The following is a 57,671-nucleotide window of genomic DNA, read 5'->3' as shown; positions in this document are numbered from 1 at the left end:
GCAAGGACCAGTTAATCCAAAACGGTGGATATCCCGTGCCCGAAAGCCAATCTCCTTGGCAACAGTATTTCCGTGATCTGGTGCAACCCTTTGACAAGGGCATGAACCTACGCAATGCTGACGCCTATCGCGACATCGCGCGCAAGTCACTGCCTCGAGACAACCACTGAATTCAACAAAATGTGGGCACGCAGCGGGATCGTTCGCGGCGTCACATACGCATTCCAGCTTCACATCTTCATCTCGATGGTGACGGTAATCACGACTATTATGATGTCTCTCCTACCTCTCATTTTTCGCGGCTCCTGCTTGGCAGGGTGGTTTGGGCCAGCATTTTCGGGAGGAGGTGAAAATGCTGGCCCTTTGCGTTGGCGCTCCCTGTTGGCTTTTTCGCCGCCGCTTTTGCTGGCTTACTCTGGGAGGAGCGAGGACCAGCAAATTTCGTGTGAGCTTCTGACCTGAGGGTCTACTTCTCTATTCGTCAGCCATCAATTTTGCGGCATATTCCGGGATATCGGATCGCGAAATTCCGATCTGAGCGAGCTGATGGTCGTTCATATTCGAAAGTGTGGAGAGCATCCGGGCCATTTGAAAAGTCTTTAGGCCAGCATTTGCCGTAGCTCCGATCCAAGCCAGGAAGGCGATTGATGCGGTAATGGCCTGACCACGATCTGTACCAGCCGTTTGGGTATTAGCAGCCATGCGCAGCCTCCATAGCAAGTCTTTTGATGCTACTGCGCGGAATGCCCAGATCAATTAAGTCACGGTCAGATAGCGCCGAGAGCTCATAATACGTTGCGCGATAAACCCTGCGTTTGGCCTGTGCCTTTCGCATCGTGTCCAGCTTTTGATGAAAGAACGTGCGGCCAGCTTCGAAAACGACGTCCAGACCGTTGTTTGATCGAGAAATTGCCATGATATTGCCTCGTCCGTTGCTGCAATGCAGTACTTATGCTGCAATGCAGAGATAAGGGTATTTGGTAGCGCTCACAATTCGACAATTTGGCAAAGGCCCCATGCCATATTGGAACAGCAAAGGTCACGACATGGACATTTCTGCGCAAATGCTAATCTTTGCGACGGTTGTCGAGCAGGGCAGCATCTCTGCGGCTGCAAGATCAATGGGGCAGACCCCATCGGCAGTAAGTAAGCAGATCGGATTACTTGAAGATCAGGTGCACTACCGCCTTCTTAATCGCACCAGAACGGGTGTCTCTCCGACGCGAGAAGGCCAAGATTTCTATGAAAAATGCAAAGCGATGGCTGACAAGTTCAATGAAGCCAAAGCGATGATCCACAGCTTTGACGGTGTCCCACGCGGAGAACTCAGGATCGCATCCACTGTTGCATTCGGTAAGTCCCAACTGATTCCTGCTCTGCCAGAGTTCATGAAAGAGAACCCTGAGGTTCAAATGTCTTTGGATCTGACCGACCGAGAAATTGATCTTCGGAATGAAGGGTTCGATGCGGCGATCTGCTTTGCGGAACAACGCAAGAATCCAGATATGGTCATCAGGCGCATTATGCAGAGTCGAAGGGTGCTATGTGCCTCACCTGAATACCTTGAGCGTTCTGGAACACCGTCGAATTTTGCCGAATTGGCTGAGCACAATTGCTTGAGAGTCGCTGGGAGAAGCCAACGGAACGCATGGAACAGCATCGAACCGAACGCAGGCGAGAAATTTGAAGCATCAGGCAGCTTTGAGGGGAACAGCACCGATGTCGTCTTTCGAGCCGCTCTGGCTGGTATCGGGATCGCACGGTTGCCCTGCTATATGGCAAACAGTAAATTTAGCTCCGGCGAACTTGTCCACGTCATGCCGGAGTATGCACCACCCAGCACAGATATTGTCGTAATGTTTGCCGAAAGGCGGAATCTGGCACCAAAAACCCGCGCGTTTGTGGATTATCTCGCGCGGCGGTTTCGGGATTTCGAAGAGAACCAAATGAACGGTTAACTACGTATAGAAACGATCGCAATTATCCAAGTTAATCCGATCCCATCCGCTGTGAGTGGTTAAAAGCCCAGCCGAAGTTTGAAGAGAACTGACGGGGCACATCGATCAAAAATCTGGTAGCGGTTGGTGAATGCAGAATTGGTTACTTCTATCTAAGAGGAGCTTTTTTCCGAACACATGATCAATGGCCGCTATCAGCGGCATTAAAGTGATAGTGCGTTTAACCCGCAGATGAGCCGAACACCTAACGATGGATCGCTTCACCTAAAACCGCTTCGACAATACTTTCCAATCGTTTCGACTCTAATAAACATCCAATGGTTAGGATTGAAGGCCAAGACCTTGTCGCGGAAACGCTGACTGCGAAAGTCAAGTTTCTAGAGCCTTTGAGGGCTTGGCCAAGATGAATCGTGGATTGCCACGAAGCGATATCAACGCACGGCTGACTTCGTAGCTTACACCAATTACCTTAGATAGGTGTTGAACCATTCAATTGTGCGGTCCCAGGCCAGGTTTGCCATTTCCTCATCATAGCGTGGCGTGCTGTCGTTGTGAAAACCGTGGTTGGCATTTTCGTAGATATAAGCCTCGTAAACCTTGTCGTTGGATTGCAGGGCAGCCTCAAAATCAGGCCAACCTGCGTTGATGCGCTCATCAAGCCCCCCCATCTGTATCAGTAACGGCGCCTGAATTTTGGCTACATCTTCGGCTGCTGGCTGGCGACCATAGAACGGGACACCAGCGGCCAGTTCGGGATAGGCCACGGCAATTGCGCTGACCACACCACCGCCATAGCAGAAGCCCACAGCGCCGACTTTTCCAGTACAGTCTTCCCGGCTCAATAGGTATTCAAAGCCATTGAAGAAATCATTCATCAGCTCGACCCGATCGACGGTCTTTTGCAGCTCGCGCCCATCGGCGTCGTTGCCAGGGTATCCGCCTACTGACGTCAGGCCGTCGGGGGCCAAAGCCATAAACCCGGCTTTCGCCAATCTGCGGGTCACATCCTCAACGTAAGGATTCAAGCCTCTGTTTTCGTGGATTACCAACACCGCGGGTAGGGGCTCTTCCACTCCAGCCGGCCGGACGAGGTAGCCCCGGACATCACCTGTTCCATTTGGTGAGGGATAGGTGATGTAGTCTGCATGGATATCGGGATCGTTGAAGGATACCTGCTCGGCCAAAGCATAATTCGGGCTAAGCATGTTCAGCAGCGCGACCGCTGATAAACCACCAACCGCGAACTTGCCAGCGCGGTCCAGGAACTGGCGCTTGGTGATTTTGCCGTGCGCGTAAAAGTCGTACAGGTCCAGAAGTTCCTGGTCAAAGTCCCTTGCCGTCATGCGAGTCATTGTAAGTCTCCTTATGAATAGGCAGTCAAAAAGGTTGGTTATTGTCCGATCTATGAGTCTTGGTTTGGCTGTGTTTTTAGAAACTCTGTCCAGTGCTATTCAGCCTTGAGATGTTCCAAGGCAGCCTGAGCGCCGCCTTCGTTATGTGGCATACCGCTCTTGGTTAGCCCCATTTCTACGCCAGAAAGGGTGGCCATCAACATTAGGTCGTTGAAGTCGCCCAAATGACCAATGCGGAATACCTTGTCGGCTACCTTGGACAGACCATTTCCTAGTGAGATGTCATAGTGCTCAAGTGCCGTAGCACGAAACGCATCGGCGGAGTGACCTTCTGGGACCTTAACCGCAGTCAAGACGCCCGATTCCTGACCTTGATGTGTGCACAAAACCTCAAGACCCCAGGCGCGCACGGCAGCCCGTGTCGCGGCTCCGTGTTTGGCGTGACGGGCAAAAACATTGTTCAACCCCTCTTCGTGCAACATGTCTATGGCCTCATTTAATCCATAGAGAAGATTGGTGCCCGGGGTGTAGGGAAAGAACCCCTTCTGATTTGGCCCGACCATATCCTGCCAATCCCAGTAACTTCGCGGCGTGGTCACGGATTTTGAGTGTTTTAGCGCCCGATCACTCACGGCGTTGAAACTCAGACCAGGCGGTAACATCAGTCCTTTTTGCGAGCCGGAGACACACACATCGACCCCCCAGTCATCGAACCGAAAATCAATCGACGCAAGGCCGGAGATGGAGTCCACGATTAGAAGCGCAGGGTGTTTCGCTGCGTCTATGGCCCTGCGCACTTCCTCAATTGGTGAGACTGACCCGGTAGACGTTTCGTTGTGGACGACGCACACCGCCTTGATGTCGTGCTGCTCATCCGCACGTAGATGGTCTTCAATCTGATTGGGGTCAGCGCCGCCACGCCAATCTCCTTCAATCAGCTCTGGCTGCAACCCTAGTTTTCCAGCCAAGTTGCACCACATGAAAGCGAAATGCCCTGTTTCGAACATCAGAACTTTTTCGCCCGGCGAAACCGTGTTCACAAGTGCGGCTTCCCATGCACCGGTGCCGGATGAAGGATAGATAAAGACGTTCTGTTGTGTCTTGAAAATCGTTTTCATGCCATTGAGGGCTTTATTCCCGACTTCTGCAAAATTGGGTCCTCGATGATCAATGGTCTGCGTGCTTATGGCTCTCAGTATGCGATCTGGCACAGCGCTTGGCCCTGGAATCTGCAAAAAGTGTCTACCCGCCTGACGCATTTGAACTGATCCTTACGCTGGTGCCAAAAGAGTGGCGCTATTACCTATTGCAAAAGTTAATTATAAATTCATTATTCAGTCAACGGTGAAGTGAAGCGTTTAACTGGGGCTTACAGGGAAGGGAAGGCGAACCTGATGGTAGAGAATGGATCGTTGTACCGCCGACTGTTGTCTGATGTGCGGGGGGAAGTGATGACAGATCCGGCATCGCTTGCTCGATACTCGACCGATGCCTCAATCTATCAGATGATACCGGACGCTGTGGTGATCCCTCGGTCCACAGAAGATGTCCAAGCCGTGATGTCCATTGCGCGGGACGAAGGAAGTTCGGTTCTGCCTCGCGGCGGCGGCACGTCGCAATGCGGGCAAACGGTCAATCAGGGCGTTGTGCTGGACAACACAAAACACTTGAATCGTATTCTAGACGTAGACGTTGAGAAGCGAATTGCGCGCGTTCAGCCCGGTGTTGTTCTGGATAAATTGAACGAAGCTTTGAAGAAGCATGGCCTGTGGTTTCCCGTGGATCCCTCTACAGCGTCTCGTTGCACTCTTGGGGGGATGGCCGCAAACAATTCTTCAGGCGGAAAGTCTCTGCGATACGGGATCATGCGAGACAACGTCCGTGCGATAAACGCAATCCTGGTTGACGGCATGGAAGCGCGGTTCAGCGCTGATACGGTCGCATCAGGCGACTATGCGGATCTTGTTGGTGATATGCGCGCTCTTGGGCGTCGCGAGGCTGCTGAAATTGACGCTCGTTTTCCCAAAGTCCTGCGCCGTGTGGGCGGGTACAATATCGACGCCCTTGTAGGTAACGACATCAACATGTCCCATTTATTGGTGGGGACTGAAGGCACATTGGCCTATTTCACAGAACTGGAATTAAGCCTGGCACAGTTGCCGGGCGCGAAAGTTACTGGTGTGTGCCATTTCCCGACATTCCGTGCTGCAATGGAGGCCACCCAGCACATCGTGACACTCAACCCCCAGGCGGTAGAGTTGGTCGACGACACCATGATTGCGTTGGGGCGTGAAATCCCATTGTTTCGCGAAACGATTAATGCATTTGTTGAAGGCAATCCCGAAGCCCTGCTGCTGGTGGAATTCGCCGAGGGTAGCGCCGAGGCAAATGCCGCAAAACTGGTCGAACTTTCGCAACTGATGGGAGCTCTCGGGTTTGCTTTCAGCGGTGCGGAAAACCGGTGGGGCGGCGTTGTCTCTGTTACGGACAACTCTTTGCAGAATGCTATCGCCGAGTACCGAAAATCCGGGTTGAATGTCATGATGTCGATGAAAGAGGCAGGCAAACCGATCTCTTTTGTCGAAGATTGCGCCGTCCCTTTGCCCGACCTCGCCGATTACACCGCTGGCCTAACCGAAATATTTGCCCGGCATGGCACAAAGGGAACATGGTACGCGCATGCCTCGGTGGGGTGTCTGCACGTGCGCCCTGTGCTGAACATGCGGCAAGACAAAGACGTCCGGACAATGAGGGCGATCGCCGAAGAAACATTTGATCTGGTCAAAAAGTATAAAGGATCTCATTCAGGTGAACATGGTGACGGGATCGTACGATCAGAATTTCATGAAAAGATGTTCGGTCAGCGTATCGTTTCTGCGTTTGAACAGATTAAGAAACGGTTTGATCCTAACGGGGTAATGAATCCCGGCAAGATCGTGAACGCGCCCGCCATGGATGACCGCCGACTGTTCCGCTACGGCCAGGATTATTCGGTTCCTGAATTTGAAACGACGCTGGACTGGTCCGCTTGGCCGGGTTCCGGAGGAGGGTTTCAGGGTGCCGTCGAGATGTGCAACAATAATGGTGCATGCCGCAAGCTAAAGGGCGGCGTTATGTGCCCATCTTTCCGAGCGACCCGAAACGAGCGTGATGTTACGCGTGGACGGGCAAATACGCTGCGGTTTGCGATCAGCGGGCAGATGCCGGGCGGTTTGTCGTCAGATGCCATGTTGGACACAATGAAGTACTGCGTATCCTGCAAAGCTTGCGCTCGGGAATGTCCGACTGGCGTCGACATGGCGCGAATGAAAATCGAAGCATTGTCAGCGAAACGAAAAAAAGATGGGCTGACGTTGGCAGACAAATTGATAGCTTACCTGCCCCGATATGCGCCAATAGCCGCGAAAGTCGCGTGGCTTATGAATTTACGAAACAAAATTGGACCCTCGCGTAAACTATTGGAGGGACCGACTGGTATTTCAGCGCGACGTGATCCGCCAGTGTGGTCTTCTGCTCCGTTCCGTGATGCCGAGGCTCAGGACAATGATCCGCAGGTGTTGCTGTTTGCCGATGTGTTCAACCGGTATTTCGAGCCGGAAAATCTACGCGCTGCTGTCCGGGTTCTGCGGGCAACAGGACTTCGGGTGGCCGTGGCGCGAGACAAGCGATCTGACCGGGACTTGGATTGCGGACGTACTCTGTTAGCTATGGGCTGCGTCGACGAAGCGCGTCACGAGGCACAGCGTGTGATTGACGCGACGCAAGAGGCGGTTGCAAAAGGTGTGCCGGTAGTCGGACTCGAACCGTCCTCTATCCTCACTTTCCGGGATGAATTTACAGGTCTTTGCCCGGGGTCGGAAGCAGAGTCGTTGTCTGACGCCACGCATACCTTCGAAGAATTCCTGGCCAACCAGCCGGACTTGCCCTTGAAGCCGTTCGATCGCCCGATTTATGTGCATGGGCATTGCCACCAGAAAGCTCACGATGCTGTCACACCGATGCTTGACCTTTTGAAGCGTATTCCGGGGGCACAAGTTCACATGATTGAAAGCGGTTGTTGCGGCATGGCCGGGGCGTTTGGATATGCGCCTGACACTATCGATGTTTCGATAAAGATGGCACAACTCGACTTGTTCCCGGCGTTGGAAGCGGCGCCTATAGACGCAGTTATCGTGGCAGACGGAACATCTTGCCGCCACCAAATCGCCGAAGGTACGCAACGCCAAGCTATGCACGTCGCGCGCCTCTTGGATATGGTTCTTGATGTTTAGGAAATGGAAATGAACCTGACGGACAGCATTAATCGCCCGACCCTTCATGAAGAACTGGTCGAAAGGCTGCGTAACCTGGTTGTCGAAGATGTTCTAAAGCCGGGTGAAAAAGTGCCCGAGAAACAGCTTTGCGACTCGTTGGGGGTCTCACGGACACCATTGCGAGAAGCCCTAAAGGTGCTTGCATCAGAAGGCTTTGTGGTACTTCAGGCCAACCGGGGAGCCCGCGTCGCAAGTGTCACGCGAGAGGAATTGGAGAAAACGTTTCCAGTGCTTGCAACGCTTGAGCAACTGGCGGGAGAGTTGGCATGTCAGCACATGGATTCTGCTGAAATCGAACTAATCGAACGTAGCCACGTCGATATGCTGAAAGCCTATAAATCGAGTGATCGCCACGCATATTTTAAGGCCAATCAGGACATTCATCAGGCACTGATACGTGGCGCGCGAAACGATATCCTTGAAAGCCACCACAAGCTGTTGGCCGCACGGGTCCGCCGCGCACGCTTTATGGCCAACTTGTCGGACGAGCGCTGGGCGCAGGCCATTGACGAACATGAAGCCATGATGAAGTTGCTCAGGGCCCGAGATGCAGATGGGCTTGGAAAGTCCATGAAGCATCACATGATGAACAAGCTTTCGGCCCTTGTAAAAGCGCTGGAGGCTGAGGAAGAGTTGCTTAGTTAACGTCTGGTCGAAGGCGCCTATCAGTTTCCCTCGGATACGCCGCTAGTCAGTCTTCAGACCAAGAAACGGGGGCGTAAGCCCACAGTCCAAGGCAAGTTTGTTGAGGTCCCGACATAGGGCCGGGTTTAGCCCAACACCGTCTTTGCGGCGAGCCTCAGCAGCGGCCGTTTTGCCGTCGCCCGGCAGGCGCACGGGATCATGACCGGGCAGGGGGGGAGATGCGCGCATTTCAGAAAACACGCGAGCTGCGTTAGAAGCAAAGTCTTTGTCCAATCCAAAAGCTGCCGGATCAAGCGCCATTACAAATTGCCCTGTGTTTGTGGACGATGTCGTGTCTGAGGTGAAGTTAACCACATCAGAGCCGAAGGCCGCGCCGTTTAACACCCCGGCCATCAATCCGATAGCTACGGAAAGACCGAACCCTTTCGGACCGCCGATCGGCAAAAGAAATCCTTCTGACTTGAGGGCGGGGTCCGTCAATGGGTTTCCATCGCGCCCAACCATCCAGCCCTCGGGCATAGGCTTGCCTTGCTGCAACAGGGTTTTGATCTTACCCATCGCAGCAACAGTCGTCGCCATATCAAACACAAACGGGTCGGGACCATCGGCAGGGGCGGAAAAAGCAATGGGATTGGTGCCAAGAAGCAAATCGCTTCCGCCATAAGGCGGGACATGGTTTGCGCTCCCCACTGCTGCGGCCATACCAAGCAAACCAGCCTCAGCTTGTGGACGTACATAAAGTGCCAGTGGTCCCGCATGATTGCCGCGCCGAACACCGACCCATCCGATACCGACCGCTTTTGCCTTTTCAATTGCAAGATCCCGGGCCGCCGACATAGCCAGATGGCCGAGGCCGTCATCTCCGTCGATCAAAGCGGTTGCAACAGTCTCATGTATTACTGTGACTTTTGGCGTAGGATTAGAGCCGCCTCCCGCCAGCCGGGTTAGGTACTGTCGCAGGCGAAAGACTCCGTGCGTGCCGTAGCCATAAATGTCGGCTTCAACCATCGTCGAGGCCACCTTGTCCGCATCTGATTTTGGCACACCTCGAGTTTCGAGTGCGGCCGCCACAAATTCACGCAGGGTGTGGCAGTCTATTTTCACAGGTTCAGAAGTCATCTCTTCCTACTTGTTCTTTGTGCCAGAACACCAATTTACGCTGTGTCCAAACCACCGACGCAAATACGACCAGACCAACAAGGCTGAGATACAGGATCAACGAGAAGACGCGCGGCGTGTTGAGCTGCGAGGCCGCAACCCGGATAAGTTCGCCAAATCCCTTGCCACCACCCAGGAATTCTCCTGTGATTGCGCCAGCCATTACGCCGACCGCTCCGATCTTGAGGCCAGTGAAAACCTGCGGTAGGCCAGTTGGCAATTTCATCTTGATCAATGTCTGCATCCGACTTGCACCCATCGTCTTGAAAAGCATACGCGCGTTTTCGTCGGCAGCGTGAAGCCCGGCCGCAGTACCAACAACGATTGGAAATGTCGCGATAAAGGCAGCAAGCGCGACCTTTGATTCAATGCCAAAACCCAACCACGCTACAAAGAGTGGGGCAAATGCCACCTTTGGCATGGTATCTATCGCCACCAGGTAAGGCATCACTGCCTTTTCACCAAACGCCGTTTCCCCCACTAACACGCCCAGCGAAAAACCGATCGCGATTGCCAGTGCAAAACCATAGATAACTTCTTTGATTGTGATCCACAGCGCCCCAAGCATGTAGCCGCCAGTCAATAGATTTTGACCCACGAAGATCATATCTTTCAGGGTTTCCAACGGTGTAGGCAGAATGATCGGGGAAACCAGCCTAAGGCTCGTCACAATTTGCCAAGTGCCGACGAAAACCACGAAGACAAAGGTCATCGCCAGCCAGCGTGGGACCGAGTCTATAAAGTGAACTTTTTGTTCCCATACCGTGTCTTCTGCGGTGTCGGCGTCTTTTAGGGCAGGTGAGTAGTTATGAACGTCGCTCACATTTCTTCTCCCTTATCCAGGAGGCCGCGAATGTAGTCTACAATAGCGCCAAACTTGGGCGTGGTCATCATATCCAACGTGCGCGGGCGTGGCAGGTCGACCTTGACAATTTCGGCAATCCTGCCCGGGCGTGGTTTTAGCACGACGATTTCGTCGGACAAAATCACGGCTTCCTGAATAGAGTGCGTAACAAGAAAAGCAGTCGCATCCTGTTCATGGCAAATCCGCTGCAGTTCCATATTCATCATGTCGCGTGACAGCTCGTCCAGCGCGCTGAATGGTTCGTCCAACAAAAGCACGGCTGGTTCTGTGATCAGCATACGGCAGATTGAGGCGCGCTGCGCCATGCCGCCCGACAATTCGTTCGGGTATACGTTTTCGAATCCCTTCAAACCCACGATGTCCAAAAGTTCGTGAGCCTTGCCCATTGCTTGCTTCGCGGCTGCCTTGCCGTCGCGGATCTCGATTGGCAACACGATGTTTTCCACTGCTGTTTTCCAGGGAAATAGTGTCGCCTGTTGGAACATCATGCCAATGTCTCGACGGGGTCCGGTTACTGGCATGCCCTGTAGGATCACACGCCCTTTGGTGGGAGGGATCAGACCCGCCATGATCTTGAGCAGAGTTGACTTCCCGCACCCGCTGGACCCAATGACAGAAGTGAAACTTCCTTTCCGTAGCGTCAGATTAATATCCTCAAGCGCAACAACAAGGTTGCGTGCATAGGTCTTGCTTAAATGGGTCAATTCGTAGACCGGCGTGCCCAAGGGCGCGCCGGAAAACTTTTGTGCGGCTGCAGCGTTCATTTGCTGGCGGCCTCGTTGCCAATGGCGGCAAATTCATTGGTCCAGGCGGCGCTCAAGTCATCAAGCGGTCCCGGAATTTCGCCCCCTGCGACAAGCGCGTCTTGCCACTCTTGCCAAACCTCGGCGGGGTACCATCCCAGACCATTGCTTGGATCCGCTGCTATGGTTTTCGAACGTACGGCATCGAACAGCGCTGCCTGGAATTCCTTGTCTTCGCCTTCCTGCGGATTGCCGTCCGCCAGATGCTTCAGCACAGCTTCACGGTTGGCATCATCGAGAGCAAAGGCATGGCCACGTGCGAACGCGCGGCTCCAGGCCTCGACCAACTCGCGGTCGTTGGCGATTGTGTCAGCCATTGTGGCGATACCGTTTCCGAAGAAACGCCCAAATTCCGCAGGCGTGATGTCGCGCACCTTCATTCCGCGCTGGTTCAGGATTGCTGTATCTGCCGTCGAAGCAGAATACGCGTCGATTTCACCGTTCAGGAAAGCTGCTGTCGCCGGGCCGCCGTCGCCAACGGTAAGAAATGTGAAATCCTCACCTTCCTTCATACCTGCACCGGTCAAGACGTTGCGTGCAAAACCCACTTCGGCACCGTCTGCGGTGCCGGTCCCGATGACCTTTCCGCGCAGTTCCTCAACGCTTTGGACTTCAGAGTCTTCCGGCACCGCGATACCGAAGTTGCTGCGTGCCGCAACGTTGTAGATATGTACGGCATCCACATCGCGCGACCGCGCTGCAATCAGAGGCCCGGGTCCAGGGCGACCGAAATGCGCTTGCCCAGCAGACAATGCCTGAAGCACGGCGCCTGAGCCGTTGATAGCCTCGACGGTCACGTTCAATCCTTCATCTGCGAAGTACCCTTCTCCAATGGCGACAAACACAGGAAATGAGTTGATTGCCGAAGGGCTGGGTTGCACGAAGGTGATTTCACGCAAGTCTTGCGCAAAACCCATTGTTCCTAGTGCTCCTGCTACCGGAACAGCAGTAAGCAGGGACGCTGTGAAAGTCCTTCTGTTCATCATTGTAGTCTTCCTCCCTTGAATGTTGACGCCTCACAGCGATTGCTGCGTAGGAGCCATTATACGGCGCGCACTGTGTTCCTTAGCGTGCCGATTTCGGAAACCTCGCAAACTACGACGTCCCCGTTTTTCAAAAACTGCGGCGGTTCCATTGCGTATCCGACGCCTGATGGCGTACCTGTCGCTATGATGTCTCCCGGTTCCAGTGTCAGGCCTTCTGACAAGGATGCGATCAACGTTGGAATGTCGAATATCATGTCCGACGTCATCCCGTTTTGGCGTTGGTCACCGTTAACTGTCAGTCCGATCGACAGAGCTTGCGGATCGCTGATGGCATCGGCGGTCACGATGCAGGGACCAATTGGGCAAGATCCATCCAACCCTTTGCCTTTGAAGTACTGGCCGCCATGGCGGCGCTGTATGTCTCGGGCGGTAATGTCGTTCAGAATAGAATACCCAAAGACATGATTAAACGCATCTGCCTTGGTGATGTTACGCCCGCGCTTCCCTATCACGACTGCCAACTCGACTTCGTAGTCAATGGACTGCGACACCGAGGGAAAGAGCAGGATGTCAGCGTCTGGCGCAACGACCGAGGTCGGCGGCTTGGTAAAGAAAACCGGATGCTCGGTGATGCCGATTTTCTCTTTTTGCGCCCGTTCGCCTTCTGCGATGTGCTCAGCGTAGTTTCGCCCCACGCAGAAAACGTTCTTACGCGGCGTGGGAATGGGCGACAGAAGAGGCGCGTCTTCGGGGACGAGCAGGTCCTTGAGTTCGCCTGCCTCACCCGCGGCAACAACGGCACTCAACGCTTCCAGCGCGGTCTGACCGCCTTCGACAATCAACTGCATCGTGCTTACATCAAGAGCCGTATCCGGCATGAGCATCTTAATCGCACGCGAAACATCCAACCTGCTTCCATTGGGAAGCAATGCGACGCAAACGGCGTGGCTATCTACTGAAACAGTCGCTAAACGCACTTGGCTCTCCTACTATATGCTGGCGCCAACTTAGGTCACCGATCTTGGCAGGCGACTCAGATTTGGTTGTCACTTACCCTTGAGTTTTTGCCGACTTGGCGTTTCAATCAATCAACCAATCAGCAAATTGGGTGGCAACGTGAGTGAGCCTACAGAACTTTCGCAACGTGTCCGGGACCTGATCGACAATGCTGGGTACCGGCACAACGATAGGCTTCCGCCTGAAAGGGAACTGTGCCAACGGCTGGGCACAACCAGAAATCAGCTGAGGCGCGTATTGGCTGAACTTGAGGCGCAGGGGCTTATCTGGCGGCATGTGGGTCGGGGCACTTTCGTCGGTGCCCGACCGGTTCTCAATCTGACGGACGTGACCTATCTGGGTGACCAGATCAAGCCAGAACAGGTTGTGGGAGTGCGATTTACGATCGAGCCGCAGCTTAGCCGCCTTGCCGCGCTTCATTCTACGCGTTCGGACCGCGAGCAAATGAGACTATGCGTTGAGAGGTGCCGAGCCGCAGAGGACTGGCGCACTTATGAAGCGTGGGACAACAATTTGCATCATGCGATAGCCCGGGCAACGCGTAACCAGCTTTTCCTGTATTTCTTCGAGACCCTGAATTCCGTTCGAAGGTCCATTGTGTGGGGGCAACCTCGTAAAACCTATAAACCCCCCGATGATTATTCCAGCTTTCGAGAGCATGACTTGATCCTGTCGGCGATATCGAGTGGGGACGGAGAAGAGGCGGCGCAGGCCATGTTGGCTCATCTGAGGTCCGTTTACTCCCGTGTTTTGCCAGCTAGTCTTGAGGCCGATCACTAAACCAGCGCCCGACCAATTTTGGAAATGGTTGGGTTAAGCCGCCGCTGAACCTCTTGCAAATAGACGGTCACATTGGCGATGACTGAGGCAACAGCTACGTCCTTTCGGGCGTGGTACCGCATCGATCGGAACAAGGCCACAGATTGGCAAACCGATCTTTGGCAGCGAAACGTTCAGGAGGAAAGCGATGCACGATCATGTAATTCCCGCGGCGAAGGTTCACGAAATACCGGTAGAAGGCGGTGGCCGGTTTCCGGTACGTCGGGTTTATTGCATTGGTCGAAACTACGCGGCGCACGCTATAGAAATGGGCCACGACCCAAATCGTGAGCCCCCATTTTTCTTTCAAAAGAATCCTGACAATCTCGATCCATCCGGAGAATTTCCATATCCTGCTCACAGCTCAGACGTACATCATGAAGCTGAAATGTATGTGGCGCTCAAATCCGGCGGCACAAAAATTTCTGTGGAAGATGCTCTGGATCATGTCTACGGCTACGGGCTTTCACTCGACATGACCCGTCGAGATCTACAGGGCGAAATGAAGAAAATGGGTCGCCCTTGGGAAATCGGGAAGGCATTTGAGCGCTCAGCTCCATGCGGACCGGTGCACAAAGCAGAAGAAGTTGGAGCACTCGACGACGGCGCAATTCGCCTAACGGTGAACGGGGAAATTAGGCAGGAAGGCGATTTGAACCAGATGATCTGGAAAGTTCCTGAGATGATCTCATACCTGAGCGATTACTTCAAACTTGCTGCCGGAGACGTTATCCTTTCTGGAACTCCTTCTGGCGTTGGCCCCGTCAACCCAGGTGATGTGATGGTTTTGACGGTCGACAAATTGGGTAGCCTAACTGTCAAGGTTACATAGCAACCACACCGAACCCTCTCTGCGAAATAGGCCAATGCTTTTGTAAACGGATCCCGGATGCCCCACTTAGTCGCCGAATTGATCGCACCCCATTCTGGCACTGCAAACGCTATCGGTGCCCCTGGTCGATCTTGGTTGAACTACCTCGGGCTGCGTGAGCTTTGCGCAAAGGTCAAAAAAGATCTCCATCAGATCGGAGTAGGTCGCGGCGACCGAGTGGCAATTGTGTTGCCCAATGGCCCCGAAATGGCGACGGCCTTCATATCCGTTGCCCAAGTGGCGACGACGGCACCTTTGAACCCGGCATACACTTACGAAGAATACGTTTTCTACCTCAAAGACCTGAAGGCCAAGGCCCTTCTTGTAAACGAAAACGACGATGGACCTGCCGTAATAGCTGCTGGGGACCTTGGCATCGCAATCTTGAGGGCCTCTCACGACAGCTTACATTCGGCCGGTCAGTTTTCTATTTTGTCCTGTGACCCAATTGGCACGGCTGACACATCCGCGCCGGGTGAAGATGATGTCGCCCTGATACTGCACACGTCAGGAACTACGTCGCGTCCCAAAATCGTCCCTCTGACGCAGGCCAATATCTACGCATCCGCGCGAAATGTGGCTTTGTCTTTGAAACTGACCATCGACGATCGCTGTCTGAGCGTTATGCCGCTGTTTCATATCCACGGGTTGATTGCGGCTGTTGCCGCGTCTTTAGGTGCTGGATCTCAAATTAGCTGCGCCCCAGGGTTCAACGCGCTCAGCTTTTTCTCTCAAGTCGCTGAAGTCGACCCGACCTGGTACACCGCAGTTCCGACAATGCATCAAGCTATTCTCGCCCGAGCTGCACGAAACCAATCGATCATTGAGCAATCGCGATTGCGCTTTCTTCGATCTTCTTCTGCTTCGTTGCCGGGCCCGGTAATGGAAGAGTTGGTGGCAACATTTAATGCGCCCGTCATCGAAGCCTACGGCATGACTGAGGCGACACATCAAATGTGTTGCAACCCGCTTACTCCCCAAACTCAAAAACCCGGATCTGTTGGAATAGCAGCAGGTCCCGAAGTCAGAATTGCAGACGAGAACGAAAATGTTCTGATCTCTTCGAGGGACGTCGGAGAAATCGTTATCAGTGGTCCGAACGTGACGCTGGGTTACGAAAGCAACCCGCAGGCAAATGCCGAAAATTTCTTTGAAGTGGGCGGGAAAACTTGGTTTCGCACTGGTGACCAAGGGTCGTTCGACGAAGAGAACTACCTGCGACTGACCGGTCGTCTTAAGGAGCTTATCAATCGCGGCGGAGAGAAAATCAGTCCGCTCGAAGTTGATGCCATTCTATTAAGCCATCCGGACGTTGCACAGGCAGTTTGTTTCGCTGTGCCCCACGAAAAATTGGGCGAAGATATCTCTGCGGCGGTCGTGCTCGCCGAAGGTGCCTCAATCGCAAGTCAGGAAATTAGGGATTTTGTCGGTTCTCGGCTCGCTAAATTTAAAGTGCCGAGTTCAGTAGTTATACTCGAAAAGATACCGAAGGGTGCGACAGGCAAAATACAAAGAATAGGGCTGGCCGCAAAACTGGGGCTGGCGGAGGCATAGACACATGAAAATCTGTATCTTTGGTGCCGGAGCTATCGGAGGTTACATTGCCGCGAAGCTCGCGCAGACCGACGTGGACGTTAGTGTCGTCGCGCGAGGCCCCCATCTGGCTGCAATGCAAGAAAAAGGGCTGACTCTTCTTGAGAATGGGGAAAATCCAATAAACGTCCCAATACGTGCCTCAGACAATGCTTCCGATCTCGGGCCACAAGACTACGTCTTCATCACACTGAAAGCGCATTCCGTTCCAGCAGTCGTAGACTCAATGCAGCCGTTGATTGCAGACGAAACAACCATAGTAAGTGGAGTGAACGGGGTGCCCTGGTGGTATTTCCACAAACTGGGCGGCCCTTACGAGGGAACGAGGTTGGCGTCAGTCGATCCGGGTGACGTTCAGTGGGACGGTTTTGGACCAGATCGTGTCCTCGCATGTGTCGTCTATCCAGCCGCCGAGGTCATTGCTCCAGGATCAATCAAGCATATCGAAGGCAATCGTTTTTCGTTGGGCGAGCCCGATGGTTCTAAATCAGACCGCGCTGCCGAGCTTTCGGCTGCGCTATCTGCCGCGGGACTGCGTGCGCCCGTCAGACCAAGAATCCGGGATGAAATTTGGCTGAAACTGTGGGGTAACTTGTCGTTCAACCCGATTTCAGCTCTTACCCACTCAACACTTGATGTCTTGTGTGCCGACGAAGGCACACGCTCCGTGGCACGCGGAATGATGCTCGAGGCTCAGGAAGTAGGTGAAAAACTTGGGGTTAAGTTCCCGATAGATGTTGAAAAACGCCTCGACGGCGGAGCGGCTGTCGGTGCGCACAAAACCTCAATGTGGCAGGATTTGGAGTTGCGCCGACCGATGGAAATTGATGCCTTGGTCACTTCGGTGCAAGAACTGGGGAAACTTACAGGAATCTCAACGCCCATAATCGACACCGTAGCATCACTGATCAAACTGAGGGCAAAGGTCGCAGGTCTTTATTAAAGTCTTTGTGGGCCTTGCAACGAGAGCATTGCTTGAGGTGGACAACTGAGGCTGGTTCGAACGTGTCATACAGCGTCTTTGGGAGTTTTCCTGCACCTTCGATGACAGTTAGCTCCTCGTTTTGGGTTAGAAATTCTTGTCGTTTGGGTCGGAATTGAGTGACGCGATTTACCCATTTGTTGAGGCTTTAGACGCCGATTGAGTCAGGAATCAGTGACACTCCACAGTAAATGTTGAACGTCACACGAACCTGATCCAACCGTCATAGTTGGACCAGAAAAGCAGTGAACGTTCGACATCAGAAGGCGCCCCCAACGTTGGACATCAGTTGAATTTGACCTTTGCGTCATCAACTAACACGCCGCCCCCATTTCATACTCCCGCAGACAGTTTGGTTTGATCTGACTTCCCTTTCGGAAATTCAGGTCTGATTTGTAGGTCAGACAGCGAAGCTGCCTGTTCCTGCTAAACTGCCACGTGGCGAACGCGGGAGGGGGGAGGGCTGCGCCCTCACCCTGACGGCTAGGGCGTTTGGCCTGCCCAAATGCCGCTGGCCCAAAAAAAGGAAAGTGGTGGGGAAGAAAGCCCACCGCAATTTGCGATTGTATGATTGAGTCGAACTGAAAAAGTAATAGTGGCCACCAAACAGACATCAGCCGCATGCGCAGCAATGGGCCTCAGCGACAGCGGCAATGCACAGGAAGCGGACTTTAATCAAAGATGCAGTGTTATGGAGCCGTGGACAGCTGTTATGCGGACAAAGTACCAATTTGCTACGTCAAATCCAACGGCCGTTTCCCTGTCGCACGCGCACCTAAAAAATACTCACTCGGGATCAAATCATGGGTAACACCGTTCACAGCTTGGACTGAAGGCATTCTTTTGATCATTAGTCGATCTCAAGACCCGCCTTGCGAAGACTACCTAAAAGATTTTGTTCGAACGGTTCACCCAGTTGCCAGATTGACAGAATGTTGCTTGCCTCGGATGCGAAACCGGGTTGTTGTGACAGCAGCTCCTTCATCGAGGACTGGGCTTCTTTCTGGCGGTCCAATTTTGCATTCAGAGCTGCACTCCAAAGATGCGTCCAAAAGAAGTTCGGCATGTCGATCCGGTCCAAAACCGTTAATGCCTGCTGATAATAGCCTTGGTCGAATTCATAAAACACGCGCGGGAAATGGTACCAATGCGGATGTACCGGGTTCAAAGCGATGGCCCTATCCACGATGGCCAGACCTTTGCCCCATTCGCCGCTGAAGGCGAGCCTCATGCCGAAATGTGCTAGAACAGCGCTGTCATTTGGACTCAGACCAACTGCGATCTCCCCGGCCTTGCGAAACCCATCAATGTCTCCGCGAACAAAGCGCATGTTGGCCATCATCAAATGTCCGACCGCAAGGTTCGGATCAATCTCGACTGCACGGCGCGCTGCATCAGAGGCGTTAGTGATCACCTCCTGGCGGTCACCGCCAAGACCAAAGCGGATTTGCTGAAGGTAAAGGTTGGACAGCACCGCCCATGCCTCGGCGTAATCCGGGCTTTGTTCCAAAGATCTTTGAATGCAGTCCAAGATTGCCGGATGGCGGTCTAGGTCGATTTTGATCTGGTAGCTGTAGTAGCTCAGCACGCAATCATACGCATCGCGGTTGTTCGGCGGCGTTCGGGTGGCGATTTTCATCGCACCCTGTGTCAGAACGCCGTATTTCCCAGCAAGTTTTCCGATCACATCCCGGATGATCTTGTCCTGTGCAGCATAGATTTCACTGGGGGCGCTTCCCATAGTATAGTCGTTCACCCAAATGTACCTGTTGCTTTTGAGGTCGATGAGGCGGGCTGACAACAAAATAGTATCGCCCTTGTCCAGAACACTTCCCTCCATTGCAAAATCCGCATTGAACTCTGCCCTCAGGCTCTGCAGATCAGCGCCCCTCTGGGTCAGTCTCTGGCCACTGCCCAAAGGTAGAACCCAAATGTCACGGAATCGCGCCAACTCGCTGGTCAACTGCTGGGTCAGGCCATCGGAAAAATAACCCGGCCCGTCTCCTAACGTGTCAAACGGAAGCACAGCCACAACAGGGCCTTGCGGAAGTGTTTCTTCTGAGATTGAGGAGCGTGCTGTCCAAGGGCCACCAAAAACAATCCAGATCAAGGTGCACAATGCCGCCAACCCGACAACACCAAGACCGAAATAGGGAAAACGCCAGGGGCTACGGTCTTCCAGTGGCGAGACCAGGGGTGAGGAATTTGGTGGCTCAGGCGGCGTAACACGCTCGAAACGAGGGGCGTACCCGCCCTTGGGTATGGTCAGACGAACCGGATCTTCCCGGCCCGGTCCTGCATAGTAGCCATCAATGTCCTGTCGCAGGCGCCGGGCCTCAAGCCGGACAATCGGGTCAACTTGCTGATCAAAGGTCTCATCCCTGTCAAAAACAGACATAGCGATGGAAACACCTTTGATCTGATCAGCGCGACCGGCCAGATACTCTTCGACGATGTAGGATAGAAAAGCGCGGCGCTGGGGTGTTGCTGCAAAATCGGGATGGGTCAAAAGGCGGTGCAACTGCGCCCGAATGTTACTTTCCGACAAGTCCAACCGAAGATCCTCAATCCCGAAAAAGTCCAAAGAAAACAAATAATCAACACACGACTCAGGGTGTAATACAGGGGATCAACGGCAGGTAGCAACATGTTCGCACTTCCCTGCTGCAGTTCTTTCGCTAACAGGGGCGAGCACTTTGCCATGCAGGCAAGTGCCGGAGCGTCGGGGAAGCGGCCTTTGTGTTCGAAAAGACGCCGCTCTACGCGAACGTCCAGGTTTTCCCTCGTGATTTGGTTTTGTTGCTGCTTCCTTGCCGCTTTCGATAATTGAATTCTTTTCGACAGGAGCTGTCTGATCATGGCACGCCGACAAAAACTACTTCTCACCACCGCACTATTGATGCTGACCGCCGGTGCAGGGGCTGCGCAGGAACATTTTGATCCCAAGGGCAAGATGCCTTCAGAATTCACTGTCGAGTTTCAGGAGCAGATGCGTGGCTCTTTGCCGTTCGAAGATCAGCGCGATTTTGAAGAAAGCCGCAAGGGTCTGATCGCGGTTCCCGACTATCGCCAGATCAAAACCGAAGACGGCACCGTCGCCTGGGATATCGGCAGCTATGATTTCCTGCTGGAAGAGGGTCAGGAGTTCGACTCGATCCACCCGTCGCTGCAGCGTCAGGCGATCCTGAACATGAACTATGGTCTGTTCGAGATTCTGGACGGCAAAATCTATCAGGTCCGCGGTTTCGACCTGTCGAACATCTCGTTCATCCGGGGCGATACCGGCTGGATCATCTTTGATCCGCTGGCTTCGAAAGAAACTGCCGCTGCCGCGTTGAAGCTGTTGAACGACACGGTAGGCGAACTGCCGGTCAAGGCGGTGGTCTATTCGCACTCGCATGCTGACCACTACGGTGGTGTCCGCGGTGTCATCACCGACGAAGACGTCGCAAACGGCGTCGAGGTCATCGCGCCCGAAGGCTTCATGGAACACGCCGTGTCCGAGAACGTCTATGCCGGCAACGTGATGAACCGCCGTCTGTTCTTCCAATATGGTGTACTGCTGCCGCGCAACCCCTACGGTCACGTGGATCAGTCGATCGGCAAGAACATCTCGGCCGGGACCACCGGCCTGATCGAGCCGACTCGCTATGTCTCGGACGATTATGAAGACATCACCATTGATGGTGTCCGCATGATCTTCCAGAACACCCCCGGCACCGAAGCCCCAGCCGAGATGAATACCTACTTCCCCGATCTCAAGGCCTTCTGGGCGGCGGAAAACATCACTGGCACGATCCACAATATCTACACCCTGCGCGGCGCATTGGTCCGCGATGCGCTTAGCTGGTCCAAGCATATCAACGATGCGCTGTATGAATTCGGGCAAGATGCCGATTTGATGTTCGCCTCACATTCCTGGCCCCGCTTCGGCAATGACCGCATTCAAGAGGTCATGCGTGCACAACGCGACACTTACGCCAACCTCAACAACGGCGTGCTGAACCTGGCCAACAAAGGTGTGACCATCAATGAGGTCCACAATGTCTATGAGGTTCCAGAAAGCTTGCAGCAGCAATGGGCCGCGCGCAGCTATCATGGCTCGGTCGAGCACAACAGCCGTGCGGTCATCAACCGCTATCTTGGGTATTGGGATGCCAATCCAACAACTCTGACCCCCCTGTCCCCAAAGGATAGCGCGCCGCTTTTCGTCGAGATGATGGGTGGTGCCGAACCGATCCTGGCCAAAGGACAGGCGTTGTTTGACGCAGGCCAATACCTGCATGCTACTGAGATTCTGAACAAATTGGTCTATGCTGAACCGGACAACCAGAAAGGCAAGGATTTGCTGGCGGATGCGTTCGAACAGATCGGGTACCAGAAAGAAAGCCCCTCGGTCCGCAACTCTTTCCTGGGTGCCGCCTATGAACTGCGCAATGGCATCCCGGAAGGTGCCACCATCGAAACCACCGGTCCCGATACCATCCGGGCGATGGAAACGTCGATGTGGCTGGATTTCATTGCCATTCGCGTTGACAGTGCAAAAGCGGCGGATATGGAGTTTGTCATCAACCTGTCCATTCCTGATCGGGATGAAGAAATCGTGGTCGAGTTGAGCAATGCTACACTGACCCACATCGTCAACCAGACAGCCCCGAACGCTGATCTGTCGATCAGTCTGGATCGTGCTGAACTGGAAAAGGTCATGACGGGTGAACGCAAGCTGGTCGATATGCTGGCCGATGGCACCGCTCAGTCCGATGGCAACCCCGATGTCGTGGCACAGTTGGCCTCGACACTGGACCAGTTTGTTCTTGGATTTGAGCTGATGCCCGGCACCGGGGCCAAGGATCTCACGCTCAAAGCCAATGATTTCGCCCAACCACCGTTGGCAAATTCGAACGGGGGTTAATCTCCGCAACCATCTCAGCGGACTACCCCAGATCGACTGAAGTTTGTGGCATCAAGAGAAATCTGAGCACGAGTTCGAAGGGGATCTGGGATGCTTATCTCTGGAAACGGTCGCATTGTTTTAGCAATGCGACCGTTCGCTGTCGGTGCAGCATCGGTCAAAATGGGTTCTAAGTCGCCATCCGATCATTTCACTCAAACAATTGACGGGCACTTAGGGACTAAAGTCGGCAAAGTGCTAGTACGCGGCCTAATGCACCCGCAGTAGCCAACTTACGCAGCGACGGCAAAACAGGGCTCAAAGGTCTTGTTCAAGCTCACCGCAGAGAATGGCGGCAGCGAGCCCATGTGCTGAATGCTGCAATTAGTGCAAACGACAGTTCTGCGCTCTGAGTAATCTCTACAAAGCTTGGACAGAGTCCGTGCTGCGGGGGGTTGTACTGATTACGACGAGCAGCAGGTGGGATGCTCAGAGTTACAGGATGCCGTTTTGCTGCCAAAACCTGCTCTTCGATGTCTTGCTTGGGACAACCATATCGGCTCAACCATTCAACGCTTGGTTTCCGGGACCCCCAGTCTGCGCAAGTCATCCAGCCATCGGTTGAGGTATTCGTCGCTCTCGAACGGCGCATTCCTTGCCTCTTCGATACTGTAATCGGGGTTGTCTGCCAAAAATTGGTTGATCAACGTCTTTGCTTCTTCTTCTCGACCCAACCGTAAGAGTATCGGCGCAAGCGTGCGTCTTAGGCGATCCGGAACCCCGTTCATCTTTTCAATCGAAGCGAGAGCACCTGCGTAATCTTCCGCAAAATACTGTGCCCATCCCAGATTCCACAGATACCAATCCGGATGATGCGGGTTGAGGCGAATCGCCGACCGCATTCGTTCAACGGCTTCTTTGGCACGTCCACTATAGACCAGAGGGTCAGTTGAATTGACGAGCGTGCCCGCAGAATTCGGATTTAGCGAGATAGCCTTGTTATACAGCGTTACTGCCCGGTCGAGATCGCCGCTATACATCGTCACATAAGCCAGAACGGCGTAGCCGGCAAAATCGAGTGGTTCCAGATCAATCGCCTTTCTGGCCATTTCAAAGGCAAGATCGAGCGATTCTTCGCGTGAAAGGTCTTCGCTCCAGCCAAAGCGGTACCCAAAGGAATGCGCCCACGCGAGTTCAGCATATGCGCCCGCGAAGTTTGGATCGAGCGCAATCGCCTGCTCACTCAGTCGCTGCGCTTGAATATTGTCCCTCTTGTTGAATTTGAGCGAGTGCTCCTGAGCACGTGTGGAGAGTTCATAGGCCCCGAGGTTTTCAGTGGGCTGGTGTTTTAGTCTGTCATACTCGGCGAGATTAATACTCGTGCTCAACGTCGAGGCCACTGTGCGCGTAATCTCATCCTGAACGTCAAATATGTCTTGCAGATCACGGTCGTATTGTTCAGCCCAGAGATGCTTGCCGGTAGTGGCATCGATTAATTGCGCATTTGCGCGCAAACGTTCGCCTGCGATCTGAACGCTGCCGTCAACGATGTATCGCACGCCGAGTTCCTGCGCGATCTGCTGCACCTCTATGGGTTCATCTTTGTACAAAAAGGATGAGTTGCGTGCGATGACAAAAAAGTCGGAGAACCGGGACAGCGCCGTCAGGATGTTTTCACTCAGACCATCGCTCAAGTAATCTTGGCTGGGATCGTTGTTCAAATTGTCGAAAGCCATGACCGCGATGGACGGCTTGCCAGACGCAGGTAGATATTGGTCACCATTGGCGGACGATGTCCGAGCAGGGCTCCAGGGCTGCCACCATGCCGCCAGGCCCAAGACCAAGGCGGACACGACGCCGACGGCAACTGCCAACCAACGTTGTGCAGGCTTTGCTGCGCTCCGCACAATGGGCGATACCAAAGCCGTGGCCTTTTCATCGAGCGTCAAACTGAATACATGCAATGGGTCCGCGATGTTCTTGACCTGATGCATTCCCATATCTTCGATGCTGAGGTCGAGTTTGTCCTTAACCTGATCGAAGACATTGACCGACATGCAGATGCCGGCGGGTTTGGCCAGGCTTTCCAATCGAGCGGCTATGTTGACGCCATCGCCTTGAATGTCATCCTGATCAACCACGATGTCGCCGACATTGAGCCCTATCCGATATCGAACTTGAGCATCCTGCGGTACGCTCTCATTTTCGGTCCCGACGTAGTGCTGCATTTCGACGGCACAACGAACGGCCTCGACAGCGCTGGCAAATTCGATCAGCAGCCCGTCACCCATCAATTTTACAATGCGCCCGTTCCGCGCCGATACAATTGGCTCGAAAAGACGTTCGCGATGCGTTTTGACTATCTCCAGAGTGCCGGCTTCATCATTGCGGATAAGGCGGCTGTAGCCAACGACGTCGGCAGCAAGTATCGCGGCGAGGCGGCGTTCCAAGTTCCTACCTCCAAGTTTTTAGATCAGGTTAGGCAGAAAGCTGAGACTAATCCAGAACCTTTGAGACCGTTGATACGTTCCTCTGACGCTCAGTTGACAGAGCCACGACTGACAACAGCCATTCCGCTTCGGGGCGGGGGCTGGCCATGATACTTCAAAAATGAAAGGCGACTTTGTCCGCATTATTCGTTTTCATCACCTGAGGAACATGGTCTGCAATCGACCGAAAGCTGCCGAATGCATCCGCAGCGCCTACGCTAGGCGGCAATGGCGGCTCAGGGCTCTTACTTTCAGTTGAGGCACGTCGCAGAGAATGACCGCTCCGAGCCCGAAGCGGTCGTCCGTACGGATGAAGGCCGCCTAATGTTGTCGTCATAGGAACCGTCGGACATTTGTGTTGAACGACGTTGGCTTATTAATGATCTCAGCCCTCGGGAGTATACCAAATTGGCGAAGTGTAAGCACGTTCCTGTGTTGACGTTGGCACCTCGGGCGGTAGTTCATCCCCGAACCGAACCGCGTCGTAAATTGTCCATCTCGGGGTAGGAATTTCCAAAACACGAGCATAGTAGAAAGCCCGCACTGAAGGATCGAACTCAGGGTCCGTCCAAACAGTGATCAGCTCTGGAGACCCTATGGAATTGGTAAACGTGCCCGTTGTAACATCCACGGTGTTCCCCACCGCTGGCAGGTTGCCGTCCGCATCAAGTTCTCGGTCTCCCGACCAAGCCACGTCATAGACCCGCTCTTCAGTTTCGCCGCTGGAATTTAGCCAACCTTTCACAATCTGAACACGGTCGAGATTGCCGGAGAACGGATCTTTCAGCGCAGCAACCAAGAAGGTTGGGGCGTCCGCGCCTTCTGTCGCGTCTGCGAGGTCCCCACCCATCGGAACGCCTTTTTCATATCCTATTTCTGCGGGCAAACGAGACCTTGCATCAGCTTCCGTAAAATCCCAGCCACCAAAGAAACGAACCGCGATACGACTACCGGTTGTCCCGTAAACTTCTTTCCGTTCCATGGCGTCGAATATGGCTTCGCGTGTGTTGTCCTGAGCCCAGACCGCTGCATAGCCAGAGGCTGCCATCTCCCATCCAAGAATTCTTGTCGCTTCAAACTCACCAACAACATGCTGCCAACGACCCGGCTCTGGTTCGACCCCAGAGTGTTTGCCAAAAAAATTGTCTTCTTCCGCCGTTGCCAAAGCCGTATGGCTATCGGTCGATCCCACTACTCCGAATTTGTATGGATTAGTGCCGAGCTGAGCCTCTAGCTTCAGGCCGTTCTTCAATGCCTCACGGGCATATTCATATTGGAGCATCCAGTCTTCTTTGGGAGTTGGGCCAAGGTTGGATTTATCCCAAGTTTCATAGTCTGCGAACTCATCGTTTGGGCTTAGAAACGGATGCGCTTCTCCATCACCCTTGATCTGGGTGATCTCATACATTGGTTCCCACTTTGCACGTCGTTCTGCGTAGTCTTCGGTCAATGGCTCACCCGTTTCCGGATTTGTCTCGACTGGGAACATTAGACCGTTGGAGACATTGCCGTTGTGGGCAAGTGCCAGCACACGCCCGCCAGTCTCTTGTTCATATGTTTCTAACCAGTCCCATAACCGTTCCGGATTAAAGGTCTCTGCGGTTGTGAAAGGTAGCATTTGCCGCGCGCGAATGGCATCATCTCGGTAGATCACGTTGCGGTGGAGGTTGTTCCCAGCTTCAGTGGATGTCCACTCGTATCCGATGAACGCAGTGAAGGTCCCAGGGTCGTTGTGGTGATCCGCAGTTTGCGTGAAATTGTCCCAGACGGATTGTACAAATCTTCGATCTGAAACTGCCTCGGGAAGTGCATCTCCTGTAATACCCGCGAAAGTTTCAATGACTTCCATTGTTGCGCCTAGAGCGACGTCTCCACCGGCGTTAAGTCGTTCGCTCCAGTCTCGAAGCGTTGGGTCCCGCATCAATGTTGAGTTTCCGGCGATGATTTCATTCATAGCGCCCATGGCATCAGAGTGATCGGCAACGACAAGCCAATCGAGCGGGCGCGATAACTGCACGCGCAGGCCGTGCGATGTCGTGACTTCCTCACCGCGTGCAAATCTATAGGCATCGTCCGGGCTCAGAATGACTCCAAATCCGCGCGCGTCGAGTGAATTTGACGTGTGAATGTGGGTGTCACCCCACAGAGGACGCGTAGGAAAATCACGCCCAGCGTACGGTGAGAAATCAGCCGGTGCAGGTTCGCGCATATCATCAACCGATATAGTCATCTCCCCAACTTGCCCACCTTGTGCAGCCTCTTGAGCATTTGAAGAGCTTGCTATGAACGTGGCAGAAACAATCGCTGTCGATGTCAGAAAAAACTTCATTGGAACCTCCCAGCAGAGCTGAATGCCGGCCTATGGCAACATCTGACGCGGCTGTTCGTCAAGTAAAACAACGGTTTTCTAATTTGGGCACCAGCGATCCTGAGAAAGGTTCATTTATTTCTGAACCTCGGGTTCGCCCATAGCGTTGACGCTCAGCCACCTTGCTTCAGGTGCCGCAGTGAGTAGCCTTTCTTGACGATGGGTGCTCTTGTTCGTCAGTCTTATGCCAGTGATCTTGATTGGAGGCGTTGTCATGAAGTGGTTTTCACGAACATTCCTACTGTCCTTTTTTCTTCTATTTGCCACAGTTGCCTCAGCCCAAGACAAACCCAATATCGTATTCATATTTCTGGATAACTTTGGTTGGGGTGAACCAGGATTCAACGGTGGTGGCATAATCCGCGGTACAGCGACTCCCGAAATGGATGCCCTGGCTGCAGAAGGATTAAGGCTCACGAACTTTAATGTGGAAAGTCAGTGCACTCCCTCTCGAGCTGCGACTATGACTGGGCGTTACGGCATCCGGAGCGGCAACCATACAGTCCCACTGGGCGGCGGCGTCTACGGTCTGACTCAATGGGAAATCACTATGGCCGAGATGCTAAAGGATGCGGGATACAACACGGCCATGTACGGAAAATGGCACCTCGGCTGGTCTGCAGGGCGCTATCCAACGAATCAAGGATTCGACGAGTTTTACGGCGTCGAAACCACTGACGTTACAGTCTGGCGAACGCTTCCGGGATTTGCTGAAGCCGAGATGGAAGAGCCCGTCGTCAAGCAAGGTGTGTCAGGCGAGCCAGCATCCATAGTGCGGGACTATGACTTGGACTATCGCGGTGAGATAGATGGTGACCTGACAAAAAAGGCTATCGAATTCATCGAAGCGAAGAGCGCGGCCGACGCACCCTTTTTCATTTATCTTGCTTATACACAGACCCACTATCCAAACATCGCGTCCGAGGAATTCGATGGTGCCACTGGAAACGGTGTTTGGGCCGACATTCTACTTCAGACTGACACCTACATCGGGCGCATCGTTGATGCGTTGGAGACCGCGGGTGTTTCGGATGATACCGTGGTGATCTTTACTGCCGACAACGGCCCCGAAGCTCTGCCAGTTGGAAACGCGAACGTCTCTCCAGTACCTGCGGTTCATGGCACCGCAGGGCCTTGGCGTGGCACTCTCTTCACTAGCCTCGAGGGAAGTATGCGCGTACCTTTTGCGATCAAATGGCCTGGGAAAATCCCTGCCGGTTCTGCGAGTAACGATGTTGTCCACTCGATGGACCTCTTTCCGACATTCGCGGCGTTTGCAGGCGGCAAGGTGCCAAGAGACCGGGCCTTTGATGGCATTGACCAATCCGAATTCTTTCTCGGTGTCCAGCCAAATTCAAATCGAGATGGCGTGATCGTTTACATGGGTGAACAGATTTTCGGCGTTAAATGGAAGGATTGGAAAGTCCTGTTCAAAGAGAATACGACAGCTTTTGGTGTGACAAATTCTTTTGACACACCAAGGGTCTACAATCTTCTGAATGATCCGCACGAGCGCGAAAGCGTACTCTTCCCTCACACATGGGCGGTCGAAAAGGCGCTACCGCAGTTGCAGGAGCACATCGCAACGTTCAAGGAGCACCCTCCGATCCCGCCGGGAACGCCAGACCCCTATGAACCACCCAATGACTGAGCGGCAGTTTTGTCTCGCGTTCCAGGCATTTCACTAAGCCGAGCTGAAGGTCCGTTTCGGGTCTAACAGACGAACTCTCGATCAGTGATCTCATAAAACCTCTGACCTTGGTGCGCGCGGATTCCGCGCGGCTTTCCGAGCCATCTACGCGGGGTTTCTGAAGACCAATATGGAGGCTTTTGTCCCGTAGAACGCGTTCCAGCTTCTCGAGTGGTTGGTGCTTCCGATTGGGACCTGCGCAAAACACGGCGTTCCGCTGCTCCAGCTTCCCAACGCGTCATATGTACATCGCACCTATGATGTGGTTGAACAAGTAACGCGTCACCAAGATCTGATCTTTAAAGCCGCTCAAGACGCAACATCGCTTGGGCGATCCTCGTTTGAAACCTACCTGAGCCGCCGTATCGAGTTTGGGGTCGCCGGTGACTGGTTGGACTCGCTGGAGCTAACGCATCTTCATCAAGCCGCTCTGACATTAGGTATGGCGATTGCCATGGATCGCGGCGTCGGCCGCTCGGATTTGGACTTCGAACAAGAGCGTACTTCCATGTCGGCTGGGTTCGAGGTTCTAAGGAGTGGGCCGGAAGCCCTGAAATCTGAGTTGGAGCGTGCCAGACGCCGGTCTTCCTCCAAGCGGTCCTATTTCACGACAGATATGGGCGAATTCTACACCTGGCTTAAGGAAACTGAAGAGGACCCGGCGACAGCAGTCCTCAGGGCCTGTGTGCAGGATTTTGTGAGTGAAAACTATCCGCTGCAGACAGGTGCGAAAGTTCTGGGTACGGAAATCTCAGCACCCAAACTCATCACGCTTGAACGCGCGCGGGAGCTACATGGCGTCGGCGAGGTTCGGGTGCGAGGCATTCTCGCCCATCTTCGTGGTCAAAACGCGAGCGACCTTTCAAATATGAAAGATGTCAGCCATGAGGATCTGGATGCCGTGCTCGACTTCTGGTCTGGATTGCAGAATACCAAATCCACCGCGGTCCAGCTGAATATCCATCCGGTCCAGGTGAAGGCGCTGATCCGACAGAATGTTCTGGAATCCTATCGTTTTGGAACGTCTCTGCGCTATGTGCCAACATCTTCTGTACAGGACTTGCTGACCCGGCTTGAAGGTCTGCGCATTGCCTCTCGGGCACGTCATAGGTTGCCCCTCTCGGAGTACAGCCGACAGAGCAAGGTGGCCCTGGCTCGCGTTGTCGCCGATTGGGCAGCAGGCCGACTGTCCGGCGTTTGGAGAGATCCGGACGTGGACGGGTTGGCTGGAATTCTTATCGACTACACTGAGACCTTGGAAAAATCGGAGCGCGTGCTTTCCGGCGATCTGTCTCTGATGGATGCGGCGGCGCGCTTGAGAATTAGCGTTGGGTCAATCCGGTTTTTGCGAGATGGTGGATATCTGAAGCAGATAAAAGCGCGAAACCCGGACACGCAGCATTACCGTTTCTACATCACTGAAGAGAGTATTCAGGCTTTTGAAAAAAACTATGTAAAGTTGGGCCAAATGGCGCGGCAGTTTGAGATAGCAGCGGTCCATTTGGGTCCAGCACTGGATCGAAGAGAAGTTGAGACAATCCCCTGCGAGGCTGGGTTTGTTCGTGCCTACCCGAACGAGACACGAGATGTGGTTCGGGAACTGGCAAACAGAGTAACGAGTTAATCTGATCTGTTGGTCTCAGCGGGTATTTGAACCAGTTCGCGCGGCGGAGTTGGCCAGATGCTCTACCGCGCATGCTCACCAATAATAGTGTGGTTTGGGACAGGATAATGCTGCCTCCGATGGTCACAGTTCCGCGGTTGCTTCCCTAGGTCCTGTTGACAAAACCAATGGTGTGCCGTCCCAGATGGCTGTCTTGATGCTGCGAGAAACCAAATGAACCGTCTAACTATCGCGTCCAGCGTTTCGCCTGGGATCGAACAGGTCATCCAATCTAAGCTTACCGCTTTAGAAGCGGATCATGATGTCCGAGTGCTGTTCGCCATTGAAAGCGGCAGTCGTGCATGGGGTTTCCCGTCTCCCGACAGTGATTACGATGTACGCTTCATCTACGTACATCGGCCAGACTGGTATCTGAGCATTGAACCCGGTCGTGATGTCATCGAACTGCCCATTGAAGGCGATTGGGACATAAACGGTTGGGATATTCGTAAAGCACTTGGTTTGTTGATCAAACCTAACCCTGTGATGTTGGAGTGGTTATCCAGCCCTATCAGGTACAGATGGAATGACGCGGTCTGTGAACGGCTGATTGCCTTCGCAGCCAAGACGACCTACGGCGAATCCTGTCTGCGCCACTATCGCAACCTGGCGCAGAAACAGTGGGACAAGTATGTTGGTGAGAGCCAGGAGGTGAGCTTCAAGGCGTATTTCCACTTACTAAGACCTGCCTTGGCGATCTCTTGGATCAGGAAGATACCAGACACGCCACCGCCGATGAACCTGCATGATCTTGTTAAAGATCAGGACCTGTCTCCCGACCTATTGGGGTATATTGACAGACTTTTGGTGCTGAAAAGCAAAACCAAGGAAATGGGCCGTGGACAGCGCATAGCGATCAAAGATGATTTCATACACGATCAAATGGCGTGGGCAGCCGTGGTAAAAAAGAACGAAGATCGCCACGACCTCAGGGCCGAGGGTAATAGCTTGCTACGGCACATCGTTAAGGAAAATGCCACGGCCGGAAATGCCATTAACGAAGGTATGTGTCAGCAGATCGGGCGTTCAACGAGAGACCGGTGCAGATAACACCCGAACTGCGATGTGCAGGGGCTTTTATCTAAGGCCTTCCCTCCGAGAACCCAAAACCTGACACTTATGCGGGGCGCGGCGAATGTCTCATTGGAGCCCAAACTACCACATGCAGTAGTGTGGACAAATGTCCGCTTTGGTTTTGTTGGAGGAGTTGCGTTATGGAACGCCCAATGCAATTGCACACGATACCAACGAAAGCCTGTTTTGGACGTGGAGCGTCTTACTACTTTGGTGTCAGTCAGATTATTCAAAAGCGTTCGCTTACCCCGACGCAAGTGACCAATTAAACGATTTGACGTGTTTAATCAGCGCCTGAACAGGGGGCAGGTCTTCGCGTCCAGCGGGGATCGTCAAATAAACCGATCTGAGTAGATTCTGATCTCGCAAGGCCACTGATTTCAGGCCCGCTGAACTGGCAGAACTTTCTGGCATGATCGAGACACCGTGATCTTGCGCAAGCAATGATTTTATCCAATCTTCCCGCTCGCTGCTGGCCACGACATTCAGGTTCACATCGTTCTTTTCTACCATTGACAAGATCATATCCCGAAACTCGCATCGCAACCTGTCTATATAGGGAAACTCGGCGATCATCTTCAGAGGGATCGACTCGCGTTGAGCCAACCGGTTTTGCAATCCGCAGGACATCACCATGCGTTCCTGAAACAATTCATGGGTGCGCATTCGTGGAACAGCTTCGACAGGGCTGCCAATGATTGCGACATCAACCTTGCCATTCAATAGCGCCTCTTGAATCGTTGCAGCGGTGAAATCCAGCAGCTCAATCGACAGCGTCGGGTTGTCTTGCTGGAACTGCGCCAGACAACGGCCTACCTTGCCCGGGTCTATGGTGCACATGATCGCAATACGGATACATGCGGTTTCGGTCTTCGCAATCCGTGATGCAAGCTGTGCAGCGCGACTTGCTGCATCCTCCACCTCCTGAAGAGAGGTACGCATGCGTTCACCCAGGTGGGTCAAATGCGTCAAACGCCCTTCTCTTCGGATCAGAGATCCGCCAAATTCCGATTCAAGCTGCTGGATTGCTTTACTCAATGCAGGTTGCGAGATCTTCAATTCTCTCGCAGCTTGAGAAAAATTGAGTGTGCGTGCGACGGTAAGAAAATATCGAATGCGACGAAGTTCCATAGGGTCTTGTACCTCAGCGGGGCAGGTGGGCCAGTTATACATACCATAACTAAAATATATGATTGGAGGCACTAGGTTTGAGGTCAGCCACAAGGAGACCTCTCGATGAAGCTACCACATTACGCTGCTGCCACAGGAATTGTCGCTTTTGTTTTGGCGGGTGCAGTTCTGGCTCAATCCTCAGCAGAAAATATTGCCGAAGCGACCTTTAATGACGACGGGTCAGTCAATGTTCCCACTGATTACCGTCGCTGGGTTTTCATCGGTTCGCCACTGACCCCCAATGCCCTGAATGACGGCGAGGCTCCTTTTCCAGAGTTTCACAATGTCTATGTCGAACCTTCGGCCTATGACTACTTTGCGGAAACCGGTGAATGGGCAAATGGTACGCAGATTGCCAAAGAATTGGTGATGATCCGCGAAGGCGACAATTGCACCGAAGAAGATGGCGCTTGTTTCGAAGTGTCCGGCAACGGGTACTTTCAGGGCGAATTCGTCGGTCTTGAACTGACGGTCAAAGATACGGAACGGTTCAGTGGTGAACCGGGCGGCTGGGTCTATTACAGTTTTGGGCACGAAGGCGAACCCTATGCTGAAACAGCACAGGCCTTCCCAGCAGAATCCTGCAACGCCTGTCATGAATCCAACGCAGATACCGATTTCGTGTTTATCCAGTTCTATCCTGTGCTTCGTGCCGTTCAGGGAAATTGAGACGTGAAACGTCTATTGGGTTGCCTCGCTCTGATTAGCCCAATCGGAGCGCTCCCCGGGTCGGCACAGGAGTTTTCTGTGTCGACCCAAGGGGTCGTTGGATCAAATGGAAGCATCCACATGCCCAAGGGCGAGTTTCGCACCAATTGGCCAATGCTGGGTAGCTGGACCATTCTGGACGAAGGCGAAGCCACTGGACAGCACGTTGTCTATACGCAACGGGGCGTGATCGAACATTATCTGGACCATGGGTCGTTCCCCGACGGTGCAGTTCTGATCAAGGAGCTGTTAGAAAGCAAAACCGACGAGTACACCACCGGAACTGCAGCCTATGCGATCGAGGTTACGGGCTGGTTTGTCATGGTGAAAGACGAACACGACCGGTTTGACGGAAATGGCCTCTGGGGCAGCGGCTGGGGTTGGGCTTATTTCGACGTGGCTGATCGTGAAACAACGACGACCGAAGATTACAATATCGAATGTAAGACCTGCCATGTACCCGCCCGAGAAACTGGCTGGGTCTATACCGAAGCTTATCCGGTGCTGAACACAAACTGAGACGACCAAACCGGCTGGGCAACCTAACCCCCACCACTCACCCTGACGCAGCGGGGCGGATTAGCTAAAACGATCCGTTCCCGTTGCAGTTGGGAGGGAGCGAGTTGTCCATGGTTCTAACCTGTAGGATCGTTCGTGCACTTGCGCGGTCAACTGGAGTATTTGAATGAAGCGTTTCTCAAACCTGCGACGCCCTCCGAACCTAGGAGCGCAGATACCGGCGGACTATATTGCTCAGCTCGATACAGCGATTGCCAGGCTGCATGATGAAGGACGCTACCGGACCTTCATCGACATCGAACGCCGGAACGGTCATTTTCCGCATGCGGTTCGAACCCGCCCGGACGGTTCGCAGCAGAATGTTACCGTGTGGTGTGGCAATGACTATCTGGGTATGGGCCAGCATCCGGTTGTTCTGAAGGCCATGCACGAAGCTGTTGACGCCGCAGGCGCAGGCTCGGGCGGTACGCGCAACATCTCTGGCACCACGGTCTACCACAAAAGGCTTGAGGCCGAGCTGGCTGATCTGCACGGCAAAGAAGCCGCGCTGCTGTTCACCAGCGCGTATATCGCCAATGATGCGACGCTCAGCACGCTGCCCAAACTGTTTCCTGGCCTGATTATCTATTCCGACGCGCTGAACCATGCCTCGATGATCGAAGGTGTGCGCCGCAACGGCGGCGCCAAACGCATCTTCCGTCACAATGATGTGGCACATCTGCGCGAATTGCTTGAGGCGGATGATCCCAAAGCCCCCAAGTTGATCGCTTTCGAGTCGGTCTATTCGATGGACGGCGATTTTGGCCCGATCGAAGAGATCTGCGATCTGGCCGATGAATTTGGTGCACTGACTTATATCGACGAGGTTCATGCAGTTGGCATGTACGGCCCGCGCGGTGGCGGCGTATCCCAGCGTGATCGTCTGGCGCATCGTATCGACATCATCAACGGCACGCTTGCCAAGGCTTTTGGCGTGATGGGGGGTTATATCGCGGCCAGCGAGAAAATGTGTGACACCGTGCGGTCATATGCGCCGGGTTTCATTTTCACCACCTCATTGCCGCCAGCGGTTGCGGCGGGGGCTGAGGCCTCGGTTGCCTATCTGAAAACGGCATCTGAGCTGCATGAGCAGCATCAGACCCGGGCGAAAATTCTGAAGCTGCGCCTGAAAGGGATGGGCCTGCCGCTGATCGACCATGGAAGCCATATCGTGCCCGTGATCGTCGGCAACCCGGTTCACACCAAGAAACTGAGTGATATGCTGCTGGACGATTATGGCATCTATGTGCAGCCGATCAATTTTCCGACCGTCCCGCGCGGGACCGAGCGTTTGCGGCTTACCCCATCCCCGGTGCATGGATCAGCAGAAATTGATCACCTTGTGAATGGATTAATCACGCTTTGGCCCAATGTGAATTGAATCGCACTGAGCGGGCCGGTTGACGCGCCTGCCCTTCCACCCTTTGCCCAGAACCAATTCCGGAGCTAACTTCTGATGTCACAACTATCGAATGTGATCCTAACATTATTGCAAGTCCTCTCTTTTGCTTTCGTCTTTGCCGTTGGACTCGCCGTGCTGTGGGTCGTGGTGATCTATTTCCGCGACAAGACTCAAACCGACAGCACCCTGCGGCGGAACTATCCAGTGGTGGCGCGGTTTCGGTATTTCTTTGAACATATGGGCGAATTCTTTCGGCAGTATTTCTTTGCGCAAGACCGCGAAGAGATGCCATTCAACCGGGCCGAACGGTCATGGGTTTACCGGGCGGCAAAGGATATAGACTCGACCGTCGCTTTTGGGTCGACCCGCGATTTGCGCCCAAATGGGACGGTGTATTTTGTGAACTGCCCGTTTCCGACATTGGAGCAGGACGCAATGGACCCTTCTGCTGTAACCATCGGACCTTATACGAAAAAACCCTATACGACGGATTCAGTCTTTAACATTTCAGGGATGAGCTATGGCGCAATCTCGGTGCCTGCTGTGCGTGCATTGTCATCCGGTGCAAAAGAGGCCGGTATTTGGATCAATACCGGGGAAGGCGGTTTGTCGCCCTATCATCTGGAAAGCGGCGCAGACATCGTTTTCCAGATCGGCACGGGCAAATTTGGTGTGCGTAAACCTGAAGGCGGTTTTGACGAGGACAAGCTGCGCGCTGTAGCTGCCCATGACGCGGTAAAGATGTTCGAGATTAAGCTTAGTCAAGGGGCCAAACCCGGCAAGGGCGGCATTTTGCCCGGCGCAAAAGTGACTGAGGACATAGCCAAAATACGCGGGCTGATGGTTGGCCAGGACGCGATCAGCCCCAACCGTCACCCGGAAGTTAATAGTGTCTGCGATCTTCTGGACATGATCGCTTATGTGCGCAACGTCACCGGTAAGCCAGTTGGCTTCAAGGCCGTGATCGGAGCCTATGGTTTTTTTGAAAACCTGTGTAAGGAGATTCTAAAGCGCGGTCCCGAAAGCGCCCCGGATTTTGTTACAATCGACAGCGCCGATGGCGGCACCGGTGCCGCGCCGATGAGCCTGATCGACAATATGGGCATGCCTATCCGTGAAAGCCTGCCGCTGACCGTGGATATCCTTAGGAAATTTGGCTTGAAGGATCGGGTGAAAGTCTGTGCTAGTGGCAAGATGATCAACCCTTCCGAGGTCGCATGGGCGTTTTGCGCAGGCGCGGATTTTGTGAACTCGGCGCGCGGCTTCATGTTTGCGCTTGGCTGCATTCAGGCCCTTCAATGCAACAAGAACACCTGCCCCACTGGCATCACCACCCACGATGCCAAACTGCAATTCGGACTTGATCCGGTCAGTAAAGCGGAGCGTGTCGCAAGCTATGCCAGAAACATCAAGAAAGAAGTCGGGATCATCGCCCACAGCTGTGGCGTCGCCGAACCGCGCCTGCTGAAACGGTATCACGCGCGCATCGTACTGAATAATGGCCAGTCGGCTTCGATGGACGAGCTGTATCCAGATCCACAGCTGGTGCAAGCTGCCGAATAGCCGTTCTTACAAACCCAATCGACGACGCAACCTGGGCTACGAGCCAACCCGCAATTGCATCAGGAGACCATATGTCAGCTTCTATCCCAACCGCATCATCGCCCACCAAAGCCTCGGATTTGCTGGTCGCAGCACTCGAGGCTGAAGGTGTCGAATACATCTTTGCTGTACCGGGTGAAGAAAACCTCGATCTTCTGGAATCGCTCAGACCCTCCAGTATCGAGCTGGTTTTGACCCGGCATGAACAGGGCGCGGCCTTCATGGCGGCCACCTACGGCCGGTTGACCGGTAAGGCGGGGGTCTGCATGGCAACGCTTGGTCCAGGCGCAACCAATTTTGCCACTCCGGCGGCCTATGCCCATCTGGGTGGCATGCCGCTGATCATGATTACCGGACAAAAGCCGATTAAGAAATCGAAACAGGGCCAATTCCAGATCATCGACGTGGTGGGTCTGTTTGCACCGATCTGCAAGATGTCCAAGCAGATCGTGCATGGAAACACCATCCCCTCTCTGATCCGTGAGGCGTTCCGTGTCGCGCAGGAGGAACGCCCCGGCGCTGTCCTGCTGGAACTGCCCGAGGACATTGCCGCCGAAGATACTTCGGAACCTGTTCTGAAACCGCATCCGCGTCACTATGCCGTGGCTGGTGACACGGTGTTGAACGAAGCAGCCGACATGATCCGTTCGGCAAAGATGCCTTTGCTGTTGTTGGGTGCGGGGGCCAACCGTAAACACGCGCGCAGCGCGCTCAGCCAGTTCGTTCAACAGACGCAAATCCCATTCTTCAACACGCAGATGGGCAAGGGAGTGGTGGATGAACGTTCCGATCTGTTCCTCGGCACCGCGGCGTTATCTGACGGGGACTACCTCCATTGTGCCATTGAGCGTGCCGATCTGATCATCAATGTCGGGCATGACGTCGTCGAAAAGCCCCCCTTCTTCATGGAAGAAGGCGGCACCAAAGTGATCCACGTGAACTACAAGGCCGCGCAAGTCGATCAGGTGTATTTCCCGCAGGTCGAGGTTGTTGGGGATCTGACGCAATCCATTGCTCGGCTGGGTGATAAACTGGGTGGGCCGCTGGAGTTTGATCGCAGTTACTTCGAGCGCGTCAAAAAGGAAACAGATCTACATACATCGGCAAGGGCCGATGATGCCCGGTTCCCGGTGATCCCGCAGCGCTTTGTGGCAGATACACGCAAAGTCATGGGAGATTGCGATATCATCGCGCTAGACAACGGCATCTACAAAATTTGGTACGCGCGCAACTATCAAGCCTATCAGCCCAATACGGTGCTGCTGGATAACGCGTTGGCGACAATGGGGGCCGGGCTGCCCTCGGCAATGATGGCCGCCAAGCTGTATCCTGACCGTCGCGTCATGGCGATCTGCGGCGATGGCGGGTTCATGATGAACAGCCAAGAGATTGAAACTGCGGTGCGGCTGGGCTTGAATCTGGTCGTGACGGTGCTGAACGACAGCTCATACGGCATGATCCGCTGGAAGCAGTCCCATGCAGGTTTCGACGATTGGGGGCTGGAGTTCAACAACCCCGATTTCGTGCAATATGCAAACAGCTATGGCGCGACCGGCCACCGGGTTGAGCGCACCGAGGATCTGGTGCCGATTTTCGAGGCGGCCTTCGCCGCTGGCGGTGTGCACCTGATCGATCTACCGGTCGATTACAGCGAAAACCAACGCGTGCTGATCGATGAGCTGGCCGCAAAGGTCTGCCTGATATGAGAAATGTTCTGGAGGTCGTGAATCCCTTTGATCTGATCAAAGTGGGCAGTGTAGAGCTAAGTGGATGGAATGATGTCGACGCCATGCTGGATGTTGCCGGCGCTCTTTATCGTAATCGCGATGAATGGCTGCCAGCCTACATAAGGATCGAAATCCTGAAGGAAACCGCCCGGCTGATGACTGGGCGTGCCGAGGAGTTGGCCGCGCTGATCGCCAGCGAGGGTGGCAAACCGCTGGTTGATGCCCGCGTCGAAGTCACGCGGGCCATCGATGGGGTCGAACTGTGCATTCACGAGATCGGTCAGATGGCGGGGCGGGAAATCCCGATGGACTTAACTCGGGCGGGGTCCGGCCGCATTGCGTTTACCCAACGGGAACCTATCGGCGTGGTGGTCGCGGCCAGCGCGTTCAACCATCCGCTCAACCTGATCGTGCATCAGGTGGCCCCGGCTGTGGCCGCGGGGTGCCCGGTGATTGTAAAACCGGCGTTGGATACTCCTTTGTCCTGCAAGGTTTTCGTCGACATTCTGCATCAGGCGGGTCTGCCGCAAGACTGGTGCCGGTTCGCCGCCTGCCACAATGACGTGGCCGAACAAATGATCACCGATCCGCGCGTTGGGTTTTTCTCTTTCATCGGTTCAGCTCGGGTTGGCTGGATGCTGCGGTCGAAACTTGCGCCCGGCACGCGCTGTGCGTTGGAACATGGCGGCGCGGCCCCGGTGATCGTGGATGAAACCGCTGATATCGACGCGATGATCCCATTGTTAACCAAGGGCGGGTTCTATCATTCCGGGCAGGTTTGTGTTTCCGTTCAGCGCGTCTTTGCCCCCACAGCAATGGCCGCCGAGGTCGCGCAGAAACTGACTGATGCGGCCGCCGCGCTGAAGGTCGGAGACGCCCGCGATCCCAGCGTGGATTGCGGCCCCCTGATCCGTCCTGCCGAGGTCGACCGCGTCGAAGCCTGGGTGAACGAGGCCGTTCAGGCCGGGGCAACCGTGTTGACAGGCGGCAAACGACTTGGGCCGACAACTTATGCACCAACAGTCCTGCTAAACCCGCCAGCAGATGTGCGTGTTTCCACTGCCGAGATTTTCGGGCCGGTTGTTTGTGTTTATGGGTATGACAGTCTGGGGGATGCGTATTGCACCGCGAATGGTCTGCCTTTTGCGTTTCAGTCTGCGGTTTTCACCAAAAACCTCGATACCGCCATGCAGGCCATTCAGCGGCTGGATGCTACAGCGGTCATGGTGAACGATCATACCGCCTTCAGGGTTGACTGGATGCCATTCGCAGGTCGCCGTCAGTCTGGATATAATACGGGCGGTATCGGTTACACGATCCACGACATGACGCAGGACAAGATGGCCGTGATCCAGTTGTGAAGTGTTGGGCGGTGTAGTGATCCGCTAGATCTAACCTCTTTGCCTGGCAGTTCTTGAGGTGAATCTCAAACCAGCCATTCGAGAAATCGCAGCGAAAGCTAACTTTGCCCCGCGAGGCAGCCTTTCGTACTCGCTCCACAGAACGGCCATCGCTCAACCAGAGATCGCTTCACACATAACCGCTTCAGCGACGTTCGCGGATTGCCTCCGCCCCATCATGCCTCGATCTGCTGCTCAATGCAGAAAGTGAATCAGCGACTTGCGGCGAGATCAACCAAGAGTTTTTCAACACAATCCGGACAAAGCTGACTATCACCCGTGGCAGGCGAATGTCTGGTATCTATCATCTTACTTCGCGCGCGAGCTGAACCCAAAACGCGATCCCGTGATCTATCGCGGCGTCGTTGAAATCGTAAGATGGGTTATGCAGCGGCATCGCATGGCTGCCGCTCTCTCCATTTCCCATAAGGATGAAAGCGCCGGGACGGTGCGTCAGAAATTCAGCGAAGTCTTCAGAAAACCCAACGCGGCCATACTCTTTGTCAACTGAACCAACTGCGCGCGCGGCGTTTGCCACTATCCGGGTTGCCTTGTCTTCATTCACCAAAGGCCGGAATGAGGTTGAGTACTCAAGTTCCGCTTCGGCCCCCTGCGCTGCGCAAAGTCCGTCAACGATTGCACGCATTCGAACCTGGATCTTTTCCGACACTTGGCTCGTAAACCCCCGGCAATCCCCTTTCAGAATAACATTGCTTGGCAGGATGTTGCGTGCACCATCGGTGAGAAATTCGGTGACGGACACGACGGCGTGTTGGCTTGCCTGCAATGACCGCGAGACAATGGATTGGAGTTGCATCACGATTGCAGAGCCAACGACGATGGGATCAATCCCCTTGTCGGGCATGGAGGCATGCCCACCACGCCCCTTTATCCTGATCTCGAAATTGTCTTCGAAAGCACAGAACGGTCCGGCCTGTGTGGCGAAGTGACCAAGGGCCATCCCTGGCATGTTATGTAGGCCATAAACTTCGGACATAGAGAACCGCTCGAACAGCCCATCTTCAATCATGGCCGCCGCGCCGTTGCCGTTTTCTTCGTCAGGCTGAAAGATGAAGTGGATCGTACGGTCCAGGGACGGGTCCGCAGCGAGTTTCAGGGCAGCGCCGAGCAGCATGGTGCTATGCCCGTCATGGCCGCAGCCGTGAAATTTACCTGGACATGTCGAGCGATGTTCGAAGCCATTTGCTTCTTCAATTGGCAGCGCGTCCATGTCCGCTCGGAAGCCAATTGCACTGTCGCTTGGGCCCCGCTTCAAGGTTGCAACGAGGCCCGAACGTCCCACGCCTCGCACCACCTCAAGACCCGCGCTCTCCAACTGCTCGGCAATCAAGCGCGGCGTGCGCTCCAGATCAAAACCCGTTTCGGGATGCGCGTGGAGGTTACGGCGAAAGGCAGTGAGATCAAGCAACGGAAACGCCTCCTTCGGAAAGAATAACCAAGGGCATCGGGACGTCTTCGCGCATCGCAGCGGCAAGGCCCGCTGCGCCGGACGGAGTGGTCGAGAACCCCAATTCATGCGCGTACGCTACGGCCTCTTCAGCCTGCACATCGCTGATCGTGACCCATTCGTTCGCGTGCTCATTGAGGATGTCTAGGGCCAGCATGGAAGGTGTTTTGCAATCAAGTCTTCCCATATTGGACACGGGACCTTCAACTGTGACGATCTTGCCTGCTTGGGCGCTATTGCGCAGGCAAGGCGCGGCGTCAGGCTCTACAACGATGATCCTTGGTTGAACCGTCCAGGTTGTTCGGATCATGTAGGCAATCGCTGCCGCCAGCCCACCGACTCCTGCTTGTAGATAGACATCGCTCGGCCACTGACCCGACGTCTCAAAGGATGTGCGCATCTCTTCGGCGATTACTGTGTAGCCTTCCATCACCAGCCGGGGCGGATCGGTGTATCCGGGCCAGGACCCGTCGGCGAGATGAATAGCTCCGTTGTTTTTTGCATCAGAAATTGCGGCCTGAACGCTGGCCTCATAGTCCTCGCCAGCGCGGACCACCTCGGCACCTTTGTCACGCAAACGACGGGCAAAATCTTCCGGCACTGTTTGAGACAGATGTATGCGGGCCTTCGATCCAAAAAGCCGCGCCCCAGCAGCGACGGCGAGACCATGATTACCCGCACTGGCACAGACGAAGGTCATGATTCGGGCAACGTTACCAACAGCCGCATCCAAAAAGCTTTGCGGATTGAGAGAACCACCGCATTGGCCCTCTATGAGTTTCGCAACGGCGTAGACCCCGCCAAGTGCCTTGAAAGCGCCAAGCCCCATCCGATCAGTTTCGTCCTTGATCATCAGGGAGCGGCCGTTGAACTCCCGCACTTCGAGAGGCGAAGCCTGATAGGCAGGGCAAGCTTCGAGCAAGGCGAGCGGTTTGGTCACGTCGAGTTTCGCAATATCTTTCATGGTCGTCATACTAGAGCGTCAAGGCTATACATGTCGGTCAATTTTTACCAATATTCGGAAAAATTTCTCACAAAGGCGGTTTTCTTGACCATGAAGCTAGACTCCCTCGACCGCAAACTCCTCGAACTGGCGCAAATCGATGCACGCATGGGGCTCGAAGCATTGGCCTCAGAAACCGGGCTCTCTGTCGCCTCCGTACAACGGCGGCTCAAAGCATTGAAAGCTTCTGGAACGATCACTTCAGAGGTCGCCGTCGTTGACCCACGGAAGGCAGGCGTAGCGATGCGCTTCGTCGTAATGGTGGAACTGGAACGTGAGCGTCAAGACCAGATAGACGCCTTCGCGAGACAGGTGCAGGCAGAGCCAAGAGTCCAACAGTGCTACTACATCACGGGAGATGCCGATTTCTGCTTGATCTGCACCGCGAGGGACATGGATGATTTCGAACACCTCACCAAACGCCTGTTCTTTGACAACTCGAACGTCCGACGGTTTAGAACATCGGTCGTCATGCGGCCTCACAAAGTTGGGCTGGGTGTGCCTATGTTGGGCTGAGCTCTAATTGCTCTGAAAGACCCGGAATGCCGTCATTCACCGCTGAGCAGAAACAAGGATTTTGGGCTCGCCACCGCCATTCTCTGCGGATCGCATGGACCGGTGGCAGGAGCCCCAAGGGGATGAGGTGGGTGGCTCCTGCTCCACCGGCATCGATGTGGAAGCTATGACGAAAGAGGAGTGGTGTACCAGCCGTGCATCGCACCAGGCAGGGGACATTGGTGCGCCGCGCGGCATCGGTCAATATTGGGCTCGTAGATGAGCAGATGACTCAATCAAAAATCGTTTCACATAACCCCCATACCGCGACGTTCGCACTTTGTTGCTGCGTCATCCATCAACTTAGGGCTGCGAAATGCCGTTTGCTCAATTGAACTTTGTTGCGCCCTTACCAAGCTGTCATCGTAGTGATGGAGATTATCCTGCTCTAAAGTGGCCAGATAGGAATTTTGTCGCAAATTTCATTCAAGTAACTGTGCGCCGCTGAGGTCAAAGTGTTTGGGGAACATTGTACTCAGAAAACGGAAAACAATTCTAATTGCCTCGTTGCGATCAAAAGAGTCCGGGTGGAGTAGGTAATCGGTCCACATACCTTCCAACATGGCGAGTGTGCCGTGCGTAGCGTCCCGTGCAACCTGATTGGGGTTTTCGATTTCAGCTTCCTTTGCAATTCGCGCAAACGCGTTGAAGACCAGGTTCCGAAGCTTCGCGTCGCGTGTGTCTGAAAAGGCCGCGATTGCCGCTCGGTTTCTGGCCTCACCGCGAAATGCGTACCAAATGGAGACATTCTTCTTGTTAAGGATGGCTTCGCTCAAATCCCCCCGAACAATCATCTCAATATGTTCCTGGCCTGTTTGTCCGGTCGTCTCCAGCAAGGCATAGATGCCGTTGTAATATTGCTCGGACGAGTAGCGGGCTGCTTCGTCAACCAAATTATCCTTGCCGCCGAAATGAAGGTGAATCATGCCGCGGGACAATTCGGCGCGCTGAATGATTTCGCTGACGGATGTCTCTGAAATCCCTTTCTCTGCGACCGAGTCAAGTACTGCCTGGATCAGGGATAGTCGATTTTGTTCGCGAATTTCTTGGCGTCTTCCAGTCATTTGATCAAGCAATTCTGTTTGTTTCCAGCCTCTTGCGCAGCCTTCTAGCGGATTTTGCGAAATTGGCCAGCACCGGTTGTGAAAATATCAGTTGACACAGCTAGCCTGAAAATTCCAGATTTAAATGGACGATTGTCCATTTTGTGATGGCTGTCGTCGCGCCACCAAAAGCAAAGTTCTGCAGGGAAGCATGGCTGGAGTCTTACGAAGTGACACGGGCAAGGGCCTAATACTGAGCGCGCCTGCGACGCTCTATGTCGGTCTGCTTGTTGCTGTGCCGCTGTGCATTCTGGTCGCATACAGCTTTTGGACCCAGACATATGTCGAGATTGACCGAACACTTACGTGGGCGAATTACCAAGAGGCGTTCACTGACCCCTTGGTTCGTCATTTGATAATCAGATCGGTGGCGATTGCAGGGGCGGTGACACTGGCAACGGTTTGTCTGGCCTATCCGGTCGCCTATTTCATCGCATTTCGGACAAAAAAGAAGACCCTTTGGCTGTTGCTGATCACCATTCCATTTTGGAGCAGCTACCTGTTGCGGGTGTTCAGCTGGAAACTGATCCTTGGCTTCAATGGAGTGATGAACTCTGCTTTGATATCGCTAGGACTGATACAGGAACCTCTGACATTCCTGCTCTACAACGAGTTCGCCGTTGTACTAACGCTTGCGCACGCCTGGGCGCCATTTGCGATCCTGCCGATATATGTGTCGCTGCAAAAGATCGATCGTAGCCTGTTGGAGGCAGCAACCGACCTTGGCTGCAGCAAACTCGAAAGGTTTGTCCGCGTGACTTTACCTCTGACAGTGCCGGGGATCATTGCGGCCTGTCTGATCATTTTCATCCCTACAGTGGGCGACTACGTGACACCGGCTTTGGTCGGTGGGTCGCAGGGTAAAATGGTTGCCAACCTCATTCAGGTGCAATTTGGCGCCGCTAATAACTGGCCGTTGGGTGCAACACTGTCTCTGCTGGCCATGCTTTCGGTCGCTTGCGTCGCAATCTTGTTTGTGGTGGTCGTCACCGCTCTGGGGCGGAGGATCAGATGACCAAGGCTTTTCGGATCCCATGGTTGCTGGTTTATGTGATAGCCTATCTAGTGTTTCTCTACCTGCCGGTTTTGCTTTTGCCGTTGTTTTCGTTCAACGACGGAACCATCGTGGCCTTCCCGCTAAAAGGGTTCACGTTGAAATGGTACGCACAGTTGGGTCAGCAGGACACGCTGCTGCAGGCGATGGTGAACTCTTTGATCGTCGGCAGCGTGACTGCCCTGATGGCAACGTCTTTAGGTCTGTTCGCAGCACGCGCCTATGTTCGTTACCGATTCACCGGGCGCGAGTTGTCCGAGGGCCTCGTGATGCTTCCGCTAGTCATCCCCGGCATCATCGTAGCCAGTTCGATGCTGGTTCTTTTCATCAGCGTCGGACTGAAGCCATCGCTGACAACAGTGATCCTTGGGCATGTGTTCGTGGCGCTGCCTTTTTCCGTATCGATCATGAAGTCCGCCTTTGACGATTTCGATCAGTCTCTGGAAGAAGCCGCCTTTGACCTTGGCGAAAGCGTTGTGGGAACGTTTCGGCGCGTCACTCTGCCCATTGTTGCGCCGGGCATCGTCGCGAGCCTTCTGGTCACATTCACCGTGTCCTTTGACGAGTTCGTGCTGGCCTTCTTCCTGTCCGGCAACAGCCCGACGCTGCCGGTCTATATCTGGAGCCAGATCCGCTTCCCGGCAAAACTGCCTAACACGCTGGCACTGGGATCGCTGCTTTTGATGTCCTCGGTCCTGCTTCTGTTGATCGCCGAATATTTCCGCCGCCGTTCCACCCAATCCTCGGATTGAAGCCAAAGGAAACGAACAAGATGAGCGAACAGATCATCATCGAAATTCAGGGCGTTGAAAAACGCTTTGGCTCCTTTGTGGCTGTATCCGATCTGAACCTGACCTTGAAAGAGGGTGAGTTCTTTTCGCTGCTTGGGCCTTCAGGCTGCGGAAAGACAACAGCTTTGCGCATCATTGCTGGTTTTCAGGATCACGAAGAGGGTGAAGTCCGGATAGACGGTCGGACGATGGGAGAGGTGCCTGCCAATAAGCGGCCCACCAATATGGTGTTCCAAAGTTATGCGATCTTTCCGCACCTGAATGTGGGTGACAACGTTGGGTTCGGATTGCGCAAGACAAAGCTATCACGCAAGGAAATCAAGGACCGCGTTGCCGAAGCTCTCGAGATGGTGGAACTCGGCGGCTTGCAGGATCGCAAGGCCAATGAGTTGTCGGGCGGTCAGCGTCAGCGCGTGGCTCTCGCCCGCGCGCTGGTCATGCGGCCGAAGGTGCTGTTGTTGGATGAGCCACTTTCCGCGCTGGACAAGAACCTGCGTGAAGCGATGCAGCTAGAAATGCGCCGTCTGCAGCAAAAGCTGGGCATTACCTTCGTCATGGTCACGCATGATCAGTACGAGGCGATGACCATGTCTGACCGGATCGGCGTAATGTTCGCCGGCCAGCTGAAACAGGTCGACAAGCCCGAGGTTCTGTATTCCCAACCCTGCAACCGGGAAGTGGCCTCTTTCATTGGCGGAATGAACTTTCTGGATGCCGAGGTAATGGCTGAAAATTCTGAAACGCTGGAGGTTACTGTTCAGGGGTTCGGGCAGATGACTATCGGGGTGAATCCAAACGTTCAGGTGCATGACAAGGAACTGCTGGTCGGCGTTCGGCCCGAGCAATTGGAGATCAGCGCAGAAAAGCCAGAAGGCTACGACGCTTGTGTTCAGGGCGAGGTGTCGGACGTCGCCTTCTATGGTGAGAGCGTCCACTACTATGTGCGTATCGACGGACTGCCCGAAAGCATCGCCGTCGCAGTGCCGAACTACTTTCACACAGTCGATCACAGCCGCGGGGATACCGTCTGGCTTGGCGTTCAAAGCGCCTCGGTGATTGATCTGGGTAAGCGTGAATCTTTGGGAGGAGACAAATGACTAAAACATCATCACTTATGGCAGCGGTGGTTGCCACCTTTGCTGCCAGCCAAGCTCTGGCCAATGCGGCTGATCTAACCGTTTTTGACTGGTCCGGATATGAGGATCAGGGCTTTTTCGGCGACTATGTCGAAAAGTACGGCGGTCCGCCCAGCTACACCTATTTCGGTAGCGTAGACGAAGCGTTCACCAAGCTTCAATCCGGATTTGAAGCTGATCTGGCCCACCCCTGCACCGACGCCCTGAGAAAATGGGTGGCGGCGGACATGATCAAGCCGATCGACACCAGCAAGCTGGAGAACTGGGACAAACTGATGCCCAAGATCAAAGAGGTCGATGGCATCACGATCGACGGGCAGACCTACATGGTGCCGTTTGAGTGGGGCAATACCGGCCTGATCTACCGCACGGATATGATTTCGGCGGATGATGTTTCGTTGCAACTGCTGGCGGATCCCGCCTACCAGGGCAAGGTTGCCATCCCAGACGCCGCCTCCAGTGCCTTTGCCATGGCGGCGCTGGCAACCGGTGCCTCCAGCTATACCGATATGAGCGACGAGGAATTCCAGGAAGCGGCGGACTACTTGCGCGCGATTCATCCGAATGTGCGCTTCTACTGGTCAGACGCGGGCCAGCTGGATCAAGCTATTGCCAGTGGAGAAGTGACAATGGGTTGGGGTTGGAACCAATCGGAACTGAACTTGATCTGGAACGAAACCCCGGCTGTCATGATGCGTGATGTTGACAAGGGCATCGCAACCTGGGTCTGCGGTTATGTGCATCTGAAATCTGCCAAGCAGTCGGATGAGCAGGTATATGACATGCTGAACGCACTCAGCTCTGCCGCCAGCGGCAAGTACATTATCGAAAGCTGGGGTTACGCCCATGCCAACGAGGACGCGTTCGCCCAAGCTGATCCGGAACTGATCGATACCTATGGGTTCTCGGACGTGGACAGCTTCTTTGAAGGCAGCCTGTTCTTTGATGCGGTTAACCCCGAGCTGGAATCCAAGATGCTGAAGGAGTTCGAACGCATCAAGGCGGGCTTCTAAGGGCACCTCAGCGACACAACGGGGGAATGTCGGGAACTTAAAAAACCCTGCCATTCCCACGAAACTATTTCCGATTTTCTGGAGGATGCGCGGTAATGTCAGGCGCTGGCGGATATTCTGTTCTCTTCGAGCCGGTTCAGATCGGGCCAGTGACGGCCCGAAACCGGTTCTATCAGGTTCCCCACTGTAACGGTCTGGGGCACTTAAGACCGCAGGCAGAAGCCGCCATGCGGGCGATGAAGGCCGAAGGTGGTTGGGCTGTTGTGTCCAATCAAGAGACAGAAATACACCCGACTTCAGACCTGTCCCCTTATGCCGAGAACCGGCTGTGGGACGAGCGGGATATTCCGGCGCTGCGCTTAATGACAGAGGCAGTGCATAGCAAGGGGTCTTTAGCGGCGATTGAACTGGCGCATAACGGTCACCATGCGCAAAACCACCTGAGCCGAGCCCCCTTGCTGGCCCCGTCAGAGCTCGCCTTGCAGGCCGCATATCCAAAGCAGGCTCGGGCGATGGACAAGTCAGACATTCGCGAGTTCCGCAAGTGGCACCGCGCCGCGGCGCGACGTTCGCGCGAGGCTGGTTTTGATATTGTGTATGTTTATGCCGGGCATCACATGACCCTGCCGCACCACTTTATGCTGCCGCAGTTCAATGATCGGACCGATGAATACGGCGGTTCGTTAGAGAACCGAGTGCGGCTTACCCGAGAACTTCTGGAAGAGACCAGAGAAGAAGTCGGAGATGAATGTGCAATAGCCCTTCGGTTTGCAGTCGATGAAATGCTCGGGCCGGACGGGATGCAGGCGCACGAAGAGGGACGTGCCGTTGTCGAATTGCTGGCAGAGCTGCCAGATCTATGGGACGTGAACGTCGCGGATTGGAGCAACGACTCTGCGACGACCCGGTTTGAGCCCCGGGACGGTTTTCAAACCTCATACATCGAATTCGTTAAACAGGTGACATCCAAGCCTGTTGTGGGCGTCGGGCGTCTGACTTCTCCGGATTTGATGGTGTCATTGGTCGGGAAGGGCATCCTTGACTTTATCGGCGCGGCACGACCATCCATCGCCGATCCCTTTCTTCCCAACAAGATCAGGGAAGGGCGCATCGAAGAAATCCGAGAATGCATCGGCTGTAATATCTGCGTTTCTTCCGATACTCTGGGTGTCCCCATCCGGTGCACCCAAAACCCGACGATGGGCGAAGAGTGGCGTCGGAAATGGCATCCTGAGGTCATAGAACGCCGGGGAAAAGAAGAATCTGCGCTCGTAGTTGGCAGTGGTCCCGCGGGGCTGGAATGCGCCATGCAGTTGGCTCGTCGGGGCTATGAGGTAACCCTTGCCGAAGCGAAGCAAGAGCTTGGCGGTCGCGTTTTGCAAGAATCCAGCCTGACCGGGCTATCCGCCTGGAAACGCGTGACCGATCACAGGATCTATGACCTGCAACAACGCGGGAACGTTCAACTGTTCACCGACAGCCGTCTTTCGGCAAATGAAGTTGTCGAACTGGGCATTCCGAACGTCTTTCTGGCAACTGGCGCATCATGGCGGCGGGATGGCCGAGGAAAATCTGCATTCCATGGCGTATCAATGGGCGCGGGCTCTCAGGTTTTTACTCCCGACGACATCATGTCAGGGGAAGTACCAGGGGACGGTCCGATTTTGGTCTACGATGATGATCAGGCCTATCTAGGCGGGGTGCTGGCGGAACACTTAGCTCAAGCCGGGCGACAGGTCGTATTTGCAACCCCGGCCTCGATGGTCTCGCCCTTCACAGAGCTGACGTTGGAACAGACCAAAGTGCAACGCAGCCTGCTGGAAAAGGGCGTTCATCTGGCGTTGTCGCAGACCTTGGCCAGCTTTGCGCCAGGTCAGGCGAAATTGCACTGCGTCTACACTGGGCGAGAACGATCCATTGAATGCAGTTCCGTTGTGTTAGTGACGCAACGAATGCGAGACACCACACTTTACGATGAGCTTTGCGGTTTGACCGCCAGTCCGCTGAATACGTTGGAATTGATCGGTGATGCTGCAAACCCAGGCTTGATTGCGGACGCTGTATACTCGGGTCACATGGCTGCCCGAAACTTCGAGCGCGATGCGGGCGATATCGACCGTGAATTTTTCCGCCGCGAACTCGTTTCCCTTGAACCTGTGTGAGGTGCGCTATGCCAAAAGATGACTTACAAGTAATGCGCGACTTGATGGAAGTGCAGCGGGAAGGTTTCGCCTTGCCACGTCACTTCTATACATCTCAGGCAGTATACGAGAACGATATCAGTACGTTCTGGAACAACAACTGGATCTGGGTCGGCCATGTCAGTCAGATCGCAGAACCCGGTGACTATTTTCTGTTCGACTACGGGCCCGAGTCCGTGATCATTGTTCGGGATCGCGAGGGTGAAGTTCGCGCGCATCTGAACGTTTGCCGTCACCGAGGATCGCGTGTTTGCACTGAACAGAAAGGCAAGGCGCGCAATTTCATCTGTCCCTATCACGCGTGGACCTTTGACTTGAACGGTAAACTGCGAAACGGGCGGTCCATGGGTTCGGATTTTGACCCGAGCCGATACGGGTTGTTCCCGGTTCAGGTAAAGATCTTCCAAGGTCTGATTTTTGTCTGCGTAGCAGAAGACGCCCCGCCGCTGGACGCTGCGTTGGAAAAGCTGGCCCCGCTTTCACGGCCATTCGATTTCGAAAACCTGAAGGTCGCGCATGAGGCGTCATACCCGGTTCCTGCAAACTGGAAACTGGCTTTGGAGAATTATCTGGAATGCTATCACTGCGCTCCGTCCCATCAGGATTACTCACGCAGTCATTCCCTGAAAGACCCCGCTCAGGTTCTGGAATTCAGCGGGGCACTTCATGAGCGGATGGACGAAGCCGGAGTACCCACCGAAGAGCTTGACCTGACCGGTGAAAACGCGGTCGCACCGGGCGCAGATGTCTATTGGCGGCGCTACCCGCTCTTCCCGGGCTATTTGACAGGAAGCAAAGATGGCGTGCCGTTGGCTCCGCCTTTGGGAAAGCTAAAGGGCCATGACGGCGGCGCTACAGATTTAGGGATCGGGACGCTCAACTATTTCCTCGTCTACGCGGATCATGTGGTTGGGTATCGGTTCGTCCCGCGTGCTCTTCAAGAAACGGATATTCAGATCGTTTGGTACGTACGCGGCGACGCTGAAGAGGGTCGCGACTATGACAAGGATGCCCTGACGTGGCTCTGGCATGTGACGTCGCTCGATGACGAACGGATCATCCGACACAATCAGGAAGGCGTGAACTCTTACCGCTTCGAGCCGGGGCCGCTGTCCGAGATGGAATGGAGCATTCCCGGCTTCTATCGCAATTACTTCGGCATGATCTGAGACGCGCAAAATTCGGAGAAAGACTATGACAGAGTTAACGCAGCGCAGGTCAAGACGGCGCGGGGGCGGGCGTGAAGCACGAGCGGCAGTGCGAACCAGCAACGCCGCCTCGCAGGCAATCTGGCCAGGTATCCCGGGTGGGCGATACAAACCGCTGTCAGACGCCGATATGGTGCGCATTCACGAGGCTGCACTCACCATTCTGGAAAGAACTGGGGTAGGGGACCCCACTCCGGAAGTTCTTGATCTCGTGTTGCCCAAAGGGGCTACGGTGAACGAGCATGGCAGGCTGTGCTTTGCTCGGTCGTTGATGGAAGACCTGTTGGCCACGGCGGCAAACGAGTTCTATGTCCATGCGCGCGGATCGCGTGCTGGTAAGGACGACATGCACTGCACCAAGGACAATGTGTATTACGCAAACTCCGGCACTGCGGTGACAACGTTCGACGCGGAAACGCGGAGTTACAGGCCATCAACCCTCAAGGACATATACGACTTCACCCGTTTGGTGGACCGGCTCGACAACATTCACATGACGGGTGATACGGTTCTGGCAACGGATGTCCCGCAGGACTACGAGCATGACATGAGCATGCTCTACGCCATTCTGGCAGGTAGCGAAAAACCATCTTGCCTGACCTTCAGAACCCGCGAACACATTCAAGACGCGATCCATTTATTCGATCTGGCATCAGGCGGAGAGGGCAAGTTCCTTGAAAAGCCCTCGGTCATTTTTGGCGGCTGCCCCATCGTATCCCCGCTTCGGTTTGGACGGGAAAACCTGGAAATCCTGATCGATACGGCGAAAATGGGGCTTGTCTGCGATCTTGCAGTTCCGCCGCAAGCCGGGGCGACATCGCCTGCGCCGCTGGCCGGCACTTTGGCGCAAGCTGTGGCTGAGACGCTGTCGTGTGTCGCCATTGCCAATTTAATCAACCCGGGCACACCGGTGGTTTTCGCGGCCTGGCCCTTCATCACCGATCTGCGCACAGGATCGTTTACGGGCGGCAGTGGCGAGCAGGCGTTGATCTCGGCTGCGGCCATTCAGATGGGCAATTTCTACAACCTGCCGACCAGTGTCGGCTGTGGCATGACAGATTCCAAGATTCCCGATGCGCAATACGGTTTGGAAAAGGCGTTGACCTTCGCTTTAGCTGCCCATGCCGGGGCCAACAGGCTCTGTGAATTTGGCGGGATGCTTGGCAGCCTGATGGGCTGTAGCTTTGAGTCGATGGTCATCGATAACGAGGCTGCGGGCATGATCTCGCGAACGCTGCGGGGGATCGAGGTGAGCGACGATACGCTTTCGGTCGATGTAATCCACGAATGTGCAATTGATCCCGGTCACTTCCTCGGCAACGTGCAGACCTTGCAATACATGGAAACCGAGTTTGTCTATCCGACCCTGATGGATAGGAAACTGACCGATACCTGGGAGAAAGCCGGTCGTCAGGATATGTTCGAGCGGAGCCGGTCAGTAGTGGACGATATCCTATCCAATCATTACCCGAACTACTTTGGCAGTAAGGTAGATGAAGAGGTTCGGTCAAAGTTCCCGATCAAACTGCCCCTTGAGGCGATGCGCGCAGGGTAAGTGCTGCGGAGCATAGGAAAGGCGTCGCAACGTGCAAGGTTGCGACGCAGCCCTGTTGCGATGTCTATGTCCTGAACGCACCCTCGCGCGTCAGGTCGTCGGTCGCCAGCCGGATGCCTTTTTCAAGTATGTCAAACATCTGGTTCAACTCGTCTTCTGTGATGATCAGCGGTGGGGAAAACACACACATGTTGATGATCGGCCGCAAGATCAGCCCGTTCTCCTGACAATGCTTGTCAATCAGTGCACCGACGGATTTATCCAGGTCCAAAAGGTTGTCTGCCTGGGCGTCCGCAACGCATTCAACGCAACCAACCAGACCCATACCGCGGGCGTCACCTACCAGCGGCAGCTCTGCCAGAGTTTGAAGGCGCTCTTCGAATAGCGGTGTGATCGCGCGGACATGCTCCAGAACGCCGTCGCGTTCCATGATTTCGATCGTCTTCAACCCAGCTGCCGTGCTCACCGGATGGCCCGAATAGGTGAAGCCGTTTGAAAATGTTGCGTCCTGCGCGTTTTCACCGGTCACATCTGCAATCAGCCGGTCAGAGATGATGCAGGCCCCCATAGGTACATATCCAGACGTCATTCCTTTGGCACAGGTGATGATGTCCGGTTGAGTCCCAAAGACGTCTTCGGACGCAAACCAATGGCCCAATCGACCGAACCCGGTTACGACCTCGTCTGAAATATATAGGACTTCGTACTTCCGGCAGATTTCCAGGCAACGCTGATGATACCCCTGCGGAGGCACGATGACGCCACCCGAACACAGGATCGGTTCAGCGATGAAAGCAGCCACCTTGTCTGCTCCGGTTTGCAGGATCATGTTCTCCAGATCCGCGATTTTTTCGTCCAGGAAATTCTTGACCGTCTGTCCGGGGCGACGTGCATACGGGTTCACGTTCGGAAGGAAACGCGTCAGGTGAGAGGCTTGGTCCAGCCATCCTTTGTCCCGCTCTTTTCCGGATACCGAGGCCGCCAGGTAAGTCGATCCGTGATAGGCCTTCTGCCGCGAAATCACGATTTTCTTTTCAGGTTTTCCCAGCAAGTTGTTGCGGAACTGGACGAAGCGAAGTGCACTGTCCACCGCCGTCGACCCGCCGGTCGTGAAGAACACATGGTTCAGGTCGCCTGGCGTTCTCTTGGCGATCTCGTACGCTAACCGAGCCGGAGCCGAATTTGCATTGTTGAAGGGAGAAAAATACGCCATCTCCCTTGCCTGCTGGGCCATCGCATCGGCAATCTCAGTGTTGCCATAGCCCAATTGAACGCACCACATGCCGGCAGGCCCGTCTATCAGGCGCTTTCCATCCTCTGTCACAACGTGAATGCCAAACCCGCTTTCAGCAAACGTCCGTTCATTTTCACCCAGACAAGACATCCCTTCCCACGGGTGCAGGAAGTGTTCGTTGTCCCAATCACGTATGGACTGAAAGCTTGAATTCAAAAGGGTCATTCGGCACCTTTGTGTAACATAAATCACAAAATGAACAATCATTCATTCAATGTCAATCCTTGGACTTTCATTCCACTAGATGCGAGAAGTCAGAGAGAGCACCCCAGCGAAGGATGACGAGATTACTGTCGAGCCAAATATCCCAACTAATGCCCGGGATCTGAGTAAGTTGCAGAACCGGAAGCAGCTGATCCAAGCGGCTGCGGATGCTATCTATACATTCGGAATTCGGGGGACGACCTCGGCAAGAATCCAGGAACTGTCAGGATTGTCGCGGGGAATGGTGAACCTGCACTTTGGCTCCAAGGAGAACCTTCTTCTTGCGGTAGCAGAGGAGTTGGCGGCGCGCTATGCAGGGCAGTGGAAGGCAATCGCAAACAATCCAGAGTTAGACGCCGCTGAAAAGCTGATTTCTATCATAAAAGCGGACTTCGATCCTTTGGTCCTTAACTCGAGGGACGTTGCGATCTGGTTTTCGTTTCGAGCAGAAGCGCTTTCGAACCCACACATATTTCCATTCATCGACTCACGGGACAAAGGCTTCCGAGCGGTGATCCTGGAGCTGTTGGAGCAATTAAAGAGCGAAGGTGAGTACGAAGACGTCGATGCCAAACTTGCAACAGACGCATTAACCGCAATGCTGGAAGGGCTTTGGACGGATTACCATTTGCATTCAGATACCTTCATTCCCGATGAGGCCTTGAACCTCTGCCTGTTTGTTTTGCGGTCAATGTTTCCGGCGCACTTTAGCACCCAGTCCGTCCATGGTTGAAGATAACTGAAGGACTTGGAACTACCCGTGGGCAATCATGAACCCGTCGGCGTGTCCGACTGCGCCTCGTGGTTCATTCGACGCAGGTCGTTTATCATTGCTTTGGCCAGAGATACGCACATAAGCAGCAAAACAACGCTGAACGGAAGTGCACCGATGATCATCGAATTGGTCAAAGCCTCTAGCCCACCTCCACCCGCAATCAGCAACGTTCCAATGACAAGCGTCAGCAGGACGCCCCAGATGATGCGATGAAGCAAGCCGGTGTCCTCAGAGCCACCAGACATGATCGTGTTCATCACAAGGATGCCGGAGTCGGCGGATGTAACAAGGAATGTCATTGTTAACAGCACACACATGACGCTCATAACCGTGAGAAAGTCGCCCGAGATCATTTCGCCCAGCGTGACAAACAGTGTGGATGTTGTCGAAGCGGCAAGGATTGACCCATTGGCATCCCCATTCAACTCCAAGTCAATGGCGGCTCCACCCAGAATGGCCATCCAGGCGAAGCAAACCAAGGATGGGGCAATGACCGCGCCAAGAATAAATTCGCGCACGGTTCGTCCTTTAGAGATCCGCGCCAGAAAAAGACCCACAAAGGGCGAAAACGCGATCCACCAAGCCCAGTAAAAGGTTGTCCATCCAGCTTGCCACTCAAACAAGCGCCCTTGTGTGCCTGCATCGTAAGCCGCGTCCTTGGTCGCGTCGGAAAGATCGGCGGCATTGGTGCTCAACCCGTCAAGAAATGCCGCTTTCGTTCCCCAGGCATCTGTCACGCCTGTGAATAACTCTCCGATGAAAGGTGCCGCCTCTGCCGGTAATACCGACGCAAACTCGGCTTCCGATATCGGGCGATAGGCTTGAAAGCTCAACGGAATGAAGTTTTGGATATAGTCGATCAACGCCGTAGCGTATGTTGTCGCGGCAAATGAAAACGATCCAAAAACAATGAAAACGGCCAGCAAAACCAGAGACAACAAGAGGTTAATGTTCGACAGGTATTTGACGCCGCGCCCTACACCAGAGACGGCAGAGAGTGTCGACATTATCATAACCAGTGCAAGCGCTGCGATGAGCCCAGTGGTCGAAGGCTTCATTGTGGTCGCGGCATTTTCCACAAGCCAATTCGCACCTGTAATCAGAAACGCGCCATCCACCAGTTGAGAAACGCCATATCCGATCGTGACCGCAACGCCGAGTATCGTTGCCACGACCCCGAGTATATCGATCACATGTCCGGCAACACCGTTGGAGTATTCGCCAAGTAACGGGGTCAGCGCTGTTCGGATCGTCAGCGGCATGCCGCGGGTAAAGGCGTAGTAGGCAAGGCTTAGACCTGTGACCACGTATATTGCCCAAGCGTGAAAACCGGTGTGCAAGAAAGTATAGCGGTAGGCTCCTTCTATCGCCTCCTCACTTTTGGGCGTGACTTCCCTAGAAACGGTCAATGGATTGGTTTCCCACAGACCAAGCGGTTCAGCAGTTGCATAGACCATGAGGCCCACGCCCAAACCTGCTCCAAACATCATGGAAAACCATGAGAAGTTCGAGAATTCGGGCTTCTCGCCTTCTGCTCCCAGCCTTATTCGCCCGGTTGCAGGAATGAGCGCGACAAGAAAAAGGAAGAGTACAAAAAGACCGACGGACAGGTTGTAGAACGTGTTGAATTCAGCCAACAACCCTGACTTCCAAGATCGCAAGGTGTCGTTTGCAGATAATGGCCACACCAACGCCCAAAGGACCAGCAGGGATACCGAGAACTTGCTCACCAGCGCAATTGGCAGGCTATATCCTTTGTAAAACCCAGCCCGTTGCGTTTCTATTTTGAGGTCTGTGAAAGGGTCCTCAAGCGTCATGTCTTCCCGGTCTCTCATAGATTTTCTGCCTTGCACGCAGCGCTGCCGGGCCTAACCCTCAGCATGAGCACATGCGACGCTTCTAACATCCAAAGAATAGACCTGATCTGCAACGATTTTCCACTGCTATGACTTTGGCCCATAAGATCAGCCAAGTAGTTTCTGCGTGTTTGTAGGTTGGCTGTTGCCCGAAACAATTTGGCCTTTGATTGTCGCAAACTATAAGGTGATGGAGGGACCTGCCTGGCGGAAAATTCGTGAGGCGATGCTTGCAAGCCACAGGTTTTGAGAGGGTCAATTTACTTTGGGTCAGGACCCATTGATTTCCAGCTAGCTGCGTGATTCACGGCTCGAAAACCGAGCAGTGAACATGTCTGATCTTTTCCG

Annotated in this window: 44 protein-coding genes and 1 pseudogene (1 of these 45 running past the window's edge); 27 read left to right on the top strand and 18 right to left on the bottom strand. The window is 54.3% G+C overall.

Annotated features, from left to right (window positions below):
* Positions 1 to 170, top strand: the final stretch of a protein-coding gene (locus AC2FLD_RS19395; RefSeq protein WP_496672697.1) for an IlvD/Edd family dehydratase. 1,627 nt of this gene lie to the left of the window's left edge; 170 of the gene's 1,797 nt are visible here — the last part of the coding sequence; its start codon lies off the left edge, out of view; its stop codon occupies positions 168 to 170.
* A 304-nt stretch (positions 171 to 474) separates the two neighbouring features.
* On the opposite strand, the gene AC2FLD_RS19390 is transcribed toward AC2FLD_RS19395, so the two are convergent.
* Complete coding sequence (locus tag AC2FLD_RS19390) at positions 475 to 702, bottom strand: DUF1127 domain-containing protein (RefSeq protein WP_496672699.1); 228 nt, start codon at positions 700 to 702, stop codon at positions 475 to 477.
* Positions 692 to 916: a DUF1127 domain-containing protein gene (locus AC2FLD_RS19385; protein WP_496672701.1), complete on the bottom strand. Its 225-nt coding sequence runs from the start codon at positions 914 to 916 to the stop codon at positions 692 to 694. Before AC2FLD_RS19385 ends, AC2FLD_RS19390 begins: the two co-directional genes overlap by 11 nt.
* A gap of 100 nt (positions 917 to 1,016) precedes the next feature.
* Between AC2FLD_RS19385 and AC2FLD_RS19380 the strand changes: the two genes are divergently transcribed.
* Positions 1,017 to 1,958 carry a LysR family transcriptional regulator gene (locus AC2FLD_RS19380; protein WP_496672703.1) on the top strand — a complete coding sequence of 314 codons (942 nt, stop codon included), beginning with the start codon at positions 1,017 to 1,019 and terminating at the stop codon, positions 1,956 to 1,958.
* Between the two features lie 464 nt (positions 1,959 to 2,422).
* Here AC2FLD_RS19380 and yghX read toward each other — a convergent pair whose 3' ends face one another.
* Together yghX and AC2FLD_RS19370 are read right to left on the bottom strand one after the other, a co-directional pair.
* Positions 2,423 to 3,310: a YghX family hydrolase gene (gene yghX, locus AC2FLD_RS19375; RefSeq protein ID WP_496672705.1), complete on the bottom strand. Its 888-nt coding sequence runs from the start codon at positions 3,308 to 3,310 to the stop codon at positions 2,423 to 2,425.
* Between the two features lie 95 nt (positions 3,311 to 3,405).
* Positions 3,406 to 4,569, bottom strand: coding sequence for a pyridoxal-phosphate-dependent aminotransferase family protein (locus AC2FLD_RS19370; RefSeq protein ID WP_496672707.1), 1,164 nt, complete (start codon positions 4,567 to 4,569; stop codon positions 3,406 to 3,408).
* A gap of 192 nt (positions 4,570 to 4,761) precedes the next feature.
* Between AC2FLD_RS19370 and AC2FLD_RS19365 the strand changes: the two genes are divergently transcribed.
* Together AC2FLD_RS19365 and AC2FLD_RS19360 are read left to right on the top strand one after the other, a co-directional pair.
* The gene (locus tag AC2FLD_RS19365) at positions 4,762 to 7,581 is read left to right on the top strand and encodes an FAD-binding and (Fe-S)-binding domain-containing protein (RefSeq protein WP_496672709.1); all 2,820 of its coding nucleotides are present in this window, start codon (positions 4,762 to 4,764) and stop codon (positions 7,579 to 7,581) included.
* Between the two features lie 9 nt (positions 7,582 to 7,590).
* Positions 7,591 to 8,268 carry a GntR family transcriptional regulator gene (locus AC2FLD_RS19360; protein ID WP_496672711.1) on the top strand — a complete coding sequence of 226 codons (678 nt, stop codon included), beginning with the start codon at positions 7,591 to 7,593 and terminating at the stop codon, positions 8,266 to 8,268.
* A gap of 42 nt (positions 8,269 to 8,310) precedes the next feature.
* Here AC2FLD_RS19360 and AC2FLD_RS19355 read toward each other — a convergent pair whose 3' ends face one another.
* From AC2FLD_RS19355 to AC2FLD_RS19335, 5 genes are all read right to left on the bottom strand, one after another.
* Positions 8,311 to 9,387, bottom strand: coding sequence for an Ldh family oxidoreductase (locus tag AC2FLD_RS19355; protein WP_496672714.1), 1,077 nt, complete (start codon positions 9,385 to 9,387; stop codon positions 8,311 to 8,313).
* Entirely contained in the window at positions 9,377 to 10,249 is an 873-nt protein-coding gene (locus AC2FLD_RS19350; RefSeq protein ID WP_050605397.1) for an ABC transporter permease, read from the bottom strand. Before AC2FLD_RS19350 ends, AC2FLD_RS19355 begins: the two co-directional genes overlap by 11 nt.
* On the bottom strand, positions 10,246 to 11,055 hold the full coding sequence (locus AC2FLD_RS19345) for an ABC transporter ATP-binding protein (protein ID WP_496672716.1): 810 nt from the start codon (positions 11,053 to 11,055) through the stop codon (positions 10,246 to 10,248). The genes AC2FLD_RS19350 and AC2FLD_RS19345 overlap by 4 nt, the downstream gene beginning before the upstream one ends.
* Positions 11,052 to 12,011 carry an ABC transporter substrate-binding protein gene (locus AC2FLD_RS19340; RefSeq protein ID WP_234416594.1) on the bottom strand — a complete coding sequence of 320 codons (960 nt, stop codon included), beginning with the start codon at positions 12,009 to 12,011 and terminating at the stop codon, positions 11,052 to 11,054. The genes AC2FLD_RS19345 and AC2FLD_RS19340 overlap by 4 nt, the downstream gene beginning before the upstream one ends.
* A 125-nt stretch (positions 12,012 to 12,136) precedes the next feature.
* Entirely contained in the window at positions 12,137 to 13,057 is a 921-nt protein-coding gene (locus tag AC2FLD_RS19335; protein ID WP_496672719.1) for a fumarylacetoacetate hydrolase family protein, read from the bottom strand.
* Between the two features lie 139 nt (positions 13,058 to 13,196).
* Here AC2FLD_RS19335 and AC2FLD_RS19330 point away from each other — a divergent pair, with 139 nt between their 5' ends.
* The 4 genes from AC2FLD_RS19330 to AC2FLD_RS19315 all read left to right on the top strand — a co-directional run bounded on the left by AC2FLD_RS19330 (position 13,197) and on the right by AC2FLD_RS19315 (position 17,323).
* A complete protein-coding gene (locus AC2FLD_RS19330; protein ID WP_050605393.1) occupies positions 13,197 to 13,877 on the top strand; it encodes a FadR/GntR family transcriptional regulator in 681 nt (226 codons plus the stop codon).
* A 187-nt stretch (positions 13,878 to 14,064) separates the two neighbouring features.
* On the top strand, positions 14,065 to 14,748 hold the full coding sequence (locus tag AC2FLD_RS19325) for a fumarylacetoacetate hydrolase family protein (RefSeq protein ID WP_496672722.1): 684 nt from the start codon (positions 14,065 to 14,067) through the stop codon (positions 14,746 to 14,748).
* A 57-nt stretch (positions 14,749 to 14,805) separates the two neighbouring features.
* Complete coding sequence (locus AC2FLD_RS19320; RefSeq protein WP_496672725.1) at positions 14,806 to 16,341, top strand: acyl--CoA ligase; 1,536 nt, start codon at positions 14,806 to 14,808, stop codon at positions 16,339 to 16,341.
* A gap of 4 nt (positions 16,342 to 16,345) precedes the next feature.
* Entirely contained in the window at positions 16,346 to 17,323 is a 978-nt protein-coding gene (locus tag AC2FLD_RS19315; protein ID WP_496672728.1) for a 2-dehydropantoate 2-reductase, read from the top strand.
* An 889-nt stretch (positions 17,324 to 18,212) separates the two neighbouring features.
* Here the strand turns inward: AC2FLD_RS19315 and AC2FLD_RS19310 are convergent.
* Positions 18,213 to 19,916: a tetratricopeptide repeat protein gene (locus tag AC2FLD_RS19310; protein ID WP_496672730.1), complete on the bottom strand. Its 1,704-nt coding sequence runs from the start codon at positions 19,914 to 19,916 to the stop codon at positions 18,213 to 18,215.
* Positions 19,917 to 20,219: 303 nt separating this feature from the next.
* Here AC2FLD_RS19310 and AC2FLD_RS19305 point away from each other — a divergent pair, with 303 nt between their 5' ends.
* Positions 20,220 to 22,274, top strand: a complete 2,055-nt coding sequence (locus AC2FLD_RS19305; protein ID WP_496672734.1) for an alkyl/aryl-sulfatase — start codon at positions 20,220 to 20,222, stop codon at positions 22,272 to 22,274.
* 548 nt (positions 22,275 to 22,822) lie between these two features.
* Here the strand turns inward: AC2FLD_RS19305 and AC2FLD_RS19300 are convergent.
* On the bottom strand, positions 22,823 to 24,703 hold the full coding sequence (locus tag AC2FLD_RS19300) for an adenylate/guanylate cyclase domain-containing protein (RefSeq protein WP_496672737.1): 1,881 nt from the start codon (positions 24,701 to 24,703) through the stop codon (positions 22,823 to 22,825).
* A gap of 424 nt (positions 24,704 to 25,127) precedes the next feature.
* Positions 25,128 to 27,071, bottom strand: coding sequence for a DUF3604 domain-containing protein (locus tag AC2FLD_RS19295; RefSeq protein WP_496672740.1), 1,944 nt, complete (start codon positions 27,069 to 27,071; stop codon positions 25,128 to 25,130).
* A gap of 223 nt (positions 27,072 to 27,294) precedes the next feature.
* Here AC2FLD_RS19295 and AC2FLD_RS19290 point away from each other — a divergent pair, with 223 nt between their 5' ends.
* The 3 genes from AC2FLD_RS19290 (at position 27,295) to AC2FLD_RS19280 (ending at position 31,513) form a co-directional block, all read left to right on the top strand.
* A complete protein-coding gene (locus tag AC2FLD_RS19290) occupies positions 27,295 to 28,761 on the top strand; it encodes an arylsulfatase (RefSeq protein WP_496803730.1) in 1,467 nt (488 codons plus the stop codon).
* A 301-nt stretch (positions 28,762 to 29,062) separates the two neighbouring features.
* Complete coding sequence (locus AC2FLD_RS19285; protein WP_496727094.1) at positions 29,063 to 30,424, top strand: hypothetical protein; 1,362 nt, start codon at positions 29,063 to 29,065, stop codon at positions 30,422 to 30,424.
* A gap of 213 nt (positions 30,425 to 30,637) precedes the next feature.
* Entirely contained in the window at positions 30,638 to 31,513 is an 876-nt protein-coding gene (locus AC2FLD_RS19280; RefSeq protein WP_496672748.1) for a nucleotidyltransferase domain-containing protein, read from the top strand.
* 267 nt (positions 31,514 to 31,780) lie between these two features.
* Here AC2FLD_RS19280 and AC2FLD_RS19275 read toward each other — a convergent pair whose 3' ends face one another.
* Positions 31,781 to 32,761 carry a LysR family transcriptional regulator gene (locus AC2FLD_RS19275; protein ID WP_496672751.1) on the bottom strand — a complete coding sequence of 327 codons (981 nt, stop codon included), beginning with the start codon at positions 32,759 to 32,761 and terminating at the stop codon, positions 31,781 to 31,783.
* A 12-nt stretch (positions 32,762 to 32,773) separates the two neighbouring features.
* Here AC2FLD_RS19275 and AC2FLD_RS19270 point away from each other — a divergent pair, with 12 nt between their 5' ends.
* The 6 genes and pseudogenes from AC2FLD_RS19270 (at position 32,774) to AC2FLD_RS19245 (ending at position 40,068) form a co-directional block, all read left to right on the top strand.
* Positions 32,774 to 33,379, top strand: coding sequence for a cytochrome P460 family protein (locus AC2FLD_RS19270; RefSeq protein WP_496672754.1), 606 nt, complete (start codon positions 32,774 to 32,776; stop codon positions 33,377 to 33,379).
* 78 nt (positions 33,380 to 33,457) lie between these two features.
* Entirely contained in the window at positions 33,458 to 33,937 is a 480-nt protein-coding gene (locus AC2FLD_RS19265; protein WP_496672757.1) for a cytochrome P460 family protein, read from the top strand.
* A gap of 166 nt (positions 33,938 to 34,103) precedes the next feature.
* A pseudogene (gene hemA, locus AC2FLD_RS19260) lies at positions 34,104 to 35,380 on the top strand (5-aminolevulinate synthase).
* 52 nt (positions 35,381 to 35,432) lie between these two features.
* Positions 35,433 to 36,941: an FMN-binding glutamate synthase family protein gene (locus AC2FLD_RS19255; RefSeq protein ID WP_496672760.1), complete on the top strand. Its 1,509-nt coding sequence runs from the start codon at positions 35,433 to 35,435 to the stop codon at positions 36,939 to 36,941.
* 71 nt (positions 36,942 to 37,012) lie between these two features.
* Positions 37,013 to 38,686: an acetolactate synthase large subunit gene (locus AC2FLD_RS19250; RefSeq protein ID WP_050605379.1), complete on the top strand. Its 1,674-nt coding sequence runs from the start codon at positions 37,013 to 37,015 to the stop codon at positions 38,684 to 38,686.
* Positions 38,683 to 40,068, top strand: a complete 1,386-nt coding sequence (locus tag AC2FLD_RS19245; RefSeq protein WP_496672763.1) for an aldehyde dehydrogenase family protein — start codon at positions 38,683 to 38,685, stop codon at positions 40,066 to 40,068. The genes AC2FLD_RS19250 and AC2FLD_RS19245 overlap by 4 nt, the downstream gene beginning before the upstream one ends.
* 343 nt (positions 40,069 to 40,411) lie before the next feature.
* Here the strand turns inward: AC2FLD_RS19245 and AC2FLD_RS19240 are convergent, their stop codons facing one another.
* Together AC2FLD_RS19240 and AC2FLD_RS19235 are read right to left on the bottom strand one after the other, a co-directional pair.
* Entirely contained in the window at positions 40,412 to 41,536 is a 1,125-nt protein-coding gene (locus tag AC2FLD_RS19240) for an amidohydrolase (protein ID WP_496672766.1), read from the bottom strand.
* Positions 41,529 to 42,548 (bottom strand): pyridoxal-phosphate dependent enzyme, encoded by a 1,020-nt coding sequence (locus AC2FLD_RS19235; protein WP_496672768.1) that lies wholly within the window; start codon positions 42,546 to 42,548, stop codon positions 41,529 to 41,531. The genes AC2FLD_RS19240 and AC2FLD_RS19235 overlap by 8 nt, the downstream gene beginning before the upstream one ends.
* 21 nt (positions 42,549 to 42,569) lie before the next feature.
* Between AC2FLD_RS19235 and AC2FLD_RS19230 the strand changes: the two genes are divergently transcribed.
* Entirely contained in the window at positions 42,570 to 43,094 is a 525-nt protein-coding gene (locus AC2FLD_RS19230) for an Lrp/AsnC family transcriptional regulator (RefSeq protein ID WP_496672771.1), read from the top strand.
* Positions 43,095 to 43,555: 461 nt separating this feature from the next.
* On the opposite strand, the gene AC2FLD_RS19225 is transcribed toward AC2FLD_RS19230, so the two are convergent.
* Positions 43,556 to 44,209, bottom strand: a complete 654-nt coding sequence (locus AC2FLD_RS19225; protein ID WP_496672774.1) for a TetR family transcriptional regulator C-terminal domain-containing protein — start codon at positions 44,207 to 44,209, stop codon at positions 43,556 to 43,558.
* Between the two features lie 178 nt (positions 44,210 to 44,387).
* Here AC2FLD_RS19225 and AC2FLD_RS19220 point away from each other — a divergent pair, with 178 nt between their 5' ends.
* From AC2FLD_RS19220 to AC2FLD_RS19190, 7 genes are all read left to right on the top strand, one after another.
* Positions 44,388 to 45,251, top strand: coding sequence for an ABC transporter permease (locus AC2FLD_RS19220; RefSeq protein WP_496672776.1), 864 nt, complete (start codon positions 44,388 to 44,390; stop codon positions 45,249 to 45,251).
* The gene (locus AC2FLD_RS19215; RefSeq protein WP_050605374.1) at positions 45,248 to 46,042 is read left to right on the top strand and encodes an ABC transporter permease; all 795 of its coding nucleotides are present in this window, start codon (positions 45,248 to 45,250) and stop codon (positions 46,040 to 46,042) included. Before AC2FLD_RS19220 ends, AC2FLD_RS19215 begins: the two co-directional genes overlap by 4 nt.
* A gap of 20 nt (positions 46,043 to 46,062) precedes the next feature.
* Positions 46,063 to 47,178 (top strand): ABC transporter ATP-binding protein, encoded by a 1,116-nt coding sequence (locus AC2FLD_RS19210; RefSeq protein WP_496672779.1) that lies wholly within the window; start codon positions 46,063 to 46,065, stop codon positions 47,176 to 47,178.
* Positions 47,175 to 48,230, top strand: a complete 1,056-nt coding sequence (locus AC2FLD_RS19205) for an extracellular solute-binding protein (RefSeq protein ID WP_496672782.1) — start codon at positions 47,175 to 47,177, stop codon at positions 48,228 to 48,230. Before AC2FLD_RS19210 ends, AC2FLD_RS19205 begins: the two co-directional genes overlap by 4 nt.
* A gap of 95 nt (positions 48,231 to 48,325) precedes the next feature.
* Positions 48,326 to 50,392: an oxidoreductase gene (locus AC2FLD_RS19200; protein ID WP_496672784.1), complete on the top strand. Its 2,067-nt coding sequence runs from the start codon at positions 48,326 to 48,328 to the stop codon at positions 50,390 to 50,392.
* Positions 50,393 to 50,400: 8 nt separating this feature from the next.
* A complete protein-coding gene (locus tag AC2FLD_RS19195) occupies positions 50,401 to 51,600 on the top strand; it encodes an aromatic ring-hydroxylating oxygenase subunit alpha (RefSeq protein ID WP_496672787.1) in 1,200 nt (399 codons plus the stop codon).
* Between the two features lie 25 nt (positions 51,601 to 51,625).
* A complete protein-coding gene (locus tag AC2FLD_RS19190; RefSeq protein WP_496672790.1) occupies positions 51,626 to 53,194 on the top strand; it encodes a trimethylamine methyltransferase family protein in 1,569 nt (522 codons plus the stop codon).
* Between the two features lie 64 nt (positions 53,195 to 53,258).
* Here AC2FLD_RS19190 and AC2FLD_RS19185 read toward each other — a convergent pair whose 3' ends face one another.
* A complete protein-coding gene (locus tag AC2FLD_RS19185) occupies positions 53,259 to 54,653 on the bottom strand; it encodes an aminotransferase (protein ID WP_496672793.1) in 1,395 nt (464 codons plus the stop codon).
* 79 nt (positions 54,654 to 54,732) lie between these two features.
* On the opposite strand from AC2FLD_RS19185, the gene AC2FLD_RS19180 reads away from it, so the two are divergent.
* Positions 54,733 to 55,425 carry a TetR/AcrR family transcriptional regulator gene (locus AC2FLD_RS19180; protein ID WP_496672796.1) on the top strand — a complete coding sequence of 231 codons (693 nt, stop codon included), beginning with the start codon at positions 54,733 to 54,735 and terminating at the stop codon, positions 55,423 to 55,425.
* Between the two features lie 35 nt (positions 55,426 to 55,460).
* Here AC2FLD_RS19180 and AC2FLD_RS19175 read toward each other — a convergent pair whose 3' ends face one another.
* On the bottom strand, positions 55,461 to 57,284 hold the full coding sequence (locus AC2FLD_RS19175; RefSeq protein ID WP_496672802.1) for a BCCT family transporter: 1,824 nt from the start codon (positions 57,282 to 57,284) through the stop codon (positions 55,461 to 55,463).
* Positions 57,285 to 57,671 lie beyond the last annotated feature (387 nt).

The sequence above is a fragment of the Ruegeria sp. CDSA021 genome (genome assembly GCF_059612325.1).
This window is presented reverse-complemented; position numbering and strand designations above follow the sequence as displayed.

Bases quoted from the DNA above. Each gene is read 5' to 3' on its own strand.
- AC2FLD_RS19390 (WP_496672699.1), bottom strand. From the start codon at position 702: ATGGCTGCTAATACCCAAACGGCTGGTACAGATCGTGGTCAGGCCATT.
- AC2FLD_RS19385 (WP_496672701.1), bottom strand. From the start codon at position 916: ATGGCAATTTCTCGATCAAACAACGGTCTGGACGTCGTTTTCGAAGCT.
- AC2FLD_RS19380 (WP_496672703.1), top strand. From the start codon at position 1,017: ATGCCATATTGGAACAGCAAAGGTCACGACATGGACATTTCTGCGCAA.
- yghX (WP_496672705.1), bottom strand. From the start codon at position 3,310: ATGACTCGCATGACGGCAAGGGACTTTGACCAGGAACTTCTGGACCTG.
- AC2FLD_RS19370 (WP_496672707.1), bottom strand. From the start codon at position 4,569: ATGCGTCAGGCGGGTAGACACTTTTTGCAGATTCCAGGGCCAAGCGCT.
- AC2FLD_RS19365 (WP_496672709.1), top strand. From the start codon at position 4,762: ATGACAGATCCGGCATCGCTTGCTCGATACTCGACCGATGCCTCAATC.
- AC2FLD_RS19360 (WP_496672711.1), top strand. From the start codon at position 7,591: ATGAACCTGACGGACAGCATTAATCGCCCGACCCTTCATGAAGAACTG.
- AC2FLD_RS19355 (WP_496672714.1), bottom strand. From the start codon at position 9,387: ATGACTTCTGAACCTGTGAAAATAGACTGCCACACCCTGCGTGAATTT.
- AC2FLD_RS19345 (WP_496672716.1), bottom strand. From the start codon at position 11,055: ATGAACGCTGCAGCCGCACAAAAGTTTTCCGGCGCGCCCTTGGGCACG.
- AC2FLD_RS19340 (WP_234416594.1), bottom strand. From the start codon at position 12,011: ATGGGTTTTGCGCAAGACTTGCGTGAAATCACCTTCGTGCAACCCAGC.
- AC2FLD_RS19325 (WP_496672722.1), top strand. From the start codon at position 14,065: ATGCACGATCATGTAATTCCCGCGGCGAAGGTTCACGAAATACCGGTA.
- AC2FLD_RS19320 (WP_496672725.1), top strand. From the start codon at position 14,806: ATGCCCCACTTAGTCGCCGAATTGATCGCACCCCATTCTGGCACTGCA.
- AC2FLD_RS19315 (WP_496672728.1), top strand. From the start codon at position 16,346: ATGAAAATCTGTATCTTTGGTGCCGGAGCTATCGGAGGTTACATTGCC.
- AC2FLD_RS19305 (WP_496672734.1), top strand. From the start codon at position 20,220: ATGGCACGCCGACAAAAACTACTTCTCACCACCGCACTATTGATGCTG.
- AC2FLD_RS19295 (WP_496672740.1), bottom strand. From the start codon at position 27,071: ATGAAGTTTTTTCTGACATCGACAGCGATTGTTTCTGCCACGTTCATA.
- AC2FLD_RS19290 (WP_496803730.1), top strand. From the start codon at position 27,295: ATGCCAGTGATCTTGATTGGAGGCGTTGTCATGAAGTGGTTTTCACGA.
- AC2FLD_RS19280 (WP_496672748.1), top strand. From the start codon at position 30,638: ATGAACCGTCTAACTATCGCGTCCAGCGTTTCGCCTGGGATCGAACAG.
- AC2FLD_RS19270 (WP_496672754.1), top strand. From the start codon at position 32,774: ATGAAGCTACCACATTACGCTGCTGCCACAGGAATTGTCGCTTTTGTT.
- AC2FLD_RS19255 (WP_496672760.1), top strand. From the start codon at position 35,433: ATGTCACAACTATCGAATGTGATCCTAACATTATTGCAAGTCCTCTCT.
- AC2FLD_RS19250 (WP_050605379.1), top strand. From the start codon at position 37,013: ATGTCAGCTTCTATCCCAACCGCATCATCGCCCACCAAAGCCTCGGAT.
- AC2FLD_RS19245 (WP_496672763.1), top strand. From the start codon at position 38,683: ATGAGAAATGTTCTGGAGGTCGTGAATCCCTTTGATCTGATCAAAGTG.
- AC2FLD_RS19235 (WP_496672768.1), bottom strand. From the start codon at position 42,548: ATGACGACCATGAAAGATATTGCGAAACTCGACGTGACCAAACCGCTC.
- AC2FLD_RS19230 (WP_496672771.1), top strand. From the start codon at position 42,570: ATGTCGGTCAATTTTTACCAATATTCGGAAAAATTTCTCACAAAGGCG.
- AC2FLD_RS19220 (WP_496672776.1), top strand. From the start codon at position 44,388: ATGGCTGGAGTCTTACGAAGTGACACGGGCAAGGGCCTAATACTGAGC.
- AC2FLD_RS19215 (WP_050605374.1), top strand. From the start codon at position 45,248: ATGACCAAGGCTTTTCGGATCCCATGGTTGCTGGTTTATGTGATAGCC.
- AC2FLD_RS19210 (WP_496672779.1), top strand. From the start codon at position 46,063: ATGAGCGAACAGATCATCATCGAAATTCAGGGCGTTGAAAAACGCTTT.
- AC2FLD_RS19205 (WP_496672782.1), top strand. From the start codon at position 47,175: ATGACTAAAACATCATCACTTATGGCAGCGGTGGTTGCCACCTTTGCT.
- AC2FLD_RS19200 (WP_496672784.1), top strand. From the start codon at position 48,326: ATGTCAGGCGCTGGCGGATATTCTGTTCTCTTCGAGCCGGTTCAGATC.
- AC2FLD_RS19195 (WP_496672787.1), top strand. From the start codon at position 50,401: ATGCCAAAAGATGACTTACAAGTAATGCGCGACTTGATGGAAGTGCAG.
- AC2FLD_RS19190 (WP_496672790.1), top strand. From the start codon at position 51,626: ATGACAGAGTTAACGCAGCGCAGGTCAAGACGGCGCGGGGGCGGGCGT.
- AC2FLD_RS19185 (WP_496672793.1), bottom strand. From the start codon at position 54,653: ATGACCCTTTTGAATTCAAGCTTTCAGTCCATACGTGATTGGGACAAC.
- AC2FLD_RS19180 (WP_496672796.1), top strand. From the start codon at position 54,733: ATGCGAGAAGTCAGAGAGAGCACCCCAGCGAAGGATGACGAGATTACT.
- AC2FLD_RS19175 (WP_496672802.1), bottom strand. From the start codon at position 57,284: ATGACGCTTGAGGACCCTTTCACAGACCTCAAAATAGAAACGCAACGG.